This window comes from Streptomyces zhihengii (assembly GCF_016919245.1).
Lineage (GTDB): Bacteria > Actinomycetota > Actinomycetes > Streptomycetales > Streptomycetaceae > Streptomyces > Streptomyces zhihengii.
Genome location: NZ_JAFEJA010000001.1, coordinates 228,010 through 283,968 on the forward strand (window position 1 = coordinate 228,010; position 55,959 = coordinate 283,968).

Genomic DNA, 55,959 nt, shown 5'->3' on the forward strand with positions numbered 1-55,959 from the left:
GCGCGCGGTACGAGCGCCTGGTGGCGGGCTCGCCCGACCCGTCCGTGACGTGGTGGAACTGGGTGGTCCTGCTCCGCGAGGAGGGCCGCCTGGCCGGGACGGTGCAGGCGACGCTCACCGGCTCAGGCCCCGGGCTCACCGCCGAGATCGCCTGGGTGATCGGGACACCCTGGCAGGGACGCGGCATCGCCACCGAGGCGGCGCGCGGGCTGGTCGCGTGGCTCCGGGGACGGGGCGTGCGGACGGTCGTCGCCCACGTCCGTCCGGACCATCACGCGTCCGCCGCCGTCGCCGCGTCCGCCGGCCTGGCGCCGACCGACGCACTGCACGACGGCGAGACCCGCTGGGAACTCGCCGCCGGCCCGGCCTGAACGGTCCGCCGCCCGGCCGGCAGCGGCGGACCGTACCACCGGGCCGCCGAGCCGGCACGGGCACGGGGCCGCAACCCGCCGGACCGGCGGCGCGCCGCCCGCGGGGCCGTCGTCACGCACCCGGGCGGGTGTTGAGGCGGGCTGCCTGACGGGTCAGGTGGTCGCGTTCGGCGAGGCTGGACGCCTCGCGGGCCGCCTCGGCGTAGAGCCGGGCCGCCGTCCGCGGATCGCCGTCGCGTTCCCGCAGGTACGCCTCGGCCGCCGTCCGGCGGGGCAGCCCCGGGTCCACCGTCGCGAGCGCGGCGAGGCCCGCCCGGGGTCCGTCGGCCTCGCCGACGGCGACCGCGCGGTTGAGGCGGACGACGGGACTGTCGGTCAGGCGCGCGAGTTCGTCGTACCACTCCACGATCTGGACCCAGTCGGTCTCCTGGGCGGTGGGCGCGTCGGCGTGCAGCGCCGCGACGGCGGCCTGCGCCTGGAACTCGCCCAGCCGGTCGCGGGCGAGCGCGGCCTGGAGGATCGCGACCCCCTCGGCGATCGCGCCGGTGTCCCACCGGCCCCGGTCCTGCTCGGCGAGCGGCACCAGGCTCCCGTCGGGTGCGGTCCGGGCCGGGCGCCGGGCGTGGTGGAGCAGCATCAGCGCGAGCAGCCCCGCCACTTCGGGGTGGTCGACGGCGGCCCCGAGCTGCCGGGTGAGCCGGATCGCCTCGGCGGCGAGGTCGACGTCACCGGAGTAGCCCTCGTTGAAGACGAGGTAGAGCACCCGGAGCACGGTGCCGACGTCTCCGGGCTTCTCGAAGCGCGCCCCGCCGACGGTGCGTTTGGCACGGCTGATGCGCTGCGCCATGGTCGCCTCGGGGACCAGGTACGCCCGGGCGATCTGACGGGTGCTCAGGCCGCCCACCGCGCGCAGGGTGAGCGCGACGGCGGACGACGGCGTGAGCGACGGGTGGGCGCACAGGAAGTACAGCCACAGCGTGTCGTCCGTCCCGGACACCGGCCCGGGCTCCGGCTCCTCGTCGGCGAGGTCCTCGCGCCGGCGGCGGGCGGTGTCGGACCTGGCCGCGTCGAGGAACCGGCGCCAGGCCACGGTGACCAGCCAGCCCTTCGGATCACGCGGCTGACCGGACGGCCAGACGCGGACCGCCTCCAGCAGCGCGTCCTGGACGGCGTCCTCGGCCGCCGCGAAGTCGGCTCCGCGGCGGACGAGGATCCCGAGCACACCGGGTGTGAGGCTCCGGAGCAGGGCCTCGTCCATGGGCGTGCTCACTCCGTGACGGTGGGCGGCTCGGCGAGGAACGGGCGCAGCTCCAGCCACTCGTGGATCGGCCGGCCGCCCGCTCCGGGGGCCGCCGACAGTTCGCCGGCCAGTTCGACGGCGCGCTCGTAGGTGTCGGTGTCGATCACCATCCAGCCGGCGATGAGGTCCTTGGTCTCGGCGAACGGCCCGTCGGTGACGGGCGGGCGGCCCTCGCCGTCGTAGCGCACCCAGGTGCCCTCCGGCGCGAGCGCCTGGCCGTCGACGAACTCGCCGGTCTCCTGGAGCCGGTCCGCGAAGTCGCGCATGTACTGGACGTGCGCCGAGATCTCCTCGGGTGTCCACCGGTCCATGGGCACGTCGTCGGCCGCCGCCGGGGCGCCGCGGTAGTGCTTGAGCAGAAGGTACTTGGCCATCGTGTCTCTCCTGTTGCCGATGCGGCCCATTGTGGCCGCGTCCACCCCGGGGACGGAGCCGGACACCGGTTCTCGACATCCCCGAGCAGAAATGTCCGCGCGATTTTCCGGAGCCGCGCACGGGGCCGCGCCGGGGCCGCACGGCACGGCACGGCCCGGGCGCCACGCCCCGACGGCACGGCACGGCACGGCACGGGCGGCACGCCCCGACAGCACCGCACGGCCCGGGCGCCACGCCCCGACGGCACGGCACAGCACGAGCGCCACGGCACGGGCGCCACGGTGCGCACCGCCCGCCCCGGTGAAGGGTGTCGGCGTTTCGGCCACCTCCGGCTCCGCCTCCCGGCCCGGCCCGACAAGGGCCCCCGCCCGCGCGGCCGCGCGACGGGGCGCTCCCACCACGTCCGAAAGACGTGTGTTCGACACGGGGGCCTCGATCGTTCACCCGATGACACCGTCTGCTCCCACCGGAGGCCGTCATGCGTCCCCTGCCGTGCCCTCGCGGCGCACCTCCCCCGCCCGCTCCCCCGCCGCGGGGCGAGCCCCGGGGCGCCACGGCTCCGCCCGGCACGGTGCCGCATGTCGTCGGGGTGCATCTGCATCTGGAGCGCGACGGGCGGGTGCTGCTCGGGCTGCGGCATCCGGACACGCCGTACGCGGGCGGGCTCTGGCACGCCCTCGCGGGCCACTGCGAGGACGAGTCCGCGACGGCGTGCCTGGTGCGCGAGGCGTACGAGGAGGCGGGCCTCGTGATCGACGCCGCCGACCTCCGGCTCGTCCACACCGTGCACGCGGCGGGCCGGGACGGCCCGCCGCGGCTCCAGCTCTTCTTCCGGGCCCGCCGCTGGGAGGGTGACCCGGAGGTGCGCGAGCCGGACAAGTGCGTCGCATGGCGGTGGTGGGAGGCCGGGGAGCCGCCCGAGCGGCTCGTCCCGTACACCCGCGCGGCGCTCGACGGCATCCGGGCCGGCCGCCCCTACAGCGAGACGGGGTGGCCGGGGTGACGGGCGGCGGCTCCGCCGGGCGGAGCGCGGACGCCCCGGCGCGGCACACCGTGCCGGTGGACGTGCACCTGCTGGCCGTCCGCACCGGGAGCGCGGGGGCCGAGGTGCTGCTGTCGCGGCGGGCGGGCGCGGTGTACGCGGCCGGGATGTGGCACGCCCCGTCCGGTCACGTCGACGGCGCCCACGAGGACGTCGTGACCGCCGTCGTCCGCGAGACGCTGGAGGAGACCGGCCTGGTCGTGCACCCGGACGATGTGCGCGCCGCGGTCGCCGTGCACCACAGGGGGCCCGGCGGGCGGGCGCGGATCGGGTTCTTCTTCGAGGTCACCCGCTGGACCGGGACGCCCCGGGTCCGCGAGCCGCAGGTGTGCGACGCCATGGACTGGTTCCCGCTGGACGCGCTGCCGGCACCGATGGTCGCCTACTGCCGGGCCGGGATCGACGCGTACCGGGCCGGCGGCGGGATCGCGGTGCACTTCCAGGACCCGGGCGATCCGATCGCCCACGACCCCGCCCACTCCCCCGCCCGCGACCGGCCGCGCGCGGCGGCCGTGCGGCCCTTCCCCGTCCCCCATCCGCAAGGAGGTCTTTCGCCGTGACGCACGAGGCCGGCACCCCGACTGCCGCAGGCCCCGCTCCGAGGGGGTGGCTTCCGACGGAGGAGTACGCGGCGACGCTGCCCAAGGCGTCCGTCTTCGGGGCGGTGTTCTTCACCGACGAGGACGACCGTCCGCTGCATCTGCGTGCCGTCTACGAGACGGGCCACCCGTGGCAGTGGCCGGGCGGGACGGCGGACCCCGGGGAACGGCCGTGGGAGACGGCCGTCCGCGAGACCGAGGAGGAGACGGGCATTTGGATGCCCGGTCCGCCACGGCTGCTGGCCGCCGTGTTCGGCCTGCCGGGGGCCCGCTGGCCGCTGGCGACCACGGGCTTCGTCTTCGACGGCGGGCGGCTCACCGCGCGGCAGATCGCCGCCGTCACCCTCGACCCCGACGAGCACGACGAGGTCCGCGTCCTGCCGCTGGACGACTGGCGTCCGCTCATGCCGGGCAAGGACTTCGCCCGGCTGCGCGCCGTGCTGCACGCCCGGCGGACGGGGATGCCCGCCTACTTCGACACCTGGGACTGGGACTGACGGCGCGCTCCCGCCGCGGCGGCCGGGGACTTCATCAGCTCCACCAGGCTGGAGAAGCTGTCGGCCGCGTGCCCGGCGTCCATGCCGCGGCGGAAGATGTCCGCCACCGCCGCGGGGAGGGCGGTGTCGACGCCCGCGTCGGCGTTGGTGTGCAGCACGTGCTCGGCGCTCGCCACGCCCATCGCCAGCCGGTCCACGTCGCCGCCGTGCTCCCCCGCGTCGATGCGCCCGGCGTAGAAGGAGAGGAAGTCCCCCATACCGGTCAGGGTCTCGGTGGCGTGCGGGAGGACGTCGGCGGCCGTGAGGCCGTGGGCGTCCGCGAGGGCGATGGCCTGCCAGTAGCCGAGCATGGACGTCCAGAACATGACCATGCCCAACTGGTAGTGGAGCGCGGCCAGTCCGGGGTCCTCGCCCCGGTAGTCGGTGCCCGTCAGCACGTCGAGGGTGGGGCGATGGGCCTCGAAGGGCTCGCGCGGCCCGCTGTAGAAGGCGGTCGACCCGGGCTGTCCGATGCCTGAGGGCGGGACGTTGACGCCGCCGGTGAGATGGATGCCGCCCTGCTCGGCCACCCACCGCGCCCCGGCGCGCGTCTTCTCCGGGGTGTCGGAGCTCAGGTTGACGAGCACCCGGCCGCGCAGGGCGTGGGCCGCCGGTTCGAGGACGGTGCGCACCGCCTCGTAGTCGGTGAGGCTCAGGACGGTCAGCTCGGACGCCAGGATCGCCTCCGCGGCACTGGGCGCGAGGACCGCGCCGCGCGCGACGAGGGCGTCGGCGCGGTCGGGGGTGCGGTTCCAGACGGTGACGGGGTGGCCCCCGTCGAGCAGGGTACGGACCATGGCCTGGCCCATCGGGCCGAGTCCGATGACGGTCACGGGCTGCTTGCCGGTCATGAGTGGACCTCCACTGAACGGGTGCGCGGCATGGGCGCACCAGGACTAGAACGAACGCTCTATCCAGAACGCAGGAGGACCGTACCACGTTCTAAAACGAGCGTTCTAACCAGTAGGGTGTGCGCATGGCACAGACCAGCACCCGGGACCGGATCGTCGTCGCCGCCGCACGCCTCCTCCAGCGGCAGGGATACGTCGGCACGGGCATCAAGCAGATCGCCACCGAGGCGGAGGCCACCCTGGGCTCCGTCTACCACTTCTTCCCGGGTGGCAAGGAGGCCGTCGCCGTGGCCGCCATCGCCCACGGCCGCGAGGAGTTCGCGGACGTCCTGCGCCGGGCCCTGGACGGCGAGGCCGACCCCGGCGCGGCCGTGCAGGAGTGCGCACGGCAGCTCGCGGAGGGGCTGCGCGATTCGGGCTGGACGGACGGCTGCCCGGTCACGGCGGCCGCGCTGGAGACCCTCGGGTCCGACTCCCCCATCCAGCAGGCGTGCGCGGACGCGCTGCGCGACTGGGAGCGGATCGTCTCCGACAAGCTGCTGCGTTCCGGCATCCCGGCCGGCGACGCCCGGGAGCTGGCCGTCACCGTGGTCGCCGCCCTCGAAGGCGCCGAGGTCACCGCCCAGGTCAACCGGAGCGAGGAACCGCTGCTGGTGACGGGCCGGCAGCTCGCGCGCCTGGTGGGCTCCTACGCCCTCACCCGGTCCTGAACGACCGGCGGCCCGGGGGCCGGTGACGGTGCCCGGCCCGCCGGGGCGGGACAGCCCCGGGCCGAACCGGTAACGTCACCGCCGCGCGGAGCGCGCCGGTGAGCGGGGCGCCTGCACACGGGGGAAGCGGGGGCACGCATGCACGGCCTGGAGGCGGACGATCCGCGCCGGATGGGGGACTTCACGCTGATCGGCAGGCTGGGCGCCGGCGGCATGGGCCAGGTCTTCCTCGGACGCGCCCCGGGCGGGCGGCCCGCGGCGGTGAAGGTCGTGCGGGCGGCGCTGGCCGAGGACCCGGAGTTCCGGGCCAGGTTCCGTCTGGAGGTCGCCGCGCTGCACCGGGTGGGCGGTGAGTGGACGGCTCCGGTGCTGGGCGCCGACACCGAGGCGGCCCAGCCGTGGGTGGCCACCGAGTACGTGCCGGGGCCCTCGCTGCACCAGGTCGTCGGGGCGGGGTACGGGCCGCTGCCCGAGGCGACGCTGCACTCCCTGGCGGGGCGGCTGGCCCGGGCGCTGCGCGCCATCCACGGGGCGGGTCTGGTGCACCGCGATCTCAAGCCGTCGAACATCCTGCTGACCGTCGACGGCCCCCGGGTCATCGACTTCGGCATCGCCCGGGCGCTGGACACGGTGGCGGGCGGTCTGCGCACCTCCACCGGCGTCGTGCTCGGCTCGCCCGGCTTCATGGCGCCGGAGCAGGTACGGGGCCTGCGGGTGACGCCCGCGGCCGACGTGTTCGGCCTCGGCTCCGTGCTGGTGTACGCGGCGACCGGGCGGCTGCCGTTCGGCTCCGCCGAACTGGGTCTGCACGCCCTGATGTTCCGCATCGCGGAGGAGGAGCCGGACCTCACCGGGGTCCCGGACACGCTGCGGGGGCTGGTCACCGCCTGTCTCGCCAAGGATCCGGCGCTGCGTCCCACCGCGGAGCAGATCGCCGCCCGCGTCCGCACCGACACGGCCGACCCGTGGCTGCCGCCGGAGCTGCTGGCGGAACTGGGCCGGCTGGCCGCCCGCATGCTCACGGCACCCACGCCGGTGCGGGTCCCGGCCCGGACACCGGAGGCCGCGCCGGCGGCGCCTGCCGGGACCGGCAGGCGGTGGCGGCGGGTGGTCGCCGCGGCGGTGGCGCTCGCCGCGGTGGCCGCGGGCACGGCGCTGTACCTGCGGGGCGACGGCGGGAAGGAGCCCGCGGCGGACGGCGCGTCCGGGGCCCCGCGCGGCGACGAGCGGGCCGTGCCCGAGGAGTTCACCGGCGCCTGGGAGGGCGTGGTCGAGGGCGATCCGCAGTACCCGCGGCGCACCCTGCGGCTGGAGGTGACGCAGGGCGGCACGGGCGACCTGGTCGCCTCGTACATCGACACCGACGGCGAGCACCAGTGCGCCGGGCGCGGCGCGCTGGTGTCCGCCGGTGCGGGCACGCTGGTGGTCGGCGAGGGCCGGATCACCGCCCAGATGCCGCAGGGGCGGTGCGGCCCCGCGGCACGGCAGACCCTCACGGCGCGCTCGCCGTCCGTGCTGACCTGGACGTCCGGTGGTCTGAGCGCCGATCTGCACCGCTCGGCCGGAGGGCCGGAGGCGGTGCCGGCCGAGTACGTCGGCGTCTGGGTGCCCGCCAACGAGCTGTACCGCGAGAAGGAGATGATCCGCGTCGTCCAGGGTCCCGCCGGCGGCCGGCTGGTGCGGATCTCGGCCGAGGCGGGCATGGGCGACGGCACGGAGCAGTACTGCGAGAGCAGTTACGTGGTGGGCGCGGTGTCGCCGGTGCTGGCGCTCGGCCCGGGGACGTACACGGCGGAGTCGGGCGAGGACTGCCGTCAGCCGGACTCCGTCTTCCTGACCGTCGCCGACGGCCGGATGCTGCTCTACAGCATGGCCGTGGACGCGGAGCCCGCGGAGTTCGTCCGCAAATCGTGACCGCGGCGCGCTCCGGGGCGGTGGGCGCGGCTCGGGGCGGTGCGCGCGGGCCGGGGCGGCGTACGCGGCGAGGGCCGTGCGTCGGCGGGCCGTACGAGGGCGTGCCGTGTGCGGGAACCGGGAGGCCGCGCCCGGGCCGGGTCATCCGCCGTCGCGGACCAGGAACACCTCGTCGGCGTAGCACCACGCCCATGCCTCGTCGGACGCCAGGGAGACGGCCACCGGGTGGCCGGTCTCCTCGAAGTGGGCGTACGCGTGGCGGCCCCGGGAGCTGTCGCAGCAGCCGACGTGGCCGCAACCGGTGCACCGGCGCAGACGCACCCTTCCGGGGGCGCCGGGCACGCAGTCCTCGCACTCGCCGGGGTGCGGGAGCGGCGGCGGCACGGCGCCGGTGTGCGCGCACCGACGGCCCTCCGGGCGCCCGCCGTCGGGAGCCACCCGCCACGCGGCGTGTTCCGGGGCGGGAGGACGGGTGTTCTCCGGCACGGTGAATCCACACTCCTTCGTCGGCACGGCACTTCGGACGCGGCACACGTCACGACAGCGTCGGCACGCCCCACCGTGCCGTCTTCGCCCCTGAGAGCAGCCACGGATGCACCGGGCGGGCCGCCGTCAGGCCCCGGCGGGGGCGTCGGCGGCGGGCTCGTCCGGGCGGGCCGCCGTCAGGCCCCGGCGGGGGCGTCGGCGGCGGGCTCGTCCGGGCGGGCCGCCGTCAGGCCCCGGCGGGGGCGTCGGCGGCGGGCTCGTCCGGGCGGGCCGCCGTCAGGCCCCGGCGGGGGTGTCGGCGGCGGGCTCGTCCGGGCGGCCCGTGCTGCGGCCGCCGGGGTGGCGGTGGCGCCACACCCAGAAGACGGTGGTCGAGACGGCGGCCCAGGCGGCCAGCACCAGGAACGGGAACGCGTGCTGGGCGTCGCCGAAGTACACGGCGGTGTGCTGGGCGTTCACCGAGGCGCCCGGCGGGAGCCACTGGCCGATCCGCCCGAGCGGCGAGGGCAGCAGCGGCCAGGAGACGGCTCCTCCGGACGACGGGTTGCCGAGCAGCACCATCAGGCCCCAGGTCGGGAGCATCGCCCAGCGTCCGAACAGGGTGTTGAACATGGTGAAGACCATGCCCGAGGTGAACATCGTGAACGCGAGGATGAACCAGGACTCGGCGAACGGCAGGTCCAGGGCGCCGAGCAGCCAGTCCACCACCGCCGCGATGCTGAAGCTGCCCAGCACGGCGTAGCCGGCGATGGCGGCGATCCGCTCCGGCGGGTCGAGGTCCCGGGCGTGGACGCTGAGCTGGATCGCCCCGACGAAGCCGATGATCACGGCGGCGAGCGAGATGTAGAAGATGGCCAGTCCGCGCGGGTCGCCGGGCTGGAGGGGCTTCAGGTCGCGGACCCGCAGTCCCGCCCCGGCCTCCCGGGCCGCCGCCGGAGCGGCCCCCACCAGGACCTGGGCGACCGACTGCCCGGCGGCGCCCGCCACGTCGAGCCGGACGTCGTCGCCCCGGAAGGTGAGGATCGCGAAGACCCGCTGCTCCTCCATGTCCGCCCGGGCGGCCGCCCCGCCGCTGTAGGGCCGCAGTTCGAGCGACGCGCCGAGCGCCTTCTCCATGGCCGCCACGAAGTCGCGCGGAACACCCGCGCCGGTGTAGTCCACGGTGGCCGCCGGGATATGGCGCGGTGTCGGATTGGCCATGGTGTAGGTGTAGGAGCCCGCGAACAGTCCGGCGGCCGCCGCGAGAATGAATCCCAGGACGACGGCGGGCAGGAACGGGGAATCCCGGAAGGACGTACGACGGGAATCCCCCCGGCTCGCCCCGCCCGGCGCCGCGTCTTCCTCGTGGTGATCGGCGAAGTGGTCGTCGGCAGACATGACGGCACGTTATCCAGACATGCTCCCCCGCAGGCCGGAGCCGGTCCCGCCGCGTGGCGCGCGCCGGTCCGCGACGCTCTCCCGATTGGGTCATTCATTGCGGGGCAGACGCACGGTGACGGACCGAAAGATGAGGGAGGACGGCAATGACGCACGGAATGTCGGCCGCACGGAGCGGTACCAGTGGTCTGGCCGTGGCGAGCCTGGTCTGCGGAATCATCGGACTGCTCTTCTTCAATGTGATTCTGGGCCCGCTGGCCATTGTCTTCGGAGCGGTCGCGCTGCGTCAGAACCGGGGCGGCGGTGCCGGAATGGCGAAGGCCGGTATAGCGCTGGGAATCGTGGATCTCGTGATATTCACGGTACTGCTCGTGGCGGCTTCCTCGAGCGGCGGCTTCGGCTGGTACATGGGCGGCTGACCGAACTCACCGGAGCCGTATGTCCGGGGCGCCGGCCGCCAGTCGCGGCCGGTGCCTTCGTCGTTCCAGAGCGGGAGACAATCGATGAGCACGTATGTGATCACCATTCCGGGCACTTTCCTCACGCCGCCGGCGCCGGACGTACGGGCCGCGGTGGAGCGCGAACTGCGCCCCGCCGATCCCCGGCAGACGTCCCTCGGCCGTCGCGAGGAACTGAGGATCCTGACGGTCAACGAGAACGACACGTTCACGGTGCGGCTGGAGGTCGAAGCGGCCGACAGCGAGGAGGCCGAGGACCGGGCCCGCGAGACGGTGGCGAAGGCCCTGACGGTGGCCGGGGTGCCCGCCGACGCCGCCCCGCTCGGCCCGGCGGTGGTCACGGGCATCGACGTGTGACCCACCGCCCCGCCCCGGGCGCCTGCGGGTGACCGGGGAGCGTGGCCCGCGGTCCCCCGCGCCCGCTCCCACCTGCGTCTTCCGTCGCCGTCCCGGTGCCCGCGTGGCGGGTGCCGGGACGGCGACGGACACTGGCCGGGGGGCGACGACCGTCCGGAGAGGCGTGGGACGATGGGCGACTGGGCGGACCTTCCCGGTGTCAGGACGTGGTACGAGACCGAGGGGACCGGCGATCCGCTGGTCCTGCTGCACGGGGGCTTCTGCACCAACGACACCTGGGGCCCGCTGCGCGCCGATCTCGCCGCCGCGTACCGCGTCCTCCTCCCCGAGCGGCGCGCCCACGGTCACACCCCCGACGTGCCGGGACCCCTGTCGTACACGGACATGGCGGACGACACGGTGGCCTTCCTGGAGTCCGTGGTGGGCGGGCCCGCGCATCTGGTCGGCTGGAGCGACGGGGGCGTCGTCGCGCTGCTGGTCGCCGCCGCCCGGCCCGATCTGGTCCGCAGGGCCGTGGTGATCGGCGCCAACTCCCGTCCGGGACCGGAGTGTTTCGCCGAGCCGTCGATGCTCGACACGATGACGCCGGACGGCGCGGAGCTCGCGTTCTTCCGGGAGATGTACGCGGCCGTCTCGCCGGACGGGGCGGGCCACTGGCCGGTGGTGGCGGCGAAGATGCTCGACATGTGGCGGACCGAGCCCGCCATGACCGACGGGGACCTGGCGCGTGTCACGGCGCCCGTCCTCGTGATGACCGGCGACGACGACCTGATGACGCTGGAGCACACCGTCTCGCTGTACCGCGCGATGCCTCAGGGGCAGCTGGCCGTGATCCCCGGGGCGTCCCATCTGGTGCCGCTGGAACGGCCGGACCTGGTGAGCCGGCTGATCCTGGAGCATCTCGCGCAGGAGAAGGTCGAGACGATGATGCCCGTGCGGCGGGCGGCCGGGGCGGACGGCGCTCCCGCCTTCTGAACGGAATCCGGGGCGGGCGGCGCTCCCGCCTCCCGAACGGCGGCCGGGGCAGGCAGCGCCCCCGCCCTCCGAACGGCGGCCGGGGCAGGCGGCGCCCCCGCCTTCCGAACGACGGCCGGTGTCAGCTCTCCGGCACGGTCTGCCTGCTCCGTTCCAGACGCCCCAGCACGATCTTCGCCGGCAGCAGCGCGAGCCAGCACCACATCGCCGCGTGCGGGGCGAGGAAGGCGACCGGCACCGACGCGCCGAACACGAGGATCGTCGCGCCGAGGTCCGCCGCGGTGTCCCGCCACTCCCCCACGTCCCGTACGCCGTGGTGGACCCTCAGCGTGGCGAACATGGCGAGGTGCAGCAGGTCGACGAGGCAGATCGTCCCCGCGTAGGCGGCCACCGCGAGCGGCTCCTCGGCGCCGTATTCGGCGAGCATGGCGGTGGGGAACGGGACGAGGGCGATCACGCCGAGCACGGCGAGCGCCAGGTACTGGGGGATGCCGCCGGTCGTCGCGGACATCTGCAGGAGACTGCGCTGGTCGCGCCAGAAGATGGACACGATGAGGAAGCTGAGCGCATAGGCGGCGAGTTGCGGCAGCGTCTCCCGCAGGGCGTCGTGGAACTCCGCGGACCCCAGGTCCGGCGGGACCCGGACGTCCAGGGCGAGGAGCGTCATGGCGATCGCGAAGATGCCGTCGGACAGGGTGATCAGACGGTCGGGTCGGGCCGCCCGGGAGGTTCCGGTACTCACCCGGCCCACCCTGGGGCCCGGCCCGGCCGGTCGGTTGGGATTGCTCCGACTGCGGGCAAGCCGCCGAGGGGCGCGGTGCGCGGCGGGCGGGGCCGTCACACCGCCGGTGGCACGCGGTGCGCGGGGCCGTCACACTGCCGGGGGCGCGCGGTGCGCGTCTGCCGTCACACCGCCGGTGACGGCAGCGGGGCGGGCGGCACGCAGCCTGCGGTGAGGGCGCGGGCGGCGGCGAGTTCCTCACGGGACGCCTGCTCCACTATGTCGAGGTAGGCGTAGGCGTCGTCCCCGACGGGGACGCGCAGCGGGGTGGGCCCGTCGGCGGCGACGACGGCGAGCACCTGGGCGGCGAAGTCCCCCGGCCGTCCCGTGGCGTCGTCGTCCGCCATGCCGCGGACGCCGTCGAGCGTCGCGGCGGTCGAGGCGGCGTACGCGGGCAGGCGGCGGGCCGACTCCGCGAGCGCGGTGCCGTAGCGGGTGGCGAAGCCGCCCGGTTCGACGACGGTGACGCGGATGCCCAGCGGGGCCACCTCGGCGGCCATCGCCTGACTCATGCCCTCCAGCGCGTACTTGCCCGCGACGTACGCGCTGAGCCCGGGGAACGCCATCCGGCCCGCGAGGGAGGAGACGTTGACGATGTGCCCGTGCCCCTGCGCCCGCATCAGCGGCAGGACCAGGCGGGCCAGCCGCCAGGGGCCGACGACCAGGGTCTCCAGCTGGTCGCGCACCTCTGCGTCGGTGACCTCCTCGGCCGCGCCGAACAGGCCGGCTCCCGCGTTGTTCACCAGCACGTCGATGCCGCCCATCCGCTCGACGGCGGTGCGCACGGCGTCCTCGCACCCGGCGGCGTCCCGCAGTTCCAGGGGGACGGGGTGGAGCAGGCCGGGCCACGCGCCGGCCGTCCGCTCCAGGTCGGCGCTCCGGCGGGCGGTGACGACCGCCACGTCACCGGACCGGGCCACCGCCGTGGCCAGCGCCTCCCCCAGCCCGGAGGAGCAGCCTGTGATCAGCCAGCGTCGCACCATCGGATTTCCCCCCACCGTCCCGTGAACCGACCGCGCGGGAACACACCGCGCCTGTACCGCCGCACCGCGAAAGCCACCGCACCGCGGACCCACCCCTGCCGTGGGTCCGCGGTGCCCGCGGACACCCCGCGCCGAAGGCCGCGGCCCGGCTGCTCATGCTCGGGCTCGGTGGCCCGCCGGGGCCATCCCCCGGCGGGGGCGCGAAGACGCACATCCGGCGCGCGGGACGGCACACTCCGTGTCCCGGGGCCGTACGCGAGGCGTATACGGTGGGGCCGGACGAGGAACCGGCCCGTCCTCCCGTGGAGGGGGTCACGGCATGACCACGGTGCGGGGCGCCGACACCCGCGGACTGGCCCACTGCGAGACGACGGCGTTGAACGTGCTGCTGCGCCACGAGGGTCTGGAGCTGTCGGAGCCCATGCTCTTCGGGCTCGGTTCCGGTCTGTCGTTCGTCTACTGGGACGCCAGGAACATGGACTTCCCCTTCCTCGGCGGGCGGGTGAAGCCGTTCGAGCTCACCCGGAACCTGGCCGCGCGGCTCGGGCTGGAGCTCGACGTCCGGGAGACCGCCTCGCCCCGCCGCGCCTGGGAGAACATGACCGCTCCGCTGGACGCCGGCCGGCCCGTCGGGCTCCAGCTGGACAGCTACCACCTGGAGTACTTCACCACCAGGGTGCGCTTCGGCGGCCATGTGGTCGCGGTGTACGGGTACGACGACCGGACGGCGTACCTGGTGGACACCGCCCAGCAGGGCGGAGCGGTGACCACCGGTCTGGCGAGCCTCGCCGAGGCGCGGGCGGCGCGGGGGCCGATGACGGCCCGGCACCGGTCGTTCACCCTCACCGTGCCCGGGGACGCGCCCGCGCCGCGCGACCGGATCGTGCCCGCCGTCACCGCCTGCGCCGACGCCTTTCTCCACCCGCCCATCGCCAACCTCGGCCACCGGGGCATCGAGAAGGCGGGCCGACTGGTGCGCACCTGGCACCGGCGCACCGACGACCCGGGCCGGGACCTGCGCAGGGCCGCGCTGCTGATGGAGCGGGGCGGCACCGGCGGGGCGCTGTTCCGCAATCTCTACCGGGACTTCCTCGCCGAGTGCGCCGGACTGCTGGAGAGCCGCCGGCTGCGCACCGGCCTCGCCCTGTACACGGAGGCCGCGGAGCTGTGGACCCGGACGGCGGAGCTGATCGACGAGGCCGGCGCGACCGGTGACGAGCGGTGCCTGGAGCGGGCGGGCGCCCTCCTCGCCGACCTCGCGCGGGTGGAGCGCGAGGCGATGGAGGCACTGAGCCGCCTGGACGAGGATCTCCCCGCGGGGGCGGGCTAGGACGGACCGCCCCGGCTCAGGACGGGTTGTCGCCGTGGGTCAGGGTCTCCCAGGCGACGAAGAGGTTGTCGGTGCCCAGGGGCCGCCGGGCGAGGGTGTAGTTCTCGGTGTTGGTCATGGGGTGTCCGAGGCGGTTGTGCAGCGCGTTCCAGCCGACCTCGCTGACCGGGCCCAGTCCCCGCTTCACGGTGCCGCCGCACAGCCAGGAGGGCGGTGTCGTGAGTTCGTAGGTGGCGTGGAGGCCGAGGGCGTGCCGGATGCGTTCGCCGAACTCCGGGTAGAGGTCCTGGCCCTGGATGCGGGAGGTCTCGGCGACCTGGGCCATGGCGGCGATGCCGTAGCCGGTGTGGGTGAAGTCCCGGCAGGTCTCCTGGCTGAGGCCGTTCACGAAGGTGGTCTGGCCGTGCCAGTAGGCGATGATCTCGTCGCGGGTGTCGCGGCCGTCGCCGGGCTTCGTGCGGGGCAGGGACCCGTCGGAGGTCAGGTAGACGAAGGCGGGGACGCGGTTGCGGAAGAGGGAGACCCCGCGGTCGTAGACGGCCTTGTCGTCCAGGAAGACGCCCATGCCGACGAGGGCCTGGGTCATGCTCAGCTCCCAGTTGCCGTTGGAGTTGGAGCCGTTCTGGATCTCCGGGTAGTAGACGGTGCGCAGCATGGTGGCGAAGCGCCCGGATTCGGGCCAGTTCCCGTAGGCGTGCTTGATGATCTCGGCGGCCTTGGGCCAGGTGGAGGCCGCCCAGGCGGTCTGGAGCGGTGCGTTGCTGTTGGTGTGGTCCCGGACGGTGGCCGACCAGGCGTCCATGATCTGGATCGCCTTGGCGGCATGGGCGTTGTCGCGGGTGACGTACCAGGCCAGGGCGTGGGTCCAGGCGGCGATCGCGTCCTCGCGCTCGTCGGTGCAGCCGTTGTTCGGGTTGGAGTAGGAGCCGCATTCGACGACGGCGCGGGGGTGGGGGGTGTACCCGAGGGAGGCGTAGCGCGAGCGCATCATCTGGTTCCAGGCGGCGGCCTGGGGCGCGGTGCCCGCGTTGACCCGGGCCCGCACGGTGTCGAGTTGGGCGCGGCTGACGCCCACCCCGGGGTGGGTGAACACGGCGGGCGCCGCCTGCGCCGCGGGGACGGCGGCGGACGGGGCGGTGGGGGCGGTGGGGGCGGGGGCGTTCTGGCCGGCCGAGACGGGTGAGGCGAGGACACCCGCTGTCAGGACGCCGGCCGCCGCGAGAAGGACGGGCTTCAGGACTCTGCTGCGCATGGGGGGATGTGCCTTTCTGCCGAAGGCTACCGAAGGCGCCACGAAGGGCGTTCACGTAGGTGAACAACGCTCGCTGACATGAATACGCGAGGTTTCCAGGAAGGTAGCCATGCGCCATGAGCGCGTCAAGGTCTGGACCAGGCCACGAACGAGCACCGCCCCCGTGCTGACGTTCACATGAGTGAACGTCAGCACGGGGGCGGCAGCGGGCGGGAGGTCAGGGGCCCGCCCGGAGAACGCGTGGGGCTACTCGAAGAACTTCAGGCTCCAGCCGGTGTCGTTGTTGGGGCCGGGGACGTTCGCCCGGCTGTAGGTGGTGTTCCCCCACCAGGTGAACGAGCCGGTGTACCAGTAGCGGTTCTCCCAGGCGTACGGGGTGCCCTTCGGGACCGCGTGGAACATCGAGGGGAACGTCGGACCGGCGGGCGGGCTCGTGGCGATGTCCCCGTCCAGCAGGACGAAGGTGTGGTGACCGGGGCCGTTGACGTGCAGCGTCGGGTCCCAACCCCGCATCATGGTGGCGCGGTTGGAGCCGAACAGGCAGCCGTTGGACTTGTACCAGTCCCAGACATGGGTCGGATCGCCGCCCGCGCGCAGCCGCAGATCGGCGAGGCAGTACTGCTCGCTCCAGCTCCCGTTGGCCGAGTACACGATGTGGAGCTGCCCGTTCGGGTCCTTGATCGGCTCGGGGCCCTCGTTGATGAACGGGTTGCCCACCACCCGCTCCCAGCTCTCCCGCGGCTGCGAGATGACGTACCGCGCGCCGGTCGGGGTCGTCGGGCTGCTCATGCGGGCGATGTAGAGGTTCTGCTCCACGTTGGTGTCGCCGGCCCAGCCGGACCAGACGAACCAGCGCTGCCCGTTGAAGGTGAACAGCGTGCCGTCGATGGCCCACTTGTCGTCCGGGAGGGCCAGCTTCGACTCGGCCGTGTAGCCGGTGTCCGGGGAGCCCGAGTGGATGACGTACATCCGGTGGGCGGCTCCCCGCCCGGCCGCGAAGTAGATGTAGTACCGGCCGCCGTCGCGGACGATCTCCGGCGCCCACACCTCCCCCAGGCCCCTCGTGTCCGACCAGACCTGGCGGGCGGGCGCCGAGGCCAGGGCGGCGGTCGACGACGCCTGGCGCACGGCGATCCCGCCGCCGGTCGACTGGACGGAGATGTAGGTGCCGCCGACGCGCAGCACGCTGGGATCGGCCGCCCTGAGGGAGGTCTGGTCCGCGACGACGGGCTCGGCGGACGACACGGACAGGACGGCGGCGAAGGTGCCGGCGAGCGCGAGGACTGCGGTACGGACGAGGGTGCGGGTCGGTTTCACGGGCCGCTCCATGGTCGGCCTCCGCCCGCTGGCGGGCGGAGGGACGCCGGGCGGCGCAGGGCGTCCGCGCGGCGTCACTGGTGGGGGGAGGTGGGGATTTACATCGATGCAATCGGGCTTCACAGCATCCTGACGCGTACCCGTCATGTCAACGGCCCGGGCGTCGGCGCCCCTTGCGGGACGGGCGCGCAGCCGCCGGGCGGGCGGGTGCGCTCGCCGGACGGGCCGGTTCACGGCGGGACGGCGGGGCCGATGCGGGAAACGCGCGGGCGGTGCGCCCCGGGCGGAGCGCGGGCAGGGGCGCGACGGCGGCCCGGCGGAAGCATGGCAGCGGCAGGGCGGGGCCCGGGCGGCGGGCCCGCGGGGGTGCCCGGATATCCTGCCCCGTCCCGTCCCGGACCTGGCAGAAGAGGGTTTCGACCATGAGCGCCGCCGCATCGCCCTTCCCCGAGCACCTGGAGATCACCGGGGAGGGCCTCGTCCTGCGCGACTGGACGGAGTCCGACCTCGACGCGATGCCCGCGCTCTTCGACCACCCGGACATCGCGTACTGGACGCCGATCGTCTCCCCCTTCGACGCGGAGGCCGCCGGCGCCCGGCTGGAGCGGAGCCGCCGGCTGCGGGCGGACGGCACGGCGATACTCCTCGCGATCACCGTCGACGGCGGCGCCCCGCTCGGCGAGGTGATGCTCCGGCGGGCCCCCGAGGGCACCGAACTCGGCTACGCCGTCGGCCCGGCGCACCGGGGCCGGGGCCTCGCCGCGCGGGCGGTGCGCGTCATGGCGGGCTACGCCTTCGGGGAACTCGGCGCGGAGCAGGTGATCCTGGAGCTGGAGGCCGAGAACGACGCCAGTGTCGCGGTGGCCGGCAGGGCCGGCTTCACCCGGCTCGACGTCCCGCTCATCACCGGTACGGAGAAGGGGCGTCCGTTCGTGCTCCAGACCTGGGGACTGGCGCGCCCCTGAGGCTCCCCGGGAGCGGGAGGCCGCGCGGGCGGACAGGCCCGCGCGGGACGAGCACATCATCTGCCGCTCCCGGGTGCCGTGGCGAGCGCCGCGCGCACGGGCCGGCGGGGAAGGGGGCAGGAACGCACCCTGCCGCCCCTGCCGCCCGCTCGATCATCGCACCCATGTGACCCGTAAGTACCTGCTTTGTGGCAACGAACGGCAGGTTGGCCGCTTTGTGCGCGCGGCATCCCTTTCGGGCGGAACATTCCTTGCCCTGTGCCCCACCGTCCGTCATGCCGTGCGCAAGGGTCGCGGGGCGGTCGCGCTGGCCGAAATCCGACTGCGAGGCGCCGTCGCGGAGCAGGACGGCGGGAGTTCGCCCCATCACGCCTTGGGCATGGTTGGCGCGATCTCTTCCGTTACCGGCCCTGATGCGTGCAGAATCCGGACTCGGTGTGAAGGGGAGGTCACATGGAGGTACGCGGCCTGCCGCGCGGTTCCCGCCCGCTGCGGGCGGGGGGCCTGGCCGATTCGGTCCACGAGACCGCCGACCGCGATCCCTCGCTGGCGCAGCTCTCGCGCCGCGATCCGGCACACCGGGACGCCTGGCGGCCGGTCACCGCGGCCGAGTTCCGCGACCAGGTGATGGACGTGGCGAAAGGGCTGCTGGCCAACGGGCTGCGCTTCGGCGACCGGGTGGCGCTGATGTCCCGCACCCGCTACGAGTGGGCCGTCCTGGCCTACGCCCTCTGGCACATCGGCGCCGAGGTCGTGCCCGTCTACCCCACCTCCTCCTCCGAGCAGGTGCGCTGGATCCTCCAGGACGCGCAGGTCCGCGCCGTCGTCGTGGAGCACGAGCACCACGCGATGACCGTGGCGGCGGCCGGCGGCACGGCGAGCACGCTGACGGCACTCTGGCAGATGGACCGCGACTGCCTGTCGACGCTCGCCGACGACGGCCTCGGCGTACCCGACGAGGAGATCCACCGGCACCGGGCCGCCGTGCAGCCGCGGCAGGTCGCCGTCGTCTGCTACACCTCGGGCACGACCGGCACCCCCAAGGGCTGTCTCGTCACCCACGGCAATCTGGCCGCCGAGGCCGACACCCTGCTCGACGGGTGGGGCGTCCTCGTCGCGGAGCCGGGCGCGGCGCCGTCGATCCTCAACTTCCTGCCCGTCGCGCACGTCTACGGGCTGATGGTGGCCGTCTGCTGCCTGCGCGGCGGGATCCGGCTCGGGCTCCAGCCCGACATCGGTCCGCAGCAGCTGCTCCCGGCGCTGGCGTCGTTCCGGCCGACGTTCGTCTTCGCGGTGCCGTACATCTTCGAGAAGGTCTTCCACACGGCGCGCCGGGCCGCCGAGGAGACGGGCCGGGCCCAGGTGTTCGACAAGGCCGCCGATGTGGCGATGCGTTACGCGGAGGCGGAGGAGCGCCTCTCCCGCGGCAGCGGCCGGGGCCCGAGCCCGGCGCTGCGGGCACGGCACGCCGTCTACGACCGGCTCGTCTACCGCAGGCTGCGGGCCGTGTTCGGCGGCCAGGTGCGCAACGCGGTCTCCGGCGCGTCCACGCTCCGCCGCGAGCTGGGCCTGTTCTACGCGGGCGCCGGGATCACCGTCTACGACGGATACGGACTGACGGAGACCGCGGGCGCGGTCACCGCGCAGCCTCCGGGGGCGGTCCGGTTCGGGACGGTGGGCCGGCCGATGCCGGGCAGCGAGGTGCGCATCGGGGCCGACGGCGAGGTGTGGGTCAGGGGCGAGACGGTCTTCGCCGGGTACCTCGGCAACCGGGAGGCGACGGCCGCGGCGCTGCGCGGCGGCTGGTTCGCCACCGGCGACCTCGGGCTGCTCGACGACGAGGGGTACCTGGTGATCACGGGCCGCAAGAAGGACGTGATCATCACCAGCGGCGGCAAGAGCGTGTCGCCGACGGTGCTGGAGGACCAGCTCCGTCACCATCCGCTGGTCTCCCAGTGCCTGGTCGTCGGCGACGACCGCCCGTACATCGCCGCGCTGATCACCCTGGACCCGGAGGCGCTCGACCACTGGCGCCGGCTGCGGGGCAAGGGCACGGCGGACATCACGGCACTGGCCGGGGACGACGATCTGCGCGCCCAGATCCAGCGGGCGGTGTCGCGGGCCAACACCCGGGTGTCACGGGCCGAGTCGATCCGCGCGTTCCGGATCCTGCCCCGCGAGTTCACGGTGGACAGCGGCCTGGTGACGCCGAGTCTGAAGCTGCGCCGCCAGGAGATCGCCCGGGTGCACGCCGCGGACATCGACGCGATGTACCCGCGGCGGGACGACGACCTGCTCCCCGGCACGGGCCGACGCCGCGGCCGCCGGGCCGGCCCCGCACCCTCACCCTCAGGCTCACCTTGAGCCTCGACCTCCCCCTAAGCCTCACCCGAAGCCCGGAGCCCGGAGCCCGGAGCCCGGAGCACAGAGCCGGGGGCCGGGGCGGGGCCGGGGGCGGGGTCAGTCGGCGGGGTCAGTCGGTGGGCGCGCCGGGTGGGGTGAACGGGGAGCCGTCGGCGTGGAAGGCCGTCACCTTCACCGGGGTGGCGCGGGAGACCCGCACCGCCGCCGTCGGGCCGTCCGCACCGCCGCCGGCCACCGAGAGGCGGGCGGTGGCCCGGCTGCCCGCGGCGACGACCCACCAGGTGCCGTCCGGCGCACGCCACTTGGTGCCCGCGACCACGTGCTGGCCGAAGCGGCTGCACGCGGCGGTGTCGCGCGCGCCGGCCGCCGCGGTGCCGGGTGAGCCGGGGCCGGTGCCCGGGGGCTGGAACCACACGGTGACATGGCCCGCGCCGGCCCAGGTGTCCGCCCGGGTGCACACCCAGGTGGCGGTGCCGGCCCGCTCCGGCAGCGGCTGCCGGGCGTAGGCCCAGTCGTTGACCGCGCGGACGCCCTGCCCCCGCAGACCGCCGAGGGTGCACGCGGTGCGCGCCCAGGCGGCGAGCCCGGACGGGCCGGTGGCCTCCCTCGGCTGGCGCGCGGGGGCGCCCGCGCCGGGGGCGGGTGTGTGGGTGAGGTGGACGGGGGTCAGTTCGCCGAGGTCGGTGAGGAGGAAGGAGTGCTGCTCGACGATCCGGGCGGAGGAGCGCAGGCTGAGCACGGGCCAGGCGGCGCAGCCGCCGGCGGCGGGGTTGGCCAGGCGCGGGGTGAGTCCGCCGGGCGTGGCGAGCCGCCGGGTGGGGTCCGCGGGGCGCAGCAGGTCCCGGGTGCCGGCCTCGGCGATCCAGGGGGCGAGGAGGTAGCGGGTGCCGTCCGGGGTCCTGCTGACCACGACGGCCGCCGCGGTGGTCACGTCCGCGCGGTCGGTGCGTGCCAGGTCGAGCACGGCGGAGCCGCCGCCGTTCAGCGGTTCCGCGTAGCGGGCGACGCGGAGCCCGTCGTGCAGCAGGACGACCGCGGCCCCGTCCACGTCGCCGGCGAAGAGCAGCGACGGGGGCGCGGCCGGCGGTTCGCTCCCGGTGCCGGCGGACGGGGTGACCCGTACGGCGGAGCCCGCGCCGCCCCAGGCCCGCAGGGCGCGGCCGAGCAGGGCGCGGTCCGCGCGCCGCTCGCCCCGCGCGGGCCACACGGAGAAGTCGACGCGGGCGGTGTCGGCCCACCGCTCGGCGGGGGCGGACCGCAGTCCGGCCGGGTCCAGGGCGGCCGCGGCGGCGGCGACTCCCGGCGGCCCGCTCGCGCCGCGCTGCTCCGTGCCGCCGCCGTAGGCGCCCGTGACGAGCACGGCCGTGACGGCGAGCAGGGTGGCGGCCGACGCGGTGGCGATCCGGCGGCGGGTGCGGCGGCGCAGCAGGTCGGTGGGGTGGAGCAGCACTCGGCCGGGATCGAACTCGGCGGTCCGCAGCACCGACTCCGCCGCTCCGTCCAGCGTCTGCCGCACGCCGGCGGCGGCGCGCAGGGCCGCCGCCGGGTCCGGCACCCCGGCCCCGGCCAGGGCGGCGGTGATCTCCTGGTCCGGCAGCCGGTCGACCACGGAGAGGGCGAGCGCGGCGCGCGCGGGGGCGGGCAGTCCGGCGAGGGCCTGTGCGGCGCTCAGACCGTCCGCGCCCCCGACGCTCGGGGACAGCCGCAGCCCGAGGACGAGGGGCAGCGCGGCACGCGGCAGACGGCGGCGGTCGGCCCGCAGGGCCGCGTCGAGGACCCGCGCGCGGATGCCGGTGTAGCCGTCGTCCCCGGCCCCGGCACGCGGCAGGGAGCGCTGGACGACCCGGTGGGCGGCGAGCACCCGCCCGTGGCCTCCGGTCCGCGGTGGCAGGACGAGGTAGGCGATGCGGACGAGCCGCCCGTAGTGCTCGACGAGTACGGTCTCCGCCTCCTGGCCTGATCCGGCGGTCGGCGACGGCGGTGCGGGCTGAATCGGCATGTGTCCTCGGCTCGTTGCTCGCTGTGCGGGCGGTTCCCGGCTGCCCCTGTCAACGAACGATCACGAACGGCGTCACTCCAACAGGTGGCATGCCACACGCGTTGCCGACCCGCTTGTCAGGTGTTCGGATCGTCCGGCACCGCTCCCCGGGGCACCGGCCGGATCGGCCCCGTGGCCGGGAATCGTCCTTCCGGGAGGCATGGACCCGGCCTCTGCGGTCACCCGTCCCGGACACGGCCGGGCACGGAACGGCCGGAACGCGTCCGTCCGGGGCGCGCAACGGCCGGGCGCGTCCGTCGAGGGCGCGGAACCGCCGGAACGCGTCCGTCCAGGGCACGGATCGGCCGGGGCGCATCCGTCGCGGGCCCGCCGGGCGAAGCCGCTGTGCACGTCGTTGAATCGTCCGAGCGGCGGAGGTCACGACACGGGAGGCAACGGGTGAGCACCAACGGCACGGGCGGTACGGACGGCACCGGCGGTACGGGCGGTACGGACAGGGTGGCCGCGGGGCACGCGGACGGCCGGGACGGGGCGGCCCCGCTGCGCTGTCTGGTGACCGGCGCCAGCGGCTACATCGGCGGGCGGCTCGTACCGCAGCTGATCGCCGCCGGTCACCGGGTACGCTGCCTGGCCCGGACGCCCGCCAAGCTGCGCGACCACCCCTGGGCGCCGGACGCCGAGGTCGTGCAGGGCGACGTCACCGACGCGGGCTCGGTCGCCGACGCGATGGCCGGCGTCGACGTGGCCTACTACCTGGTGCACGCGCTCGGCACCGGCTCCCGCTTCGAGGAGACGGACCGGCGCGCGGCGCGGATCTTCGCGGAGGAGGCGCGGGCGGCAGGGGTGCGGCGGATCGTCTACCTCGGCGGCCTGACGCCCCCGGACGTGCCGGAGCGGGAGCTGTCGCCGCATCTGCGCTCACGGGCCGAGGTGGGGCGGATCCTGCTGGACGGGCCGGTGCCGGCCACGGTGCTGCGGGCCGCCGTGATCATCGGGTCGGGCTCGGCGTCCTTCGAGATGCTGCGGTACCTCACCGAGCGGCTGCCCGTCATGGTGACACCGAGCTGGGTGCACACCCGCATCCAGCCGATCGGCGTCCGCGACGTGCTGCGCTACCTGGTGGGCAGTGCCCGGATGCCCGAGGACGTCAACCGCGCGTTCGACATCGGCGGGCCGGACATCATCACCTACCGCGACATGATGAGCCGTTACGCCACGGTCGCCGGTCTGCGGAACCGGGTCATCGTGCCCGTCCCGGTGCTGACGCCCCGGTTGTCCAGCCACTGGGTGGGCATCGTGACGCCCGTGCCCGCGTCCATCGCCCGGCCGCTCACCGAGTCGCTGCGCCACGAGGTGGTCTGCTACGAGCACGACATCGCCCGCTACGTGCCCGACGGCCCCGGACAGCCGCTGCCGTTCGACGAGGCGCTGGCCCTGGCGCTGCGACGGGTCCGGGACGCCGACGTCGCCACCCGGTGGTCCTCGGCGTCGGTGCCCGGCGCGCCGAGCGACCCGCTGCCCACCGACCCCGACTGGGCGGGCGGCAGCCTCTACGAGGACGAGCGGCGGCTGACGGTGGACGCGCCGAGGGCGTCGCTGTGGCGGGTCATCGAGGGCATCGGCGGCGACAACGGCTGGTACTCCTTCCCGCTCGCCTGGGCCGTACGGGGCTGGATGGACCGCTTCGTGGGCGGCGTGGGGCTGCGCCGCGGGCGGCGCGACGCCGAACGGCTGCGGGCCGGCGACTCGCTCGACTTCTGGCGGGTCGAGGAGATCGAGACCGGCCGTCTGCTGCGGCTGCGCGCCGAGATGCGGCTGCCGGGACTCGCCTGGCTGGAGATGTACGCGGAGACGGACGAGGACGGCCGCACCGCCTACCGCCAGCGCGCGCTGTTCCATCCGCGCGGCCTGTTCGGACACGCCTACTGGTGGAGCGTGTCGCCCTTCCACGCGATCGTCTTCGGCGGCATGGCCCGCAACATCACGCAGGCCGCGGCGAAGGGCATGAGCGCTCATGAGGGTGACGTCCCGGCGGACCGCATCCGGGAGACACCGGGCAAGGGAAGCGTCCACCGGTAGCCCGGAGTACCGGGCCGTACACACGGAGCACCAGGAGTGGCGCCATGACCGTCGCGGTCGTCCTGTTCACCTCGGACCTGCGTCTGCACGACCATCCGCCGCTGCGCGCGGCGCAGCGGGCCGCCGACGAGGTGGTGCCGCTGTTCGTGCTGGACCCCGGCATCGCCGCCGCCGGGTTCGACGCGCCGAACCGGCAGGCGTTCCTCGCCGACTGCCTCGCCGATCTGGACGAGGGACTCCGCGAGCGCGGCGGACGGCTGGTGGTCCGTTCGGGCCCGGTGGTCCGGGAGGTGGCGGCGGTCGTCGCCGAGAGCGGGGCGCGCGAGGTGCACATCGCCGCCGGGGTCACCGGCTACGCGCACCGCCGCGAGGAGGCCCTGCGGGCCGAACTCGACGGCATGGGCGTCGCCCTGCACGTGCACGACACCGTGATCACGGCCGTGGCCCCGGGCGCCGTCACCCCCACGGGGTCGGACCACTACGCCGTCTTCACGCCCTACCTCCGCCGCTGGTCCCAGGAGCGGCTGCGGCCGGCGGGCGGCGCGCCCCGCGCGGTGCGGGTGCCCGACGCGGTGCGGGGCAAGCGGCTGCCGGCCCGCAGCGCGGTCAAGGGCGTCTCGCCGGCGCTCCCGCAGGGCGGGGAGACGGCGGGCCGGCACCGCTTCCTGAGCTGGAAGCGGTCGGGGCTGGACTCCTACGAGGACATGCACGACGACCTCGCCGGTGACGGCACGTCCCGGCTCTCCCCGTACCTGCACTTCGGCGCCCTCTCCCCCGTCGAACTGGTGGAGCGGGCCCGGGCGCACGGCGGGCCGGGGGCCGACGCCTTCGTCCGGCAGCTCTGCTGGCGGGACTTCCACCACCAGGTGCTCGCCGCCCGGCCGGACGCCTCGTCCGGGGACTACCGCACCCGCCACGACCGGTGGCGCCGGACGGACGAGGCCCGGGAGGAGATCGAGGCGTGGCGCGAGGGCCGCACCGGATACCCGGTGGTGGACGCGGCGATGCGCCAGCTCCGCCACGAGGGGTGGATGCACAACCGGGCGCGGCTGCTGGTGGCGAGCTTCCTCACCAAGACGCTCTACGTGGACTGGCGGGTCGGCGCCGCGCACTTCCTGGACCTGCTGGTGGACGGGGACGTCGTCAACAACCAGCTCAACTGGCAGTGGGTCGCCGGAACGGGCACGGACACCCGCCCCCACCGGGTGCTCAACCCGGTGGTCCAGGGCAAGCGGTTCGACCCGCGCGGCGCCTATGTGCGGCGCTGGGTGCCGGAACTGCGGGGCGTCGACGACCGGTTCGTGCACGAGCCGTGGCGGATGTCGGAGGGCGAGCGCGCGGCGGTCGACTACCCGGAGCCGCTGGTCGACCTCGCGGACGGCCTGGCGCGCTTCCGGCACGCCCGGGGCCGCGACTGACCGCGCCCGTGCACGGCCGCGCACGGCTGTGCACGGCCCGCCGCGCGGAGCGGCCGCATCCGCCGGGCCGTCCGGCGCCGAAACAGGTGTGGACCCGGCGCGTGCCGGGCCCGGCACCGCGACCGCCTCCGCCGCACGGCCAGGAGGGGCCCCGGCGACGGCCCGCGGCGCCCGCGGGCGCCCTCGACCGGTGCTCACCGAGCACCTGACAGCGCCACCGGGCGGTTCCGGGAGGTGGACCCGGCCCCGCCCCTGCGGACGCCCCGGAGCGTCGCCGGGTACGCGCGAGGCCGGGTCAGCGGCGTGTGGTGGGGCGGGTAAGTGGGCGTGCCCGGTGGGTCAGCGGGCGTGCCCGGGAGCCGGGTCAGGCGGTGTGTTGGCCGACCAGGCGGCGTTTTCGTGTTGGCCGGTCAGGCGGCGTGTCGAGGACCCGGTCAGCGGGCGTGCCGTTCGGGGGCGTAGGTGCCGTCCGGGGCGGTGACGACGCGGTCGGCGCCGGAGTGGAGGGCGTCGGCGACGGCGCGGACCGCCGCGCCGAGGTCGCCGCCGGGCGGCAGGGGCGGGGCGGTGCCGGCGACCGGGCGGTCGGCGAAGCCGGTGTCCAGGTGGCCGAAGCGGATGTCGAGCACCTGCACGCCCCGGGGACGTGTCTCACGGCGCACGGCGTCCAGCCAGGCACCGAGGGCGGCCTTGGAGGCGCTGTAGTCGGCCATGCCCGGCATCGGCCGCTCGGCGACCACGCCGGTCACCGCGGCGATCGCCCCGCCGTCCCGCAGGGTCCCCAGGGCCGCGCGCAGGAAGGCGGCGGGAGCGAGGGCGTTCACCGCGAGGAGATGCTCGGCGACCTCGTCGCCGACGCTCGGCGCCGTCCCGAAGGCGACCGTGCCGAACACCGTCACCACGGCGTCGAGTCCTCCGAGTTCCTCGGCGGCCCGGTGCACGGCGCTCGCGCACGATCCGGGGTCGTACGCGTCGAAGACCGCGGTCGCGGCGGCTCCGTGCGTGCGCGCGGCCCGCGCGAGCCGGCCCGGGTCGCGCCCGGCGAGTGCGAGCCGGGCGCCGCGGGAGGCGAGTTCGGCGGAGAGGGCCGTGCCGATCGCTCCGGTCGCGCCCGCGACGAGTACATGGGAACCGTCGATCTCCACGGCCGGCCTCCGGGACGGTGTGTCGGACAGGGGCCGGACGCCGCGCACCGCGCACGCCGGCCACGGGCCGGTCCGCGCTCCGCGTGAGCGGTCGGGGCCCGTCGTCAACGCTTCGGCCTCGCGCGGGGCCCCGGATGCGGCGGGCCGCTGTCCGCAGGTCAGCGGCCCACCACACCCGCCAGCACCTCGCGGGCCGCCCGGGTGCCGGAGGCGAGGGCGCCCTGGACCGAGCCGGTGGCCCGGTGGTCCCCGCAGACATGGCGGCCGGGGGCGACCCGTGTGGTGCGGCTCAGCGGCCACGGCGGCGGCATCGCGGGCAGCGCACCGGAGACGGTGAAGGTGGCCACCGACAGCCAGTCGCGGGTGTCGGCTGCGTACAGGTCGGCGAGCCGCCGGCGAACCGCCTCCTCGGCACCGGGCCGGTCGCCGCCGAGGACGGAGGTCGAGATCAGCGAGGTGCCGGGCGGGGCGTAGCCGGGGACGGCCTCGGTGAGGAAGCAGGTGTTGAGGACGGCGAGGGTGCTGTCCACCATCAGGGTCGGCTCGTCGAGGGGCGAGCGTTCGGCCGCGTGGTAGTAGGTGGTCACGGTCCGGGTGGCGGGCACGTCGAGGCCCGGGACGAGACGCCCGGCGGTGGCGGGGTCGGTCGCGACGACGACGTTCGCGGCGGGCAGTTCGCGTCCGTCGGCCAGGAGCACCCCGGAGTCGGTGACCGCCTCCACCGGGGTGTCGAGGCGCAGCACCCCGTCGGGCAGGCGGGCGGCGAGCTGGGCGGGCACCGCGCCGATGCCCTCGGCGGGCAGGCAGAGGGTGCCGCGGGCCATGCTCCGCCAGACCAGGTGGAAGAAGCGGGCGGAGGTCGTCAGTCCGGACTCCAGGAACACCCCGGCGAGGAAGGGGCGCAACAGGTCGTCGACGGCCTGTTCGGACAGGCCGGCGCGGTGGAGCGCGCTCAGCGTCGTCCGGTCGGCGCCGCGGGTGAGCAGGCGGGCCGGGGGGAACGTGTCGCGCGCGGTGAGCGCTCCGAGGGCCGCCAGGTCACGGGCGGACAGGCCCCGGCCGGGGAGCAGGGCGGCGGCCTCCCGGGGCCGGCGGGTGGGATCGGTGAGCCGGACGGGCCCCGCCGGGGTGTGGGCCACCACGCCCGGGGTGAGGGGGCGCAGACGCAGCGGGCGCAGGGACACGCGTCGTTTGACCTGGGGGTAGGCGGTGTTGAAGACCTGGAACCCCCGGTCGAGGAGGAAGCCGTCCTTGCGGTCGGTGCGCATCCGGCCGCCGACGCCGTCGGACGCCTCCAGCAGGCGGACGCGGAGACCGGCACGGCAGAGGTCGAGCGCGCAGGCGAGCCCTGCCAGGCCTGCGCCGACGACGACGGTGTCGGGGGCGGAGGAGGGTCGGGGAGGCGTCGTCATCGGTGTCCTTGGTGTCCTTCGCGAGGGCGCCGCCGGTGAGCGCGCCGCCGGGCGGGCGGCGCGCGCCGGGCGACGGGGGTGGGCGACGGGTGACGGGAGCGGTCGTGGTCGGGTAGGGGACGGGCCGCGAGCGCTGGGCCCAGCGGATCACGGCGCGGGCTCCGGGGCCAGTACCCACCGCGGGGCCGGCCCGGATCGGGTGACGCCGTGTCAACCGCGTACCCGGGTCAACCGCGTACCCGGGCCTCCACGGCGTCCACGGCCTCCGCGAGACCCGGGGGTCTGAGCGTGCCGCCGACCGGTTTGCCGGCCCAGCCCGGCCCGAGGGTCATGACCGCGGCCTGTCTGCGGGAGCCGCGGACGCCCCACCGCATGTCGGCCACGTGCTGGGCGAGCGGCTGGCTCGCGGTGGTCCGCGACTGGGCCCAGAGGCCGACGACCGCGGGGCCGGTCCGCCGGACGGCCTCGACCAGGGCCTCGACGGGCAGCGCGGCGCCGAACATCCGCACCGCGATCCGGCGCTGGGCGAGTGCGGCGCTGAGCGCCTCCAGCGGCAGGGTGTGGTTCTCGCCGGGCACGCAGGCCAGCAGCACCTTGCCGCTGTCCAGGCCGTCGGCGACGGGGGGCGCGGCCCGGCGCAGTGCGCAGGCCACGTGCCAGGACAGGAAGTGCTCGACCTCGACGTAGCGCTCGCCTGAGGACTCCCACTTACGGCCCACGGCCTGCAAGGTGGGCATCAGGATCTCGTGCCAGGCGGTGACGAGGCCGTAGGTCTCGACGGCGGTGTTCAGCAGTTCGTCGAGGGCGACGGCGTCGAGCCGCAGCGCGGCGCGGGCCAGGCCCCTGCACTCCTGGCGGGCGTCGCCGAGCCGCATGCCGGCATGGGCGCGGGCGGCCGCGGCGGGCCGGTCGGCCGGTGTGCCGCCGGGGGCGGGCCGGGGCGGCGGGGCCGGGCGGGACGGGTCCTGGGCGAGCCGCGCGGCCTCGGCGGGCGGGACGCCGGTGGCCGTCAGGGCGCACATCCGCTCCAGGAGCGCGACGTCCAGCGGCGTCCACCGGCGGTGCCGGCCCCCGACGCGGCCGGCGGGGCCCAGTCCGTAGCGCCGGTCCCAGGAGCGCACGGTGGTCGGCGCCACGCCCAGACGGCGGGCGACCTCGCCCGTCGTCAGCCCGGCCTCCTGCTGCTGTCCGTCGGCGGCGTCGTCGCTCATACGACGACTGTACCGGCTTTCCGACGCACAATCGATGCGCGTTGAGTGCGTCGTTTCATCGCCGGAGACTGAGGGCACGCGCTGCTTCGGCGCAGGGTGCCGCCCCTCGGGCGGATGCGGCCCCGAGCGAGACGCCGGCCGGGCAGGAGGAACGACACCATGGACGAGACGTCGACCCGCACCGACATGCCGCCGCCCGCGCAGGGCCCCGGCGGCGGCGCCGCGCCAGGGGCAACCGGGCTGGGCGCCGCACCGGACGGCGGGCCAGGGACCACCGGGCTGGGCGCCGCGCCGGACGGCGGGCCCGCCGACGAAGAGCTCGCCCGGGGCCTGCTCGCGGGCGACGAGTCGGCCTTCGCCGCCGTGTACCGGCGCTGGGGACCGATGGTGCACACGCTCGCCGCGCGCACGCTCGGCGACACCCGCGAGGCGGAGGACGTGACCCAGCTGGTGTTCCTGGCGGCCTGGCGCGGACGTGCCGGGTTCGATCCGCTGCGCGGCGCGCTGGGGTCCTGGCTGGTCGGGATCACCCGCCGCAAGACGGTGGACGCGCTGGCCGCGCGCACCCGCCGGCTGCGCCTCGCCGAGGCCGCCGCCCACTCCCCGCGGACGCCGTCGCCGCCGGACGGCGAGGAGACCGCGGACGGTGTGCTCGACCGGGTCCTGCTCGTCGACGAGCTGGCCAGGCTGCCGCGGCAGCAGCGGGACGTGCTGCGCATGGCCTACTACGAGGACCTGACGCAGGTTCAGATCGCCGACCGCACGGGCATCCCGCTCGGCACCGTCAAGAGCCATGCGCGCCGGGGTCTGCACCGGCTGCGGGACCGGCTGGAGCCCACGGCCGCCGCGGCGCGCCCCGCCGCCTGAGGCACTCCCGGACCGGTCGGAGCGCGCCCGTCCACGGCCCCGTCCGCCATCGGCCGGCGGTGCCGGCCGGAGCACCGCGCGAGCGCGGCACCGGGAGCCCGTCAGGATTGCCGGGATCCGGAAGTGCGGGCGGGTGCGGGCGGATGGGAAGCTTGCCGGGACCGCACAAGTGCCCTGCCGGGAAAGGGAGTCGGCGGTGCCTCCCCCGTCGGCCACCGGCGGCCCGGCGTCCGCGCGGCACCCGCCACCACTCCCCCGGCACCCCGCCCGGCCCGCGCCGGGGCGGGGCCTTCTCCTGTGCGCGTCGCGACGGGCAGGGGCGCCGGCCGTGCGGCCGGGGGCGAAGGGGGACAGGCGATGACGGTGCCGCGGCAGAACCGGGGCGGCCGCCCGGCGGGGCACATGGTGGTCTGCGGGGACGACGCCCTGGCGCACCGGCTCGCCGTGGAGCTCCAGGACGTCTACCGCGCGCATGTGGTCCTGGTCGTGCCCGACGCCCTGACCGGTGGGCAGAGCGGCGATCCGTCGCGGCTCGCGCGGGCGGCGGGCCGCTTCGGCGTCGCTCCGCTGCGGCGGCCCGTGCCGTCGCCCGACGACACCAGCGGCGGTCTGCGGCTCCCGCTGGAGGAGGTCGTGTCGGCCGAGCCCACCGAGGAGGCGCTGCTGCGGGCCGGGGTGGACCGGGCCGCCTCGCTGGCGCTGCTCTACGAGGACGACGAGGCCAACCTGCGGGCGGCGCTCGCCGCGCGCCGGCTCAGTCCCGGGCTGCGCCTGGTGGTGCGGATGTACAACCGCAAGCTCGGTCAGCACATGGAGCAACTCCTGGACCAGGCCGCCCTGCTGGCGATGCCCGGGGTGGACCGCGCCTTCCTGGACGCCTCCACCACGGTGCTCTCGGACGCGGACACCGCGGCCCCGGCGCTCGCCGCCACGGCGGCCGGCGGCACCAGCAAGGTCGTCCAGGCGGACGGGCTGCTGCTGCGGGCCGTGGAGCGGGCCCCGTCGCGTCCCGGTGAGGTGCCGGATCCGGGGCTGTGCACCCTGGCGCTGCTCTCGTCCTCCACCGCCGACCCCGCGGGCTCGGAGGGCTCGGACTCCAGCGGGTCCCAGAGCCCGCTGCTGCTGCCCGACGACGCGACGGTGCGCGACGCGGCGGACCGGGGCACGGTCGTCCTGGAGACCGTGCGGCACGCGGGCCCGGCCCTGCCGCTGCGGCGTCTCGCGCGGCGGGGCGCACCGCTCGGCGCGGTGTTCTCGCGGCGCCTGCGGTGGGCGCTGGCCGGCATCGTCGCCTCGGTGCTGGCGCTCAGCGTGACCGCGTCGGTGGTCACCGACGCGGATCCGGTGCACGCCGCGTATCTGACGCTGCTCGACCTGTTCGCGATCGGGGATCCCGCGGTCGGGGAGTCGACGACGCGTCAGATCCTGCAACTGCTGGCGGGGCTGGTCGGTCTCGCCCTGCTGCCGCTGCTGGTCGCCGGAGCGCTGGAGGCGCTGGGCACCTTCCGTGCGACGGGGGCGCTGCGCAGGCCGCCGCGGGGGCTGTCCGGGCACATCGTGCTGCTGGGGCTGGGGAAGATCGGCGCCAGGGTGCTGGCGCGGCTGCGGGAGCTGGACATCCCCGTCGTGTGCGTGGAGGAGGACCCGGAGGCCCGGGGGATCGCGCTGGCGCGCAGCCTCGCCGTGCCCGTGGTCCTCGGGGACGTCACCGAGGAGGGGGTGCTGGAGGCCGCGAAGGTCCACCGCGCGCACACGCTGCTGGCCCTCACCAGCTCCGACACCACCAATCTGGAGGCGACGCTGTACGCCCGTACGGTCAAGCCCGATCTGCGGGTCGCGCTGCGGCTGTACGACGACGAGTTCGCCACGGCCGTCTACCGCACGCTGCGGGCGGCCCACCCCGGGGCCGTCACCCGCAGCCGCAGCGTGACGCATCTCGCCGCCCCGGCGTTCGCCGCGGCGATGATGGGACGTCATGTCCTGGGCGCCATACCGGTGGAGCGGCGGGTCCTGCTGTTCGCCGTCGTCCGGGTCAGCGGCACGCCCGAGCTGGAGGGGCGTACCGTCGCCGAGGCGTTCCGCCCCGGGGCGTGGCGGATCCTGGCGCTGGACACGGCGGTGCCGGCCGCCCGGCATCCGGACCTCGGCGCGGTGCAGCACGGCGGCGAGGAGCCCCAGCTCCTGTGGGACCTGCATCCCGGCTATGTGCTGCGGTCGGAGGACCGGGTGGTCATCGCCGCCACCCGCCGGGGGCTCGCCGAACTGCTCGGCACCCCGGCGCGCCCGCACAGCGGCGCTCCCTGACGGGGCGCGCCGCGCGCGTGCTCAGCTCCCGGACAGCCGGAGGTCGATCCAGGGGACGGTGTCGCCCGGCAGCAGGTACCGCTCCGTCTCGGTGAACCCGTGCCGCAGGGCGAAGCGGAGGCCGTCCTCGTTGGAGGAGAGGACGACCGTCTCGATCGTCCGGGCGCCCAGCTCGCGGGCGTGGGCGAGGCCGCGGGCCCAGAGGACCTCGCCGAGCCCCCGGCGGCGGTGGGCGGCGAGGACGCGGGCGATCACGGTGGCCGCCCCGGTGTCCTCGGACGGCGGGCGCACGGTGCTGCACCCCACCAGTTCGCCGTCCCGGTAGGCGACTTCCAGGCGGTGCCGCTCCCTGCGGTCGCGTGCGTCGTCGAGGGAGAGGGGGTGGGTGGGGATGACGACGTTGTGGACGTAGCGCCAGTCCCGGAGGGCGGCGTCGTCGGCGGGCCGCCGGATGACGAGTTCGGACATCGCGCCAGGAGACCGGACCGCGCGCGCCGGCGTCAACCGCGTTTGCGGCGGGCCCCGTTCGGCTCGGCCGCCGGAAGGTCACGGCCCGCGGGCGGGGCGCGGCGGGCGGACGGACAGATTCCGGAAGGCCGGTGCGGCCGGCGCTTGACTTCGCGTGCACTCGAAGAAGGAGTCTTCCCTCCGAGGCCCGCAGCAGCGGGGCTCGCGGCACGAGGAGAGGGCTCCCCCATGAAGTACCGCACGATCGGCAGCGACCCCGCGACCAGCCGGCGGGTCAGCGTGCTCAGCCTCGGGGCGATGCTCTTCGGCACCCGTACCGACGAGAAGACGTCCTTCGCGATCCTGGACCGGTTCGTGGAGGCGGGCGGCACGTTCATCGACACGTCGAACAACTACGCGTACTGGGAGGACGGCAGCCAGGGCGGCGCGAGCGAGAACGTGATCGGCCGGTGGCGGCGCAGCCGGGGCATCGGCGACGAGGTCGTGATCGCGACCAAGATGGGCGCCCGCCCCCTCGCCCCCGGGACGGGATACGTGGAGAACCGCGAGGGGCTGTCCGCGCGAGCCGTACGGATCGCCGCCGAGCAGAGCCGGGAGCGGCTCGGGACGGACCGGCTGGATCTGCTGTACGCGCACATCGAGGATCCGGCGACGCCGCTGGCGGAGACCGTGGAGGGGTTCGCCGCACTGGTCGCCGAGGGCTCCGTCGGCCTGCTCGGCGTCAGCAACCACTGGGCGTGGAAGGTGGAGCGCGCCCGTGCCACGGCGGCCGCGCGGGGCCTGCCGGGCTTCGAGGTCCTCCAGTACAGCCACAGCTATCTGCGCCGCCGGACGGACCTGTCGGACGCGCTCTCCGCCGACGGCTCCTACGGGGTCGCGGGCGGTGACCTGCTGAGCTACGTCCGGGCGGAGCCGGCGCTGACATTGGTGGCGTACACCCCGCTGCTCGCCGGTGCGTACGTCCGCGACGACAAGCCGCTCGGCCCGGATCTGGACCACGCCGGCACACCGGCACGGCTGGCGGCGCTGCGGGAGGTCGTGGCGGAGACGGGGGCCACGGCCAACCAGGTGGTGCTGTCCTGGCTGATCGGCGGCGAGGTCCCGGTGGTGCCGCTGACCGGTGTGTCGTCCGTGGCCCAGCTCGACGAGAACCTGGCGGCCGTCGACCTGGAGCTGACCGCCGGGCAGCGCGCCCTGCTGGACGGCGCCCACTGACCGGCCGGTTTCCCGGGGCGCTCCGTGCGGTGCCGGTGCCCGGCACCGCACGGACCGATTCGCGCGGCGTTTGCGCATAGCCCGCGTCTGCAATTATTGTGGGCGAGCGTAACCCCCTCACGCAATCGGCTCAAGGAACAGTGCGATGACCACAGTCCCCACCGTCCTCCTCAACGACGGCGCCCGGATCCCCCAGCTCGGCTTCGGCGTCTTCCAGGTCCCCGACGACGAGACCACCACCGCGGTCGCCGCCGCCCTGGAGGCCGGCTACCGCTCGATCGACACCGCCGCCGTCTACGGCAACGAGCGGGGCGTCGGCCGGGCGCTGGCCGACTCCGGCGTCCCCCGCGAGGAGCTGTTCGTCACGACCAAGCTGTGGAACGCCGACCAGGGCCACGACGCCACGCTGCGGGCCTTCGACACCAGCCTCGCGGCGCTCGGCCTCGACCATGTCGACCTCTACCTGATCCACTGGCCCGCCCCGGCGCAGGACCTCTACCGGGAGTCGTGGCGGGCGATCGAGAAGCTGGTGGCCGACGGCCGGGTGCGCACGGCGGGCGTCTCCAACTTCGGGCCCGGCCATCTGCGCCGGCTGCTCGACGGCGCCTCCCTCGTCCCCGCGGTCAACCAGATCGAGCTCCACCCCGGCCTCCAGCAGGCCGAACTGCGGGCGCTGCACGCCGAACTCGGCATCGCCACCGAGGCGTGGAGCCCGCTCGCCCAGGGCGCCGTCCTCTCCGAGGACACGCTCACCGCGATCGCGGCGGACCACGGGAAGTCCCCCGCGCAGGTCGTGCTGCGCTGGCACCTCCAGCTCGGCAACGTGGTGATCCCCAAGTCGGTCACCCCGGAGCGCATCCGCGCGAACATCGACGTCTTCGACTTCACGCTGTCCGACGACGAGATGAGCGCGATCGCCGGCCTCGACCGCGGTCTGCGGACGGGCCCGCACCCCGACGAACTCGGCTGAGACGAACTCGGCCGACACCGGCTCCGCGACCGCCGGGGCACCCGCGGTACGGGCGCCCCGGACCGCGGTCCGGCGGGAAAACGGGAGGCGGAGAGCGGGCCCGGCGGGCCATCCTGCACGGAACACGTTCCGGACGGGCTGCGCCCGCGACACCACCGAGGAGCAGCCTTGTCCCCGCACTCCGTCCTGCTGTCCGGCATCGTCGGCTCCACCGCGTACGGCCTGGCGCACGCCGGGTCGGACATCGACCGGCTGGGGGTGTTCGCGGCGCCCACCGAGGACTTCCACGGGCTGCACGCGCCCCGGGCCTCGTACGTGACCAGCGCACCCGACCGCACGCTGCACGAGGCCGCGAAGTGGTGCCGGCTCGCCCTCGGCGGCAACCCGACGGCCGGTGAACTCGTCTGGCTGCCCGACGAGTTGTACGAGGTCCGCACCCCGCTGGGCGACGAGCTCATCGCCATCCGGTCGTCACTGCTCTCCGCGAAACGGGTGCGCGACGCCTATCTCGGCTACGCCACCCAGCAGGCCAAGCGGCTCACCGACCGGGCCGCGCACGGGCCGTTGCCCGCCGAGGCACGCGGGCGCACGGCCAAGCACGCCCGCCATCTGATGCGCCTGTGCCACCAGGGCCTGGGCCTCTACACCACCGGGCGGCTGGAGATACGGCTCGACGACCCGGACGCCTTCCGGGCGTTCGGCGAGCGGGTCGCCGACGACCCGGCGCAGGCACTGCCGCTGCTCGCCTCCTACGAGCGGGCGTTCGACGAGGCACGGAGCCCGCTGCCCGACCGGCCCGACGAGGCGCCGGCGGAGGCATGGCTGCGCCGGGTGCGCGCCCACCACTACGCCGCGCGGGCACCGCGGTGAGCGCGGAGGGCGGCGCCCGCCGTCACAGGGCGGCGTCGCGGGCCGTCGGCCTGCCGAGGTACCAGATCGGGGCCGGGTCCGCGATCGGCAACAGCCGGAAGCCCAGCCGGTCGTAGAACGCCCTGGCCCGGGTGTTCGCCTGCACCATGCACAGGTGCACGGCCGGGACGCCGGCCTCGTGGAAGGCGTCCAGCAGGGTGCGCATCAGCGCGCGGCCGTGGCCGCGGCCCTGCCACGGGGGCAGCAGGTCGATGTGGAGATGGGCGGGGTGGCCGGCGAGTTCGGGGCGGACCATGTGCTCCGGGCGGTGCAGCAAGGCGGTGATCTCCTCGGCCGGGGTGCGGGGCTCCCCCTCGGGCAGCGGGAACCGCGCGCTCACCGTCGGCAGCCATTCGGCACGGAAGCGCTCGGCGTAGCGCACGGTGTCCGGCGCGCCCAGCACATAGCCGACGGCGTTCCCGGCGCCGTCGTCCAGGACGAAGACGAAGTCCGGCTCCAGCGCGGCGTAGGGATGGGCGAAGACCGAGGGCATCAGGCCGGGGTCGGGGCAGAGGGCCGAGGAGTCCCCGCCCTCGTGGGCCGTCCTGACGCATATCTCCGCGAGCGCCGCGTGGTCGGCGGGGCGGTAGCGGCGGATGTACGGGGTGCCGGCGCCGCCGGCCGGGGTGGCGGATGTGTGCTCCATGTCCGGGATGATTTCCCCATTGGGAGCGCTCCCACAACTGCTTTCGGCCGCTCGCGCCGGGACGGGCCCGGGCGGCCGGGGGGTGTGGGGGCCGGGGGGTGCGGTGGCCGGGGCGGCCGGGGGTGCGCGGAACGGGGGCGGCCGGGGCGGTCAGCCGGGGGTGTCGGCGTGGCGGAGTTCGGCCAGGAGTTCGCTCTGGCCCGCCAGGAGTTCGGTGAGGATGCGGCGGGCCGCACGCAGGAGTTCGGCCACGTCGCCGCCGGCCAGGGCGTAGCTGACGGTGGAGCCGTCGCGGATGGATATCACGATGCCGGAGCGCCGCAGCACCGCGAGCTGCTGGGAGAGGTTGGAGGGCTCGATCTCGATCTCGTTGAGCAGTTCGCGTACGGGTACGGGGCCGTTCTGGAGCAGTTCCAGGACGCGGATGCGCACGGGGTGCCCGAGCATGCGAAAGAACTCCGCCTTGGCCTGGTACAGCGGTACCTGCATGCGACAACGCTCCTGCCGGGTCTGGGTCGCTGGTGGGGGGCGGCAGCCCGGTCTGCCGGGTGCCCGATGGCCGACGTCATGATCCTGCCGCGTCCGGCCCCGCCCCCACCCACGTCTGACCATTTTCGGATGTGCCGAGTTGAAGACTTCTGCAACTCGTGGGCGTGCGGGGCCGGATCGTACGGCGAAGGGTTACAGCTCCAGTTCCGCCTCGACCCGCTTGAGCTGGTGGCGGGCCATGGCCAGGTTGGACCTCCCCTTGTCCAGGACGATGTAGAGGAAGAGTCCGTTGCCGCCCTTCCCTCTGAGCAGCCGGATCAGGTGGTACTGGCTGCCGAGAGTGATGAGTACGTCCTCGATCTCCTCCTTGAGCCCCAGCATGTCCATCGCGCGGAGCTTCGCCCGGATCACATCGGTGTTGCCCGCGGCGGCGACCGTGAGGTCGAGGTCCTTGCCGCCGCCGAGCGTGCCGAGGGCCATACCGCTCGTGTAGTCCACCAGGGCGACCCCCACACTGCCCTCGATGGTCATCGCCTCCTTCAGAGACGTCTCGACGTTCGCCATCTGTGCCCACTCCCTCGATCGTGGATGCCGGGCCGGTCGCGGCCGGCCCGCCTGTGATCAGGACGCTACTGACGGGCAGGACGGCGGAACGCCGGATGCGCGGAACCGTCCGAAAACAGCCCCTGGCGCTCCGGATCACGTCCTGGGGAGGGCTCAGGGGCCGACGGGTCGCAGACCGTAGACGCGGGTCGCCGTGGCGGCGAGGAACGCCTCCCGCTCCCCGGGGTCCAGCCGGGCGGTGAGCGCGCGGGCGGTGTCCAGGACCTCCGTGTATCCGGCGGCCGGCAGGCACACGGGCCAGTCGGAGCCGAACATCACCCGTCCGGGGCCGAAGGCGTCGAGGACGGTGTCGGCGTACGGCGCCAGACCGGCGACGGTCCAGGCGTCCCGGTCGGCCTCGCTGACGAGACCGGAGAGCTTGCAGGTGGTGTTGGGGAGGGCGGCGAACGCGCGGAGTTCGCCCGCCCACGGCGTCAACCGGCCCGTGGCGACGGGTGGTTTGCCCGCGTGGTCGAGGACGAAGCGGACGCCGGGGTGGCGGGCGGCGGCCGCGCGGGCGGCGGGGAGCTGGTGCGGGCGCACGACCAGGTCGTAGACGAGGCCCGCCGCACCGAGCGCCGTGAGCCCCCGGCCGACGTCCGGGCGCAGCAGCCAGCCGGGGTCGGGTTCCTCCTGCACCTGGTGGCGGATGCCCACGAGGCGGTCCCCGCCGGGAGCGGCCCGCAGCGCGGCGAGGTCGTCGGCGACGCCGGGGGCGGTGAGGTCCGTCCAGCCGACGACGCCCGCGATCAGGGGGCTCGCACCGGCCGTGGCGAGGAACGCGAGCGTCTCCCGGGTGTCGCAGACGGTCTGGACGAGGACCGTGGCGTCGACCGGCGTCCCGGCCGTGGCCCGTGCCAGGTCGGCCGGGAGGAAGTCGCGGCGGATCGGCTCAAGGGCGGGATCGTCCAGCCAGGGCAGGTCGAACGCGGAGCGGTCCCACAGATGGTGGTGGGCGTCGACGACCCGCGGGGCGGGCGGGGTGTCTGGCAGGGGCGACGCGTGGCCGGCCCGGGCGTCGGACGGGTGCGGTGTCTGGCCGGCCTGGCCGTCGGACGGGTGCGCCGGGCGTCCGGCCCCGGCATCAGGCCGGTCCGGCGCGCGTCCGGCTCCGGTCTCGGGGCGGTGCGCCGGGCTTCCGGCCCCGGCGTCGGACGGGTGCGCCGGGCGGCCGGCCCCGGTCTCGGGCCGCTCCGGCGGCCGTCCCGCCCCCGAGCGCCGGGCGCTCACCGGTCGGCCTCCGCGGGCACCGGGACGTCGCCGGGGAGGAGTCCCTCGGACCGGAGGTCCCGCCACAGCTCCCCCGGCAGGGGCGCGGCCAGCCGGTCGGCCGCGTCGGTGATCTCGGCGGCGTCGCGCGCCCCGATCAGCGCGCCGGCGACGGCCGGGTGCGCCAGCGCGAAGCGCACGGCGGCGGCGCGCAGCGGCACACCGTGCCGGGCGCAGACCTCCTGCATCCGCAGGGCGCGCCGCAGCAGTGGCGGGGGGACGGGCGTGTAGTCGTAGGTGGAGCGGGGTGTGGGGGCGGCCAGCAGGCCCGAGTTGAAGACGCCGCCGAGCACGACCGGGACGCCGCGCCGGTGGGCCTCGGGCAGCAGGTCGGTGTGCGCGGTCTGGTCGAGGAGGGTGTAGCGGCCGGCGACGAGGACGACGTCGACGTCCGTCTCGCGGACGAAGCGGGCGGGCACGGCGCTCTGGTTCATCCCGACCCCGATGGCCCGGACCACGCCCTCGCCGCGGAGGCGTTCGAGGGCCGGGTACGCCTCGGTGAGGGCCTGTTCCACATGGTCGTCGGGGTCGTGGAGGTGGACGATGTCGATGTGGTCGGTGCCCAGCCGCCGCAGGCTCGCCTCGATGCTCCGCCGGACGCCGTCGGCGCCGAAGTCGAAGACCCGGCGGTGGGTGGCGGGCACGGCGAAGCCGTTGGCGAGGTCGTCGCCGGTGGCGCCGGGGGTGGGGACGAGCAGCCGGCCGACCTTGGTGGAGAGGGTGTACGTGTCGCGCGGGCGGTGCCGGAGCGCGGCGCCCAGGCGCCGTTCGGAGAGGCCGAGTCCGTAGTGGGGCGCGGTGTCGAAGGCGCGGACGCCGGCGTCCCAGGCGGCGTCCACCGTGGCCGCCGCCTGTTCGTCGGTGACCGGTGCGTAGAGGTTGCCGATGCCGGCGGCGCCCAGCAGCAGGCGGGTGAGGGGCACGCCGGCGCGGCCGCCGCTGCGGGTGCGCACGGCTCACCGTGCCCGGGGGCGCAGCCGCAGGGAGGCCATCCCGCCGTCGACGGGGAGCGCGGTGCCGGTGACGGCGGACGACTGCGGTCCGGCGAGGTGCACGATGGCGGCGGCGACCTCGTCGGCGGTGACCAGGCGGCCGATGGGCTGCCGTGCGCTGAGCGCGGCGTGTTCGGCTGCGGGGTCGTCGGCGGCGTCGAGGAGCCGGGCGACCCACGGGGTGTCCACGGTGCCGGGGTTGACGCAGTTGACCCGGACGCCCTCGTGGACGTGGTCGGCGGCCATGGCGAGGGTGAGGGCGAGGACGGCTCCCTTGGACGCCGAGTAGAGGGCGCGCTGCGGCAGTCCGGCGGTGGCGGCGATGGAGCAGGTGTTGACGACGGAGGCGTGGGCGGAGGCGCGCAGGTGCGGCAGGGCGGCGCGGGTGGTGCGGACGATGCCGAGGACGTTGACGTCCAGGACCCGCCGCCATTCGTCGTCGTCGTTGTCCTCGACGGTGCCGGCGGCGCCGATCCCGGCGTTGTTGACGAGGATGTCCAGCCCGCCGAGCGCGGTGGCGGCCGCCGTCACGGCGCCGGTGACGCCTTCGCGGTCGCCGACGTCGGCGGTGAAGCCGTGCACGCCCGCGGGGAGGTCGGACGGGCTCAGGTCGAGCACGGCGACTTCGGCGCCGTGTTCGCGCAGGAGTCGGGCGGTGGCACGCCCGATGCCGGACGCGCCGCCGGTGACCAGGGCCCGCAGTCCGTCGAGTCCGCCGCTCATGCCGTCTCTCCCCCGCTGATGAGGTCGGCCGCCCAGAAGGTGCCGTCCGGATAGGTGTAGGTCGCGATCGACGCCGGGTGCATGGCGCTGGAGAAGCCGGGGGCCGAGGGCGCCCGGTAGCGCCCGCCGGTCACGTGCACGGGGTGCACGAAGTGCTCGTGGAGGTGGTCCACGTATTCGATGACGCGGTCCTCGGTGGTCCCGGACAGGGCGACGTAGTCGAACATCGCCAGGTGCTGGACGAGTTCGCACAGTCCCACTCCCCCGGCGTGGGGGCAGACCGGGACGCCGAACTTGGCGGCCAGCAGCAGGATGGCGAGGTTCTCGTTGACCCCGCCGACGCGGGCGGCGTCGAGCTGGAGGACGTCGATCGCCCCGGCCTGGAGGAGCTGTTTGAAGACGACGCGGTTCTGCGCGTGCTCGCCGGTGGCCACCTTCACCGGGGCGACCGCGCTGCGGATGGCGGCGTGGCCGAGGATGTCGTCGGGGCTGGTGGGCTCCTCGATCCAGTACGGGTCGAAGGCGGCGAGGGCCTTGGTCCAGGCGATGGCCTCGTCGACGTTCCAGCGCTGGTTGGCGTCGACGGCCAGCCGGACGCCGGGGCCGATCGCGGCGCGGGCGGCCCGGCAGCGGCGGACGTCGTCCTCCAGATCGGCCCCGACCTTCAGCTTGATCTGGGTGAACCCCTGGGCGACGGCCTCCTCGGCGAGGCGGGTCAGCCGGGCGTCCGAGTAGCCGAGCCAGCCGGGCGACGTGGTGTACGCGGGGTAGCCGCGGCGCACGAGGTCGGCCGCGCGGGCCTCGCGGCCCTCCCGGCCGCGGCGCAGCAGGTCCAGGGCCTCCTGCGGGGTGAGCGCGTCGGCGATGTAGCGGAAGTCGACCTGGGAGACGAGCCATTCGGGCTCGGCGTCGGCCAGCAGCCGCCACAGGGGCTTGCGGGCGCGCTTGGCCGCGAGGTCCCAGACGGCGTTGACGACGGCGCCGGTCGCCATGTGCATCACGCCCTTCTCGGGGCCGAGCCAGCGCAGTTGGCTGTCGCCGTTCAGGTCCCGGCTGAGCGATCCGGGGTCGGCGCACAGCTCGGCGACCGGGCGGCCGGTGACATGCGACCGGAGCGCGTCGAGGGCGGCGACCTGGACGTCGTTGCCGCGTCCGATGGTGAAGGCGAAGCCGTGCCCCTCCACACCGTCGCCGGCGTCGGTGCGCAGAACGAGATAGGCGGCGGAGTAGTCGGGGTCCGGGTTCATCGCGTCCGACCCGTCGAGCTCGCGCGAGGTCGGGAAGCGGATGTCGTAGGTCTCCATCGCGGTCACCCGGGGGGTGTCTGTGGGCAACGTGGGTCCTTTCGGCGGGACTTGCTGCCGGACGGCCCCGACGATAGGCAGCGGATACCCTCCAAGGCAAGACAGACATCGGATGTATCGCGGGATTCGACGGGATCGGCCCGCCTCGAACCGGAACGATCCGGGACACGGGCGGCAGGAAGCCGAGGAGGCGACCCGAGGTGGTGACGGCACCGATCGAGGAACATATGACGGAGCCGCCGAGACATCGGATGAACTCGGGGGCCTCGGCGGGCGGCGGCGTTCCTCCCGTGCTGCGGGCGGCGCGGGCCGGCGGGACCATGGGGGCATGGCAGTGGAGACCTCTTCGGCGGACCGTGAACGGCCGCCCGGCGGCGAGGGGCACTACGGCGAACGGATCTTCCGCCCCGGGGACAGCGGCGAGGCGGACCGCATCGATCACGGCGCCCTCGCCTACGACGCGATCACCCTGGCCAGGCTGCGGCGGCTGGGGGCGGGCCCCGGGTGGCGGTGCCTCGACGTGGGCGCCGGCACCGGCAGCGTGGCCCGGGCGCTGCTGCGGGACGCGGGCGTCGCGGAGGTGGTGGCGGTCGACCGGGACACCCGCTTCCTGGCGGAGGATCCGCCGGAGGGCCTGACCCCGCTGGAGGCCGACGTCCTCGCCGACGGCTTCGACCCGGGACGGTTCGACCTGGTGCACGCGCGGTTCGTCCTCATGCACCTGCCGGACCCCGCACGGATGACGGCACGCCTGGCGGGCCTCCTGGCGCCGGGCGGGGTCCTGGTGGTCGGCGACGCGGTCGACCTCACGACCGGAGCCGCGCCCGACGGGCCCGTGACCGCCGCGGTGCGCGCGATGTGGCGGGGCCTGCGGGACACCATCGGCACCAACGTGTCCTGGGTGCCGGACTGCCCGCGCCTGCTGACCGAGGCCGGGCTGGAGTCCGTCGCCGCGGAGATCCATGTCCCGCCCCTGGAGGCCGGCAGCCCGATCAGCCGGTTCTGGGCGGACACCTGGGAGCGGTCGAGGGACGCCATGACGGCCACCGGCCTGGTGGACGACGAGGGCCTGGACGAGGCCCTCCGCAGCCTCGGAGCCGCTGAGTTCGCCGGCTTCTCCCCCGGGATGCTCACCGCCTGGGGGCGGGCGCCGGCGCCCGCGAACTGACGGGCGCCCGACACGGAAGAAACCCGGGCGCGGACCCCGGGGCGTCCGGCGGCGGCCGCCGCTCGAAGCTTTGCGCCCGCCGCTCACGCCCGCGCGCCCGCCGCGCACACCCCCGCGCCGCCGCTCGAAGCCCGTGGGCCGCCGCTCACACCGCGCACGGCCGCCATCTAGTCGTTGACAAGTTCGGTCGCCGTGCGCAATCTTGTCAGTGACAAGTCGGGTCGGGGGTTCCGGCCCGGAAGGGGGATCGCACGATGAACGCGATGAACGCGATGAACGCGATGAACGCGGCGGAGGCGGCGGAGGCGGCGGAGGCGGCGAACGTGACGAACACGGGCGACTCGACGGGCGAGGACCTCGGACAGGTGCGCCGGATGTGGCACCTGCTCGAACCGCTGCACGCCGTCCTGTACTACGCGCCGCAGGCGTTCGACCAGGCGGCGGCGCTCGGCTTCGCGGTCGACGAGCGCTGGCCCGCCTACTTCGCCTGGCGCGCCGCGCCCCTGGGCGAGGCGGGGGCCGGGGACGTGACCGAGGCGTTCCACAGCTTCAGCCCGCGGATGGTCGAGCGGTACGTGCCGGACGCCTGGCGGACCGCCCCGCCCGCGGAGGTCCTCGCGGCCCGGCTGCGCGCCGTGGATCAGGTCTACCGCGCGGTGCTGGGCGAGGGGGCGGGGTCGCACGCACTGGCCGAGGCCGCCGCCCTGGCCCGTCGCGCCGCCGCCGGCGCCGACACCGCCGGACGCCCCCTCGCCGCGCCGAACGCCGCCCTCCCCTGGCCCGAGGAGCCGCATCTGGTGCTCTGGCAGGCCGCGACCGTCCTGCGCGAGCACCGGGGTGACGGCCATGTCACCGCACTGCGGGAGGCGGGGCTCGACCCCGTCGAATCGCTCGTCTCCTTCGCGTCCGTGGGAGCGGCCCCGGCGGAGACCTTCGCGAGCCGCGGCTGGACCGACGCCGAATGGAGCGCGGCGGCCGAACGGCTCGTCGTGCGCGGGCTGATGGACGCCGACGGGGCGGCGACCGACGCCGGCCGCGCGCTGCGGTCCCGGATCGAGCAGCGCACCGACGCCTCGGCGGCCGCGCCCTGGGCCGTGCTCGGCCCGGACGGCACGGCACGGCTGGCCGAACTCCTCGGTGACCCCTGGGTCGCGGTGCTGGGCACCGGTCTGCTGCCCGCGACCAACACCCTGGGCATCGGCCGGATCTGAGGCTTCGGGGGCCGCACGCCGAGGCGGCTTCCGGCATGAGGTCCGCGTGCCGCGAGCGGCACACCCACGTCCGCGGCATCACACCCAGGGTGGCGGGCCGTCCGGGACGAGGGTGTGGACGTCGAAGAGGATCGCGGCCTCCGCGCCGATCGCGGGGCCGCTCGTGCGCGCCATCCAGGTCAGGAACGGGCGCGCCTCGAAGCCGCGTTCGCCGAGTCCGCGGGTGTACTCGGCGTGCGCCTCCAGCGACGCGATGCCGGCGTCCAGCGGCGGGCCGGTGACATCGACGCCGTGGGTCGGCCGGGCCGCGCCGGCGAAGCACACCAGCCGGACGCCGCCCCACGGTTCGAGGCCCTCGTTCGCGAGCTCGGGGAAGACCCACCGGTTGCCCGCGTCCCGTGCGGCGTCCAGCGCGGCGAGGCCGACGACGCGGTGGTCGGCCTGGTTGGTCATCCCGCCGACCATCCGGACGCCGAAGTCGCCGGACACCATGACCTGGGGCCGGTGGCGGCGGACGGCGCGGACGATGTCCCGGCGCAGCCGCGGGCCGCCCTCGATCACTCCGTCGGTGTGGTCGAGGAACTCCACCACACCGACGCCGACCGCCCGGGCCCCGGCGCGTTCCTCCTCCTCGCGCAGCGGACCGGCACGCTCGGGCTCGATGGCGTCGATACCGGCTTCGCCGCGGGTGGCGAGGAGATAGGTGACGGTCTTGCCCTGGCCGGTCCAGCGGGCGACCGCGCAGGCGGTGCCGTACTCGATGTCGTCCGGGTGGGCCGCCACGGCGAGGCAGCGCTGCCAGTCCTCCGGCAGTTCGGGGAGCAGTTCGTGCCGGGCCGTCTCGGTGTCGGAACGGGAAGCGCTCATGGATCCATGATGGTCCCGCCGCCGTGGCCGGGCAGCCCGGGCGGGAGCGGCGCGGGCCTCCTGCCGAGGCGGGGGCGGCGCGGGGCTCATGCCTCATACGGGAGCCGTGACGGGGACGGCGCGGGGCTCGCGCGGACGCCGTGACGGGGGCGGCCGGAGCGGGGTGGCGAAAATATTTTTGCAGGGTCTGCACTTTTGCATATCATGCAGCCCGTGACGGAGAAGAGTGCCGCGGGCAACGGTTTGCGGGAGCGCAAGAAGCGGGCGACCCGCGCCGCTCTCGTGGAGGCGGCGCTGCGGATCGCGGCGGAGCACGGGGCGGAGAACGTCACCGTGGAGACCGTCAGCGAGGCCGCGGGCGTCTCCCCGCGCACGTTCTTCAACTACTTCGACACCCGTGACGACGTGTTCGTCATGATCGACGCCGAGTCGAGCGCCCGGGTGCGCCGGGCCGTACGCGAGGCGCCGCCCGCCGTGCCGCCCCTGGAGGTGCTGCGCGACGCGCTCGCGGCCGAGCTGGCCGAGGTCGAGGAGCAGCACGAGCTGTGGGCGCTGCGCGCGGAGGTGCTGCACCGGTCGCCGCATCTGCTGGCCCGCAGCCTGGGCGCCCACATGGCCGACGAGCTCGACCTCGCCGACGTCCTGGCCGCCCGCATGGAGCACGCCGGGCCCGCCGCGGGCCCGGAAGCCGATCCCGCCCAGGGCCCCGGACACCCCGACAACCCCGCCGCGGGAGCAGCGCCGCCGGAGCACCCCGCGGGGACCGCCCCCGTGACGGAGGACCCCGGGGTCACCGCCGCCGGGCCGGAGCACCCCGCGGGGACCGCCGCGCCGCCCCTGGCGGGGGACGCGCAGGGCACGCCGGACCCCTGCACGGCGGGGCGGGACGGCGGGCCGGGCTCCGAGCTGTATCCGCGTCTGCTGGCCGCCGTGGGCGCCGCCGCCGTGCGGGTCGCCGTGGAGCACTGGTGCGCCCGGCGGGACCGGCTCGCCTTCACCGACGTCTTCCGCCGGACCTTCGACCTGCTCGCCGCCGGGCTGGCCCAGCCGCCCGGGGCGGGCGCCGACTGACCCCCTCCCCGCCGGACCGCCCACGACCGCCCCCGACCCGGGGCCGGCGGGCGGCCCCGCGATCCGGGACTGGTGGTTGCCTGGGGCATTCACCGCTCCCGGGACCTCCCCGACCGACAGCAACCGACCCACCGAGAGAGATGTCGTGACCGCAACACCGGCGCCCGCCGAGGCGCCACCCACGTCCATGACCGAACGCCAGATACTCCAGGCCATGTCGGGCCTGATGGCCGGCATGTTCGTCGCCATCCTGGCCGGCACCGTGGTGGCCAACGCGCTGCCCCGGATCATCGCCGACCTGGGGGCCAGCCAGTCGGCCTACACCTGGGTCGTCGTCTCCGAACTGCTCGCCATGACGGCCACCGTGCCGCTCTGGGGCAAGCTGTCGGACCTCTACAACAAGAAGCTGCTGCTCCAGCTCTCCCTCGGCATGTTCGTCGTCGGGTCGCTGCTGGCCGGCTTCTCCCACGGCGTCGAGCTGCTGATCTTCAGCCGCGTCGTCCAGGGCATCGGCGCGGGTGGGCTGACCGCCCTGGCGCAGGTCGTCATGGCCGCCGTGATCCCGCCGCGGCGGCTCGGCAAGTACGCCGGCATCTTCGGCGCCGTCTTCGCCGTGGGCACCGTGGCCGGACCGCTGATCGGCGGTGTCATGGTGGACACCTCGTGGCTCGGCTGGCGCTGGTGCTTCTTCATCGGCGTGCCGTTCGCGCTGCTGGCGATCGTGCTGCTCCAGCGCACGCTCAAGCTGCCCACCGTCCGGCGCCGTGACGCCAAGATCGACTACCTGGGCGCGTTCCTGCTGGTCGCCGGTGTCTGCGCCCTGCTGATCTGGGTGTCGCTGGCCGGCAACAGCTTCGACTGGGCGTCCTGGCAGACCGCCGCGCTCACCGGTGGCGGTGTGCTCCTGCTCGCCGCCGCGGTCTGGGTCGAGGCGCGGGTGCCGGAACCGATCATCCCGCTCACGATCTTCCGCAACCGCACCGTCACCCTCACCACCGTCGCCAGCCTGCTGGTCGGCGTGGCCATGTTCGGCGGCACGGTCTTCCTGTCGCAGTACTTCCAGGTGTCCCTCGGCAAGTCGCCGACCGTCGCGGGCCTGATGAGCCTGCCGATGATCCTCGGCCTGCTGGTCTCCTCCACCATCGCGGGCCAGATCATCAGCGCCACCGGCCGGTGGAAGGTGTACCTGGTGGCCGGCGCGGTCGTGATGGCGGCCGGGCTCGCGCTGCTCTCCACCATCGACGCGGACACCGGCTTCGGGCTGCTCAGCCTGTACATGGCCGTGCTCGGCATCGGTGTGGGTCTGCTGATGCAGAACCTCGTGCTCGCCGCGCAGAACGACGTCCCCGCGGCGGAGCTGGGCGCGGCGACCTCCGTGCTGTCGTTCTTCCGCAGCATGGGCGGGACCGTCGGCACCAGTGTGCTCGGCGCGATCCTGGCCAACCGGGTCGCCAGTGAGATGACCAAGGGCTTCGAGGAGGGCGGGATGGCCACCGCCGGCGGCGGGGCCGCCGGGCACGGGGCCGTCCCGGACATGTCGACCCTGCCCGAGCCGGTGCGCGCCGTCGTGGAGCACGCGTACGGGGTGGCCACCGCCGACCTGTTCCTGATCGCGACGCCGTTCGCGCTGCTGGCGCTGGTCGCGGTGGTGTTCATCAAGGAGAAGCCGCTGAAGACCACCAGCGGCATGGAGCGCCTCGCGGAGGAGGCGGCGGCCGCGGGCACCCCGGCCGCCGATGCCGCCGTCGCGGAGCCGGCCGCCGCCGGGACCGGGCCGCGCGAGGGCGGACCGGGCGCCGGCGGCACCGAGGCCGCCCGGGTCGGCTGACCCGGACCGCTCACGGGCGCCGGGTGTCTCCTGCCGGCAGGAGACACCCGGCGCCGTCGTATCCGCGGCGCCGGGGCGACAGGGGGGACAGGGGACGACGGCGCACCGCAGCGGGCCGGAGCGGGCCGGGGACGACGCGGTGCACGGCGGGCTGGAGCGGTACGGGCGCACGGCCGCACCGCGGTGCGCCAATGCGGGCCGGGGACGACGGTGCACGGCGGGGCGGAGCGGTACGGGCGCACGGCCGCACCGCGGTGCGCCAATGCGGGGCGGGCACACGGCCACGCCCGGCGGGCCGGTGCGGGCCGGGCACACCGCCCAGCACCGGCCCGTGCGCCGTTACGGCGCCATCTCGTACGTGCCCGAGAGGGACTCCACGCGCGCCCACACGCGTGCCGAGCGGTTCTCGTCGACGACCGGGCGGCGGACGGCGCCCAGCGCCCAGTCCTGCTGCGCGGCGGTGGCGGAGTCCTTGCCGTGGAGGTCGACGGCGTAGGCCGAGAAGTCGCGGACGAGCACGGCGAACAGCTCGTCGAGCACGTCCTCGTCGGTGCCCGTGGCGCCCGCCTGCTCCAGGACGAGCTGCCCGTGGACCACGAGGGCGAACAACTGGCCCACCGCCAGCAGCAGGTCGAGGTCGCGGCTCTGCTCCTCGCCGGGGGCGGCGGTGCGGACGAACTCGCACAGGGCGTCCGCCTGCTCGCGGAAGCGGGCGACGTTGGGCAGGTGCTTGTGGGCGTCGAAGGCCGGCCGCCAGTCGTGGAACCGGACCGAGCCCAGACCGCGCGCGGGGCCCTGGCGGAAGAGGAAGCCGTCGTCGGCGGCGTCGTGGCGGGTGGGCACCGGCGGGAACTCCGCGGGGTCCAGCAGGTGGTTGCGGAGGAACTTCAGGATCAGCGCCAGGTTGACGTGGACCGTCCCCTCCAGCTTGGGCAGGCCGCGGATCTCGACGGCGGCCTGGCCGAAGTAGGTGTCCTTCTCGAATCCCTTGGCGGCGATGACGTCCCAGAGGAGGTCGACGACCTTCTCCCCCTCGGTCGTCACCTTCATCTTCGTCATCGGGTTGAAGAGGAGGTAGCGCCGGTCGTCCGGCCCGGCGGTGCGGAAGTAGTCGACGGCGCGGTCGCTGAAGAGCTTCATCCCGGCGAGCCGCACATAGGCGTCCGTCAGCTCGCGCCGCACGTGCGGGAAGGCGGTGACGGGCCGGCCGTAGAGGATCCGGTTGTGGGCGTGGGTGACCGCCTCGTACATCGCGTGCTCGCAGATGCCGATGGAGGCGGTGCAGAGGTTGAACTTGCCGACGTTGACGGTGTTGAGCGCGGCGTCGAAGGCGGCCCGCCCGGTGTGCAGCACGTCCTGCGGCGCGACCGGGTAGTCCCGGAGGCGGAACTCGCTGACGTACTTGGAGGAGTCGACGACGTTCTTGACCAGGTGGTAGGCGTCGTGGCGGCTGTCGGCGGCGAAGAAGACGTAGCCGTCGGGGCCCTCCACATCGGTGCGGCGGCCGAAGACCGACACCAGGCCGGCCTTGTTGCCGTTGCCGATGTAGTACTTGGATCCGTTCGCCCGGAAGCCGCCCTCGCCGTCGGGCTCCAGCAGCATGTCCGTCGAGTAGATGTCGGCGCCGTGGGCCTTCTCCGACAGGCCGAAGGCGAACACCTCGCCCTGGGCGAGCAGGTCGGCGGCGCGGGCGCGGGCGGCCGCGTTGTCGCTCTGCCATACCGGCCCGAGGCCGAGGACGGTGACCTGCCAGGCGTACCAGTAGTCGAGGCCGTAGAAGCCGAGGATCTCGTTGAGGGCGGCGATCCTGGCGGTGTCCCAGCGCTTGTCCGGGTCGCCGGCCCCCTCGGCCTCGGGGGTGAGGAAGGTCGCGAACAGCCCCTCCCGGGCCGCGAAGTCGAGGAAGTCGCCCAGCCACGCGCGGGTGCGGTAGTCCTCGATCAGCCGCCGCTTGCCGCGGCTCTCGAACCAGTCGACCGTCGCGCGCAGCAGCCTGCGGGTCTCGGGGTCGAAGTGGGCCGGGTCGTAGGTGCGGGGGTTGAACAGCAGCGGGTCGCTCATGGTGCGGGCGCCTTCCGGACGGGGTCGGTCGTGGTCGGGGGGAAGTCGGGGGTGCGGGCGGGCGCTCAGCCGCCGGGCCCGAGCCGGCGCAGGGTGTCCAGGACGTCGTCGAGCCAGGCGGTCATCATCCGTTCGTAGGCGATGCCGCCGCGCAGCACGGCGTGCTGGAGCTCCCGTCCGGGGTCGGGCGCCGCGCCGGGCGGCCCCTCGCCGGTGCCGGGCGGGAAGTCGCGTGCCTGCCCCGCGAGATAGTGGGCGAGCTGGTCCTCGTGCATCCGGCGGTGGCGTTCGACCTCGGCGATCAGTCCGGCCGGCTCGTCGAACGCGGCACCGCGGATCTTGACGGCGATCTCGTGGCGCACGCTCTCCGGTTCGATCGGTTCGTGGAGCCAGCCCGCGAGGGCGGAGCGGCCGGCCGGCGACACCGAGTACTCCTTCTTGTCCGGCCGCCCCTGCTGTGCCACGTCGAGCACGTCGACCCAGCCGTCGGCGGCCATGCGCTTGAGGACGCGGTAGATCTGCTGGTGGGTGGCGGTCCAGAAGTAGCCGATGGACCGCTCGAAGCGCCGGGCCAGCTCGTAGCCGGAGCCGGGCTTCTCCAGCAGGGAGACGAGGATCGCGTGCTCGAGGGCCATGCCGCGATCCTGCTATGCAACTCGTTGCATAGACAAGGGAGGCCCCGGGCCTGAGACACGCTTCACACGACGACGCCCCGCCACGGCGGCCGGGGCACGGAGTGCGCCGGGCGTGGCGGGGCGGTCGGGGCCGGGGCGGGGCGGGCGGCCGTCCGGTCAGGAGGCGAGGGCGGCGCGGGCCGGTTCCGGGTCGGTCTCGGGGTCGGCGTCCGGACCGCCTTCCGGTCCGGAGGGCGGGTCGGTGAGCTGCTCGCGCACGTAGTTCCAGACCACCGCGATCAGCGCGGCGGCGGGGACGGCGAGCAGGCTGCCGACGATGCCGGCCAGGCTGCCGCCCAGGGTCACGGCGAGCAGGACCACACCGGCGTGGAGGCCCAGCCCGCGGCTCTGGATCATGGGCTGGAAGACGTTGCCCTCGAGCTGCTGCACCACGACGATGACGGCCAGCACGATCAGCGCGTCCGTCACACCGTTCGACACCAGCGCGATGAGCACGGCGACGAAGCCCGCGAACAGGGCGCCGATGATGGGCACGAACGCGCAGAGGAAGGTGAGCACGGCCAGCGGGAACACCAGCGGGACGTCCAGGACCCACAGTCCGATGCCGATGAGGACGGCGTCCAGCAGGCCGACCGCCGCCTGGGAGCGGACGAAGGCCCCCAGGGTGTCCCAGCCGCGCTCCGCCACGGTGGGGACGTCGGCCGCGAGGCGGCCGGGGAGCTGCCGGGCGAGCCACGGCAGGAAGCGGGGGCCGTCCTTGAGGAAGAAGAACATCAGGAAGAGCGCGAGGACGGCGGTCACCACGCCGTTGACCACGGTGCCCACGCCGGTGGCGAGGGTGGTGAAGATGCTGCCGACGCTGTCCTGGAGGCGTGCGGTCGCGGAGTCGAGCGCGGTGGTGATCTGGTCGTCGCCGATGTTCAGCGGCGGACCGGCGGCCCATTCGCGCACCCGCTGGATGCCCTCGACCACCCCGTCGGCCAGCTCGCCGGACTGCGAGGCCACCGGGACGGCGATCAGGGCGACGGCGCCGGCGGTGACCGCGAGGAACAGCACGGTGACCACGGAGGCCGCGAGGGCGGGCGGCCAGCCGTGCCGACGCAGGAAGCGTGCGAAGGGCCAGGTCAGCGTGGTGAGGAGCAGGCCGACGACGAGGGGCCAGACGACCGACCACATACGGCCGAGAAGCCAGAGCACCACCGCGGTCCCCACGAGGACCAGCAGCATCTCCATCGATATGCGCGCCGACGCACGGAGTGCGGCACGGGTTCTCGCAGGGCTCAATGAGGCAGACATGCGGATCACCTTATGCGGCTCCGGACACCCCTCCTCGCCACGTCCGGGCCCCGGCAGCCCCCCGCCCCGGGACCGTGACCGGCCCCGGGGCGGGGGGAGTTGCCGGGCGGCGGTCCGGCGGCGGTTCAGCCGTCGAGCCGGCGCTCCGCGTAGACGGTGAGCGCGTCGCGGACGAACGCCGCCGTGCCCTCGGCGTGCCGGTCGTAGTGGACGCCGAAACGCGGGTCGCCGACGTAGAGTTCGCCGAGCCCGATGACGTAGGGGCGGGTGACGCGGACCGGTCCGGAGAGCCAGTCGCAGTGGCGCCGCGCGATGTCCTGGACCTCGTCGTCGTCCGGCGCCCGGCCCGCGGTGAAGGCCGCGGCGAAGTCGGCCGCGATGGCCTCCTGCCGTTCCTTGAAGCCGCGTTTCTCCTCGTCGGTGAGCGAGCGCCACCACCGGTCGCCGCTCGCGTAGGCCTCGCGGCCCCAGCGTTCGGTGACCTCCTGCTCGTACCGTGTGTGGTCGAAGCCGTCCAGTACTTCCTCGGGCATGAGCCGCTCTCCTCGCGTCGTCTTCTCCAGAGTGGTCCGCACGGCGGCGATCTGCCGTCCGATGCGTTCGCGTTCCTGTTCCAGCAGTTCCAGGTGTGTCCGCAGGGCCTCGGCGGTCTCCTGCTCCCCGGCGAGTACCTCGGCGATCGCCGGCAGCGACAGGCCGAGACGGCGCAGCAGCAGGATGCGCTGGAGGCGCACCAGCTCCTCCTGCCCGTAGTACCGGTAGCCGTTGCCGCCGACGCGGCTCGGGGCCAGCAGCCCGAGTTCGCCGTAGTGGCGCAGCGTCCTGCTGGTGGTGCCGGCGCGGCGCGCGATGTCCTGGATCGACCACTCCATGACCGGAACGGTAGAAGTTGACGTTGCGGCAAGGTCAACCCGGGCCGCCGGGAACGGGCGGGACCGCCGCCGGCCGCCCGGATTCACCGCCTCGGCACGACATGGGCGCAAGGTGTCCACCCGACGCTGTCATGCGCGTGACATTCTCCCGAGTTCGAACACCCCGGCCGTCCCGTCCGCGTCCGTGCTCCGCCGCCGGACGGGCGGCTCCGAACAGGAGAGGACTCCCCCACACATGTCCGCTCATCGTCCGACCACCCGCCGGCGCCGCCGGCGCTCGGCCGCCGTCCTGCTCGCCGTCGCCGCCGTGGCCGTGCCCTCGGCCGCCGTGGCGACCCAGCAGGACCACTCCCCCGCGGCGAGCGCGGCCACCGCCCTCGACGACACCTACTACCAGGACGCGCTCGGCAAGTCCGGCGCCGACCTCAAGGCCGCCCTGCACACCATCGTCGGCGAGCAGACCAAGCTCTCCTACGACCAGGTGTGGGACGCGCTGAAGACCACGGACGAGGATCCGGCCGACGCGTCGAAGGTGATCGACCTCTACACCGGCCGTTCCCTGCCGAAGTCCGACAACGGCGGCGGCGAGGACCAGTGGAACCGTGAGCACGTCTGGGCCAAGTCCCACGGCGACTTCGGCACGGCGACCGGCCCCGGCACCGACATCCACCATCTGCGGCCGACCGACGTCTCGGTCAACTCCACCCGCGGCAACAAGGACTTCGACAACGGCGGCGGCGAGGTCGGCGAGGCACCCGGCAACTACACCGACGACGACTCCTTCGAACCGCGCGACGCCGTCAAGGGCGATGTCGCCCGCATGATCCTCTACATGGCCGTCCGCTACGACGGCGACGACGGCTTCGCCGACCTCGAACCCAACGACCAGGTGGACAACGGCTCGGCTCCCGCGATCGGCCGCCTCTCGGTGCTCAAGCAGTGGAGCGCCGAGGACCCGCCCGACTCCCTGGAGCAGAACCGCAACGAGGCGATATTCGGCATCCAGAAGAACCGCAACCCCTTCATCGACCATCCGGAATGGGTCGACTCGATCTGGTAGGAGTTCCGGCGGGAGCGCACCGGCGTCCGCCCGTCCGCCCGGACCACACCGTCCGCCCCGGGGCCCGGCCCCGGGGCGGACGGCGGCCGTCCAGGGCGCGTACGGGGCGTCGCCCCGGTGGAGCGCGGCCGTCGCGGGCCCCTGCGGCCCGGTGGACGGCGGTCCGTCTGATCGTCACCACGGCGGCCGGGCCGGCCGGCCCCGCCGGTCAGGCCGACACGTCCCCCTCGGTCCGCCGCGCCGGCCGTGCCCGCGGCCGGCGGCGTCGACGACGCGCCGCCTCGCGGCGCGGTTGCGGAGATCCCGCACGCCCCGGGGAGCGGCGGGCCCGCGGTCGCGATGACAGGCGCGCGTGCGTGCCGACAATGGGAAGTACGGCGGCGGGGGCGTCCCGGGGCGGGGCCGCGGAGAGGAGCGCCATGCCCGGGTGGCATTCGTCCCCCGACCGCGTGCAGGCCGTGCGCCGCGCGGTGCGCGTCAGCGTCGCCGCGAGTGCCGGGTTCTACACCGCCCGGTACCTGCTGGACGAGCCTGCCGTGGCGCTGTACGCGCTCTTCGCGCCGATCGCCCTCGGCATCCTGTCGCAGATCCCCGGCGGCGGCCGGGACCGCGCCCTCGTGGTGCTGCGGGTGCTGCCGATCGCCGCGGCGCTCACCGCGCTCGGCACCGCGCTGGCCGTCGGGACACTTCCCGCGGTCGCCGGGATGCTGCTGGTCGGCTTCGTGCTCGCCTTCGGGGCGGTGTGCGGCCCGGCACCCGCCGGGGTGGCCCCCGGGCTGCTGCTCTTCTACATCCTGGCCTGCTTCCCGCCCTACGCGCCGGACACCCTGCCCGAGCGGCTGCTGGGGCTGACGGCCGGCTGTCTGCTGCTGGCGCTCTGCGAGTGGCGGCTGCTCCCCGCGCCCGGCGACGTCGGCTACCGGGAACGAGTCGCCCGGGCGCTGGACACGGCGGGGCGGGCGGCCCGGGCGGCGGCGGCGGCGGCGGCCCGGCGGATCCCGCGCCGGCCGGTGAGCTGCGCGCCGCCGGGCAGGCCCTGCGGCTGTCCCGGCTGCCGCCGGCCGTGCGGCCCACCGGCGCGAGCCGCACCGACCGGGCGCTGGCGCACACGGGATCGGCGACCCGGCGACTGCTGGACCAGCTCGCGCGCGCCGCCGAGCAAACCGCTCCCCCGCCCGCCCGCGACCCGGTGTCGGCGCACCTGGTCGCCGGGATCGCCGCCGAGTGCGCCCTGATGGCACGGAACCTGCGCGGCGAACGGCCCGTGCCGGGGGCGGAGATGCTGGAGGAGATGGTCGAGGACTTCCTGCGCGCCCGCGCACGGGCGGCGGACGCCCGCGAGCCGGTCCCTCCGGACGTCCTGCGACGGCGGTCGGCCGTCCTCGCCCAGGCCGCGTCGGCCCTCACGGCGCGGGCCGCCCTGTCCATCGGGATCGGCGGGCGGCGCCGCGTCCCGGGGCTGCCGGCCCAGCAGCTCTGGTACGCGGCGCCGTCGGCGGCGTCGCTCTGGCTGCGCCGGCTGAG

51 protein-coding genes and 2 pseudogenes (2 of these 53 cut by a window edge) are annotated in these 55,959 nt (G+C 75.2%); 27 read left to right on the forward strand and 26 right to left on the reverse strand.

All coding sequences use genetic code 11. The features are described 5' to 3' along the window. A protein-coding gene (locus JE024_RS00975) for a GNAT family N-acetyltransferase (RefSeq protein WP_205371731.1) crosses the window boundary here: on the forward strand, positions 1-371 show its 3' portion. The gene continues 151 nt to the left of window position 1, outside the view; 371 of the gene's 522 nt are visible here — the last part of the coding sequence; its start codon lies off the left edge, out of view; its stop codon occupies positions 369-371. Positions 372-483: 112 nt separating this feature from the next. Here the strand turns inward: JE024_RS00975 and JE024_RS00980 are convergent, their stop codons facing one another. Both JE024_RS00980 and JE024_RS00985 read right to left on the reverse strand, forming a co-directional pair. Then, positions 484-1,629, reverse strand: coding sequence for an RNA polymerase sigma factor (locus JE024_RS00980; protein ID WP_205376287.1), 1,146 nt, complete (start codon positions 1,627-1,629; stop codon positions 484-486). An 8-nt stretch (positions 1,630-1,637) separates the two neighbouring features. After that, on the reverse strand, positions 1,638-2,045 hold the full coding sequence (locus tag JE024_RS00985; protein WP_205371732.1) for a YciI family protein: 408 nt from the start codon (positions 2,043-2,045) through the stop codon (positions 1,638-1,640). Positions 2,046-2,617: 572 nt separating this feature from the next. On the opposite strand from JE024_RS00985, the gene JE024_RS00990 reads away from it, so the two are divergent. The 3 genes from JE024_RS00990 to JE024_RS01000 are packed head-to-tail and all read left to right on the forward strand — an operon-like array spanning position 2,618 to position 4,184. Next, complete coding sequence (locus JE024_RS00990; RefSeq protein ID WP_244882484.1) at positions 2,618-3,049, forward strand: NUDIX hydrolase; 432 nt, start codon at positions 2,618-2,620, stop codon at positions 3,047-3,049. Continuing rightward, the gene (locus JE024_RS00995; RefSeq protein ID WP_244882485.1) at positions 3,037-3,648 is read left to right on the forward strand and encodes an NUDIX hydrolase; all 612 of its coding nucleotides are present in this window, start codon (positions 3,037-3,039) and stop codon (positions 3,646-3,648) included. The genes JE024_RS00990 and JE024_RS00995 overlap by 13 nt, the downstream gene beginning before the upstream one ends. Next, complete coding sequence (locus tag JE024_RS01000) at positions 3,645-4,184, forward strand: NUDIX domain-containing protein (RefSeq protein ID WP_205371735.1); 540 nt, start codon at positions 3,645-3,647, stop codon at positions 4,182-4,184. Before JE024_RS00995 ends, JE024_RS01000 begins: the two co-directional genes overlap by 4 nt. On the opposite strand, the gene JE024_RS01005 is transcribed toward JE024_RS01000, so the two are convergent. Next, positions 4,157-5,074, reverse strand: coding sequence for an NAD(P)-dependent oxidoreductase (locus JE024_RS01005; protein WP_205371736.1), 918 nt, complete (start codon positions 5,072-5,074; stop codon positions 4,157-4,159). The genes JE024_RS01000 and JE024_RS01005 overlap by 28 nt on opposite strands. A gap of 125 nt (positions 5,075-5,199) precedes the next feature. On the opposite strand from JE024_RS01005, the gene JE024_RS01010 reads away from it, so the two are divergent. Next, positions 5,200-5,784, forward strand: a complete 585-nt coding sequence (locus JE024_RS01010) for a TetR/AcrR family transcriptional regulator (RefSeq protein ID WP_205371737.1) — start codon at positions 5,200-5,202, stop codon at positions 5,782-5,784. 138 nt (positions 5,785-5,922) lie between these two features. Further along, positions 5,923-7,698, forward strand: a complete 1,776-nt coding sequence (locus JE024_RS01015) for a serine/threonine-protein kinase (RefSeq protein WP_205371738.1) — start codon at positions 5,923-5,925, stop codon at positions 7,696-7,698. 141 nt (positions 7,699-7,839) lie between these two features. Here the strand turns inward: JE024_RS01015 and JE024_RS01020 are convergent, their stop codons facing one another. Then, positions 7,840-8,184: a UBP-type zinc finger domain-containing protein gene (locus JE024_RS01020; RefSeq protein WP_244882486.1), complete on the reverse strand. Its 345-nt coding sequence runs from the start codon at positions 8,182-8,184 to the stop codon at positions 7,840-7,842. A gap of 276 nt (positions 8,185-8,460) precedes the next feature. Next, the gene (locus tag JE024_RS01025) at positions 8,461-9,561 is read right to left on the reverse strand and encodes an ABC-2 transporter permease (RefSeq protein WP_205371739.1); all 1,101 of its coding nucleotides are present in this window, start codon (positions 9,559-9,561) and stop codon (positions 8,461-8,463) included. Between the two features lie 146 nt (positions 9,562-9,707). On the opposite strand from JE024_RS01025, the gene JE024_RS01030 reads away from it, so the two are divergent. From JE024_RS01030 to JE024_RS01040, 3 genes are all read left to right on the forward strand, one after another. Beyond that, positions 9,708-9,980, forward strand: a complete 273-nt coding sequence (locus JE024_RS01030) for a DUF4190 domain-containing protein (RefSeq protein WP_205371740.1) — start codon at positions 9,708-9,710, stop codon at positions 9,978-9,980. A gap of 84 nt (positions 9,981-10,064) precedes the next feature. Next, entirely contained in the window at positions 10,065-10,376 is a 312-nt protein-coding gene (locus JE024_RS01035) for a hypothetical protein (RefSeq protein WP_205371741.1), read from the forward strand. 171 nt (positions 10,377-10,547) lie between these two features. Continuing rightward, positions 10,548-11,351 (forward strand): alpha/beta fold hydrolase, encoded by an 804-nt coding sequence (locus JE024_RS01040; protein WP_205371742.1) that lies wholly within the window; start codon positions 10,548-10,550, stop codon positions 11,349-11,351. A gap of 121 nt (positions 11,352-11,472) precedes the next feature. Here the strand turns inward: JE024_RS01040 and JE024_RS01045 are convergent, their stop codons facing one another. Together JE024_RS01045 and JE024_RS01050 are read right to left on the reverse strand one after the other, a co-directional pair. Then, on the reverse strand, positions 11,473-12,102 hold the full coding sequence (locus JE024_RS01045) for a TMEM175 family protein (RefSeq protein ID WP_205371743.1): 630 nt from the start codon (positions 12,100-12,102) through the stop codon (positions 11,473-11,475). Between the two features lie 155 nt (positions 12,103-12,257). Continuing rightward, complete coding sequence (locus tag JE024_RS01050; RefSeq protein ID WP_205371744.1) at positions 12,258-13,115, reverse strand: SDR family oxidoreductase; 858 nt, start codon at positions 13,113-13,115, stop codon at positions 12,258-12,260. A 319-nt stretch (positions 13,116-13,434) separates the two neighbouring features. Here JE024_RS01050 and JE024_RS01055 point away from each other — a divergent pair, with 319 nt between their 5' ends. Beyond that, the gene (locus tag JE024_RS01055) at positions 13,435-14,445 is read left to right on the forward strand and encodes a BtrH N-terminal domain-containing protein (RefSeq protein WP_205371745.1); all 1,011 of its coding nucleotides are present in this window, start codon (positions 13,435-13,437) and stop codon (positions 14,443-14,445) included. A gap of 16 nt (positions 14,446-14,461) precedes the next feature. Here JE024_RS01055 and JE024_RS01060 read toward each other — a convergent pair whose 3' ends face one another. Continuing rightward, positions 14,462-15,697 carry an alginate lyase family protein gene (locus JE024_RS01060; protein WP_205371746.1) on the reverse strand — a complete coding sequence of 412 codons (1,236 nt, stop codon included), beginning with the start codon at positions 15,695-15,697 and terminating at the stop codon, positions 14,462-14,464. A gap of 246 nt (positions 15,698-15,943) precedes the next feature. Then, positions 15,944-17,026 (reverse strand): glycoside hydrolase family 43 protein, encoded by a 1,083-nt coding sequence (locus tag JE024_RS01065; RefSeq protein WP_205371747.1) that lies wholly within the window; start codon positions 17,024-17,026, stop codon positions 15,944-15,946. A 410-nt stretch (positions 17,027-17,436) separates the two neighbouring features. Here JE024_RS01065 and JE024_RS01070 point away from each other — a divergent pair, with 410 nt between their 5' ends. Together JE024_RS01070 and JE024_RS01075 are read left to right on the forward strand one after the other, a co-directional pair. Then, entirely contained in the window at positions 17,437-17,979 is a 543-nt protein-coding gene (locus tag JE024_RS01070) for a GNAT family N-acetyltransferase (RefSeq protein ID WP_205371748.1), read from the forward strand. A 453-nt stretch (positions 17,980-18,432) separates the two neighbouring features. Further along, a complete protein-coding gene (locus JE024_RS01075; protein WP_205371749.1) occupies positions 18,433-20,343 on the forward strand; it encodes an AMP-dependent synthetase/ligase in 1,911 nt (636 codons plus the stop codon). A 109-nt stretch (positions 20,344-20,452) separates the two neighbouring features. On the opposite strand, the gene JE024_RS01080 is transcribed toward JE024_RS01075, so the two are convergent. Further along, positions 20,453-22,342, reverse strand: a complete 1,890-nt coding sequence (locus JE024_RS01080; RefSeq protein ID WP_205371750.1) for a hypothetical protein — start codon at positions 22,340-22,342, stop codon at positions 20,453-20,455. A gap of 498 nt (positions 22,343-22,840) precedes the next feature. Between JE024_RS01080 and JE024_RS01085 the strand changes: the two genes are divergently transcribed. Both JE024_RS01085 and JE024_RS01090 read left to right on the forward strand, forming a co-directional pair. Continuing rightward, on the forward strand, positions 22,841-24,421 hold the full coding sequence (locus JE024_RS01085) for an SDR family oxidoreductase (RefSeq protein WP_205376289.1): 1,581 nt from the start codon (positions 22,841-22,843) through the stop codon (positions 24,419-24,421). 44 nt (positions 24,422-24,465) lie between these two features. Further along, positions 24,466-25,839, forward strand: coding sequence for a cryptochrome/photolyase family protein (locus JE024_RS01090; protein ID WP_205371751.1), 1,374 nt, complete (start codon positions 24,466-24,468; stop codon positions 25,837-25,839). A gap of 434 nt (positions 25,840-26,273) precedes the next feature. On the opposite strand, the gene JE024_RS01095 is transcribed toward JE024_RS01090, so the two are convergent. The 3 genes from JE024_RS01095 to JE024_RS01105 form a co-directional block, all read right to left on the reverse strand. Further along, positions 26,274-26,984 (reverse strand): SDR family NAD(P)-dependent oxidoreductase, encoded by a 711-nt coding sequence (locus JE024_RS01095; protein WP_205371752.1) that lies wholly within the window; start codon positions 26,982-26,984, stop codon positions 26,274-26,276. Between the two features lie 158 nt (positions 26,985-27,142). After that, positions 27,143-28,396 (reverse strand): NAD(P)/FAD-dependent oxidoreductase, encoded by a 1,254-nt coding sequence (locus JE024_RS01100; RefSeq protein WP_205371753.1) that lies wholly within the window; start codon positions 28,394-28,396, stop codon positions 27,143-27,145. 227 nt (positions 28,397-28,623) lie between these two features. Then, complete coding sequence (locus JE024_RS01105) at positions 28,624-29,607, reverse strand: MerR family transcriptional regulator (RefSeq protein WP_205371754.1); 984 nt, start codon at positions 29,605-29,607, stop codon at positions 28,624-28,626. 159 nt (positions 29,608-29,766) lie between these two features. On the opposite strand from JE024_RS01105, the gene JE024_RS01110 reads away from it, so the two are divergent. Then, on the forward strand, positions 29,767-30,474 hold the full coding sequence (locus JE024_RS01110; protein ID WP_244882487.1) for a sigma-70 family RNA polymerase sigma factor: 708 nt from the start codon (positions 29,767-29,769) through the stop codon (positions 30,472-30,474). Positions 30,475-30,876: 402 nt separating this feature from the next. Then, positions 30,877-32,778: a potassium channel family protein gene (locus JE024_RS01115; RefSeq protein WP_205376291.1), complete on the forward strand. Its 1,902-nt coding sequence runs from the start codon at positions 30,877-30,879 to the stop codon at positions 32,776-32,778. 21 nt (positions 32,779-32,799) lie between these two features. Here JE024_RS01115 and JE024_RS01120 read toward each other — a convergent pair whose 3' ends face one another. Then, a complete protein-coding gene (locus JE024_RS01120) occupies positions 32,800-33,246 on the reverse strand; it encodes a GNAT family N-acetyltransferase (protein ID WP_205371755.1) in 447 nt (148 codons plus the stop codon). Positions 33,247-33,474: 228 nt separating this feature from the next. Here JE024_RS01120 and JE024_RS01125 point away from each other — a divergent pair, with 228 nt between their 5' ends. From JE024_RS01125 to JE024_RS01135, 3 genes are all read left to right on the forward strand, one after another. After that, positions 33,475-34,461: an aldo/keto reductase gene (locus tag JE024_RS01125; protein WP_205371756.1), complete on the forward strand. Its 987-nt coding sequence runs from the start codon at positions 33,475-33,477 to the stop codon at positions 34,459-34,461. Between the two features lie 145 nt (positions 34,462-34,606). Beyond that, a complete protein-coding gene (locus JE024_RS01130) occupies positions 34,607-35,431 on the forward strand; it encodes an aldo/keto reductase (protein ID WP_205371757.1) in 825 nt (274 codons plus the stop codon). A gap of 168 nt (positions 35,432-35,599) precedes the next feature. After that, a complete protein-coding gene (locus tag JE024_RS01135) occupies positions 35,600-36,301 on the forward strand; it encodes a nucleotidyltransferase domain-containing protein (protein WP_205371758.1) in 702 nt (233 codons plus the stop codon). Positions 36,302-36,323: 22 nt separating this feature from the next. Here JE024_RS01135 and JE024_RS01140 read toward each other — a convergent pair whose 3' ends face one another. From JE024_RS01140 to JE024_RS01170, 7 genes are all read right to left on the reverse strand, one after another. Continuing rightward, the gene (locus JE024_RS01140) at positions 36,324-36,986 is read right to left on the reverse strand and encodes a GNAT family N-acetyltransferase (RefSeq protein WP_205371759.1); all 663 of its coding nucleotides are present in this window, start codon (positions 36,984-36,986) and stop codon (positions 36,324-36,326) included. Positions 36,987-37,136: 150 nt separating this feature from the next. Beyond that, positions 37,137-37,475, reverse strand: coding sequence for an ArsR/SmtB family transcription factor (locus JE024_RS01145; protein ID WP_205371760.1), 339 nt, complete (start codon positions 37,473-37,475; stop codon positions 37,137-37,139). Between the two features lie 192 nt (positions 37,476-37,667). Beyond that, the gene (locus JE024_RS01150; protein WP_205371761.1) at positions 37,668-38,039 is read right to left on the reverse strand and encodes a hypothetical protein; all 372 of its coding nucleotides are present in this window, start codon (positions 38,037-38,039) and stop codon (positions 37,668-37,670) included. A 153-nt stretch (positions 38,040-38,192) separates the two neighbouring features. Beyond that, positions 38,193-39,071: an amidohydrolase family protein gene (locus JE024_RS01155; RefSeq protein WP_205376292.1), complete on the reverse strand. Its 879-nt coding sequence runs from the start codon at positions 39,069-39,071 to the stop codon at positions 38,193-38,195. A 233-nt stretch (positions 39,072-39,304) separates the two neighbouring features. Continuing rightward, positions 39,305-40,300 carry an aldo/keto reductase gene (locus JE024_RS01160; protein WP_205371762.1) on the reverse strand — a complete coding sequence of 332 codons (996 nt, stop codon included), beginning with the start codon at positions 40,298-40,300 and terminating at the stop codon, positions 39,305-39,307. Positions 40,301-40,303: 3 nt separating this feature from the next. Then, on the reverse strand, positions 40,304-41,062 hold the full coding sequence (locus tag JE024_RS01165) for an SDR family NAD(P)-dependent oxidoreductase (RefSeq protein ID WP_205371763.1): 759 nt from the start codon (positions 41,060-41,062) through the stop codon (positions 40,304-40,306). After that, on the reverse strand, positions 41,059-42,366 hold the full coding sequence (locus tag JE024_RS01170; RefSeq protein WP_205376293.1) for an enolase C-terminal domain-like protein: 1,308 nt from the start codon (positions 42,364-42,366) through the stop codon (positions 41,059-41,061). Before JE024_RS01170 ends, JE024_RS01165 begins: the two co-directional genes overlap by 4 nt. 328 nt (positions 42,367-42,694) lie before the next feature. Between JE024_RS01170 and JE024_RS01175 the strand changes: the two genes are divergently transcribed. Then, positions 42,695-43,534 carry a class I SAM-dependent methyltransferase gene (locus tag JE024_RS01175; protein WP_205371764.1) on the forward strand — a complete coding sequence of 280 codons (840 nt, stop codon included), beginning with the start codon at positions 42,695-42,697 and terminating at the stop codon, positions 43,532-43,534. A 374-nt stretch (positions 43,535-43,908) separates the two neighbouring features. Next, positions 43,909-44,745, forward strand: a complete 837-nt coding sequence (locus tag JE024_RS01180; RefSeq protein WP_205376294.1) for an SCO6745 family protein — start codon at positions 43,909-43,911, stop codon at positions 44,743-44,745. 78 nt (positions 44,746-44,823) lie between these two features. Here JE024_RS01180 and JE024_RS01185 read toward each other — a convergent pair whose 3' ends face one another. Continuing rightward, positions 44,824-45,612: a PIG-L deacetylase family protein gene (locus JE024_RS01185; protein ID WP_205371765.1), complete on the reverse strand. Its 789-nt coding sequence runs from the start codon at positions 45,610-45,612 to the stop codon at positions 44,824-44,826. Positions 45,613-45,816: 204 nt separating this feature from the next. On the opposite strand from JE024_RS01185, the pseudogene JE024_RS40800 reads away from it, so the two are divergent. From JE024_RS40800 to JE024_RS01195, 3 genes and pseudogenes are all read left to right on the forward strand, one after another. Beyond that, positions 45,817-46,323, forward strand: a pseudogene (locus tag JE024_RS40800) (TetR/AcrR family transcriptional regulator); the annotation flags it as partial. A gap of 177 nt (positions 46,324-46,500) precedes the next feature. After that, positions 46,501-46,683 (forward strand): annotated as a pseudogene (locus tag JE024_RS42240) (acyl-CoA-like ligand-binding transcription factor); the annotation flags it as partial. 187 nt (positions 46,684-46,870) lie between these two features. Next, positions 46,871-48,511 carry an MDR family MFS transporter gene (locus tag JE024_RS01195; protein ID WP_205376296.1) on the forward strand — a complete coding sequence of 547 codons (1,641 nt, stop codon included), beginning with the start codon at positions 46,871-46,873 and terminating at the stop codon, positions 48,509-48,511. Positions 48,512-48,850: 339 nt separating this feature from the next. Here the strand turns inward: JE024_RS01195 and JE024_RS01200 are convergent, their stop codons facing one another. The 4 genes from JE024_RS01200 to JE024_RS01215 form a co-directional block, all read right to left on the reverse strand. Then, positions 48,851-50,572 (reverse strand): acyl-CoA dehydrogenase family protein, encoded by a 1,722-nt coding sequence (locus JE024_RS01200; RefSeq protein WP_205371766.1) that lies wholly within the window; start codon positions 50,570-50,572, stop codon positions 48,851-48,853. A gap of 65 nt (positions 50,573-50,637) precedes the next feature. Then, positions 50,638-51,207 carry a PadR family transcriptional regulator gene (locus JE024_RS01205; protein WP_205371767.1) on the reverse strand — a complete coding sequence of 190 codons (570 nt, stop codon included), beginning with the start codon at positions 51,205-51,207 and terminating at the stop codon, positions 50,638-50,640. A 156-nt stretch (positions 51,208-51,363) separates the two neighbouring features. Further along, on the reverse strand, positions 51,364-52,503 hold the full coding sequence (locus JE024_RS01210) for an AI-2E family transporter (RefSeq protein WP_205371768.1): 1,140 nt from the start codon (positions 52,501-52,503) through the stop codon (positions 51,364-51,366). A gap of 125 nt (positions 52,504-52,628) precedes the next feature. Continuing rightward, a complete protein-coding gene (locus JE024_RS01215; RefSeq protein WP_205371769.1) occupies positions 52,629-53,375 on the reverse strand; it encodes a MerR family transcriptional regulator in 747 nt (248 codons plus the stop codon). 235 nt (positions 53,376-53,610) lie between these two features. Here JE024_RS01215 and JE024_RS01220 point away from each other — a divergent pair, with 235 nt between their 5' ends. From JE024_RS01220 to JE024_RS01225, 3 genes are all read left to right on the forward strand, one after another. Continuing rightward, the gene (locus JE024_RS01220) at positions 53,611-54,435 is read left to right on the forward strand and encodes an endonuclease I family protein (RefSeq protein WP_205371770.1); all 825 of its coding nucleotides are present in this window, start codon (positions 53,611-53,613) and stop codon (positions 54,433-54,435) included. A 419-nt stretch (positions 54,436-54,854) separates the two neighbouring features. After that, positions 54,855-55,670 carry a hypothetical protein gene (locus JE024_RS40805; RefSeq protein ID WP_244882488.1) on the forward strand — a complete coding sequence of 272 codons (816 nt, stop codon included), beginning with the start codon at positions 54,855-54,857 and terminating at the stop codon, positions 55,668-55,670. Beyond that, positions 55,625-55,959 carry the beginning of an FUSC family protein gene (locus JE024_RS01225; RefSeq protein ID WP_244882490.1) on the forward strand. Its footprint extends 1,168 nt past the window's final position, so the window shows 335 of its 1,503 coding nt (coding positions 1-335); the start codon lies at positions 55,625-55,627; its stop codon lies beyond the right edge, outside the window. Before JE024_RS40805 ends, JE024_RS01225 begins: the two co-directional genes overlap by 46 nt.

Coding starts and splice junctions, on each gene's coding strand:
- JE024_RS40805 (WP_244882488.1), top strand. CDS start 54,855: ATGCCCGGGTGGCATTCGTCCCCCGACCGCGTGCAGGCCGTGCGCCGC.
- JE024_RS01050 (WP_205371744.1), bottom strand. CDS start 13,115: ATGGTGCGACGCTGGCTGATCACAGGCTGCTCCTCCGGGCTGGGGGAG.
- JE024_RS01120 (WP_205371755.1), bottom strand. CDS start 33,246: ATGTCCGAACTCGTCATCCGGCGGCCCGCCGACGACGCCGCCCTCCGG.
- JE024_RS01055 (WP_205371745.1), top strand. CDS start 13,435: ATGACCACGGTGCGGGGCGCCGACACCCGCGGACTGGCCCACTGCGAG.
- JE024_RS01110 (WP_244882487.1), top strand. CDS start 29,767: ATGGACGAGACGTCGACCCGCACCGACATGCCGCCGCCCGCGCAGGGC.
- JE024_RS01065 (WP_205371747.1), bottom strand. CDS start 17,026: ATGGAGCGGCCCGTGAAACCGACCCGCACCCTCGTCCGTACCGCAGTC.
- JE024_RS01170 (WP_205376293.1), bottom strand. CDS start 42,366: ATGGAGACCTACGACATCCGCTTCCCGACCTCGCGCGAGCTCGACGGG.
- JE024_RS00980 (WP_205376287.1), bottom strand. CDS start 1,629: ATGGACGAGGCCCTGCTCCGGAGCCTCACACCCGGTGTGCTCGGGATC.
- JE024_RS01075 (WP_205371749.1), top strand. CDS start 18,433: ATGGAGGTACGCGGCCTGCCGCGCGGTTCCCGCCCGCTGCGGGCGGGG.
- JE024_RS00985 (WP_205371732.1), bottom strand. CDS start 2,045: ATGGCCAAGTACCTTCTGCTCAAGCACTACCGCGGCGCCCCGGCGGCG.
- JE024_RS01080 (WP_205371750.1), bottom strand. CDS start 22,342: ATGCCGATTCAGCCCGCACCGCCGTCGCCGACCGCCGGATCAGGCCAG.
- JE024_RS01015 (WP_205371738.1), top strand. CDS start 5,923: ATGCACGGCCTGGAGGCGGACGATCCGCGCCGGATGGGGGACTTCACG.
- JE024_RS01210 (WP_205371768.1), bottom strand. CDS start 52,503: ATGTCTGCCTCATTGAGCCCTGCGAGAACCCGTGCCGCACTCCGTGCG.
- JE024_RS01115 (WP_205376291.1), top strand. CDS start 30,877: ATGGTGGTCTGCGGGGACGACGCCCTGGCGCACCGGCTCGCCGTGGAG.
- JE024_RS01030 (WP_205371740.1), top strand. CDS start 9,708: ATGACGCACGGAATGTCGGCCGCACGGAGCGGTACCAGTGGTCTGGCC.
- JE024_RS01060 (WP_205371746.1), bottom strand. CDS start 15,697: ATGCGCAGCAGAGTCCTGAAGCCCGTCCTTCTCGCGGCGGCCGGCGTC.
- JE024_RS01070 (WP_205371748.1), top strand. CDS start 17,437: ATGAGCGCCGCCGCATCGCCCTTCCCCGAGCACCTGGAGATCACCGGG.
- JE024_RS01125 (WP_205371756.1), top strand. CDS start 33,475: ATGAAGTACCGCACGATCGGCAGCGACCCCGCGACCAGCCGGCGGGTC.
- JE024_RS01105 (WP_205371754.1), bottom strand. CDS start 29,607: ATGAGCGACGACGCCGCCGACGGACAGCAGCAGGAGGCCGGGCTGACG.
- JE024_RS01150 (WP_205371761.1), bottom strand. CDS start 38,039: ATGGCGAACGTCGAGACGTCTCTGAAGGAGGCGATGACCATCGAGGGC.
- JE024_RS01130 (WP_205371757.1), top strand. CDS start 34,607: ATGACCACAGTCCCCACCGTCCTCCTCAACGACGGCGCCCGGATCCCC.
- JE024_RS01035 (WP_205371741.1), top strand. CDS start 10,065: ATGAGCACGTATGTGATCACCATTCCGGGCACTTTCCTCACGCCGCCG.
- JE024_RS01145 (WP_205371760.1), bottom strand. CDS start 37,475: ATGCAGGTACCGCTGTACCAGGCCAAGGCGGAGTTCTTTCGCATGCTC.
- JE024_RS01215 (WP_205371769.1), bottom strand. CDS start 53,375: ATGGAGTGGTCGATCCAGGACATCGCGCGCCGCGCCGGCACCACCAGC.
- JE024_RS01140 (WP_205371759.1), bottom strand. CDS start 36,986: ATGGAGCACACATCCGCCACCCCGGCCGGCGGCGCCGGCACCCCGTAC.
- JE024_RS01180 (WP_205376294.1), top strand. CDS start 43,909: ATGTGGCACCTGCTCGAACCGCTGCACGCCGTCCTGTACTACGCGCCG.
- JE024_RS01195 (WP_205376296.1), top strand. CDS start 46,871: ATGACCGAACGCCAGATACTCCAGGCCATGTCGGGCCTGATGGCCGGC.
- JE024_RS01175 (WP_205371764.1), top strand. CDS start 42,695: ATGGCAGTGGAGACCTCTTCGGCGGACCGTGAACGGCCGCCCGGCGGC.
- JE024_RS01220 (WP_205371770.1), top strand. CDS start 53,611: ATGTCCGCTCATCGTCCGACCACCCGCCGGCGCCGCCGGCGCTCGGCC.
- JE024_RS01090 (WP_205371751.1), top strand. CDS start 24,466: ATGACCGTCGCGGTCGTCCTGTTCACCTCGGACCTGCGTCTGCACGAC.
- JE024_RS01100 (WP_205371753.1), bottom strand. CDS start 28,396: ATGACGACGCCTCCCCGACCCTCCTCCGCCCCCGACACCGTCGTCGTC.
- JE024_RS01185 (WP_205371765.1), bottom strand. CDS start 45,612: ATGAGCGCTTCCCGTTCCGACACCGAGACGGCCCGGCACGAACTGCTC.
- JE024_RS01165 (WP_205371763.1), bottom strand. CDS start 41,062: ATGAGCGGCGGACTCGACGGACTGCGGGCCCTGGTCACCGGCGGCGCG.
- JE024_RS01200 (WP_205371766.1), bottom strand. CDS start 50,572: ATGAGCGACCCGCTGCTGTTCAACCCCCGCACCTACGACCCGGCCCAC.
- JE024_RS01040 (WP_205371742.1), top strand. CDS start 10,548: ATGGGCGACTGGGCGGACCTTCCCGGTGTCAGGACGTGGTACGAGACC.
- JE024_RS01005 (WP_205371736.1), bottom strand. CDS start 5,074: ATGACCGGCAAGCAGCCCGTGACCGTCATCGGACTCGGCCCGATGGGC.
- JE024_RS01025 (WP_205371739.1), bottom strand. CDS start 9,561: ATGTCTGCCGACGACCACTTCGCCGATCACCACGAGGAAGACGCGGCG.
- JE024_RS01010 (WP_205371737.1), top strand. CDS start 5,200: ATGGCACAGACCAGCACCCGGGACCGGATCGTCGTCGCCGCCGCACGC.
- JE024_RS01205 (WP_205371767.1), bottom strand. CDS start 51,207: ATGGCCCTCGAGCACGCGATCCTCGTCTCCCTGCTGGAGAAGCCCGGC.